General features: G+C 61.0%; 63 protein-coding genes (1 of these 63 cut by a window edge). 6 read left to right on the top strand and 57 right to left on the bottom strand.

The window, feature by feature from the left end:
- The 7 genes from AB4Y32_RS28225 to pilM all read right to left on the bottom strand — a co-directional run.
- Window positions 1-119, bottom strand: partial view of a deoxyguanosinetriphosphate triphosphohydrolase gene (locus tag AB4Y32_RS28225; RefSeq protein ID WP_368724542.1) — the beginning only. It extends 1075 nt beyond the left edge of the window; 119 of the gene's 1194 nt are visible here — the first part of the coding sequence; the start codon lies at window positions 117-119; its stop codon lies beyond the left edge, outside the window.
- Between the two features lie 81 nt (window positions 120-200).
- Window positions 201-1283 (bottom strand): 3-dehydroquinate synthase, encoded by a 1083-nt coding sequence (gene aroB, locus AB4Y32_RS28230; RefSeq protein WP_439899856.1) that lies wholly within the window; start codon window positions 1281-1283, stop codon window positions 201-203.
- A gap of 16 nt (window positions 1284-1299) precedes the next feature.
- Window positions 1300-1851: a shikimate kinase gene (locus AB4Y32_RS28235; RefSeq protein WP_368724507.1), complete on the bottom strand. Its 552-nt coding sequence runs from the start codon at window positions 1849-1851 to the stop codon at window positions 1300-1302.
- Window positions 1852-1989: 138 nt separating this feature from the next.
- On the bottom strand, window positions 1990-3627 hold the full coding sequence (locus tag AB4Y32_RS28240) for a type IV pilus secretin PilQ (RefSeq protein WP_368724508.1): 1638 nt from the start codon (window positions 3625-3627) through the stop codon (window positions 1990-1992).
- On the bottom strand, window positions 3624-4538 hold the full coding sequence (locus tag AB4Y32_RS28245; RefSeq protein WP_368724509.1) for a hypothetical protein: 915 nt from the start codon (window positions 4536-4538) through the stop codon (window positions 3624-3626). Before AB4Y32_RS28245 ends, AB4Y32_RS28240 begins: the two co-directional genes overlap by 4 nt.
- Entirely contained in the window at window positions 4535-5158 is a 624-nt protein-coding gene (locus AB4Y32_RS28250) for a fimbrial assembly protein (RefSeq protein WP_368724510.1), read from the bottom strand. The genes AB4Y32_RS28245 and AB4Y32_RS28250 overlap by 4 nt, the downstream gene beginning before the upstream one ends.
- Window positions 5155-6111, bottom strand: coding sequence for a type IV pilus biogenesis protein PilM (pilM, locus tag AB4Y32_RS28255; RefSeq protein ID WP_368724511.1), 957 nt, complete (start codon window positions 6109-6111; stop codon window positions 5155-5157). Before pilM ends, AB4Y32_RS28250 begins: the two co-directional genes overlap by 4 nt.
- Window positions 6112-6363: 252 nt before the next feature.
- Here pilM and AB4Y32_RS28260 point away from each other — a divergent pair, with 252 nt between their 5' ends.
- Window positions 6364-8757: a penicillin-binding protein 1A gene (locus tag AB4Y32_RS28260; protein ID WP_368724512.1), complete on the top strand. Its 2394-nt coding sequence runs from the start codon at window positions 6364-6366 to the stop codon at window positions 8755-8757.
- 136 nt (window positions 8758-8893) lie between these two features.
- Here AB4Y32_RS28260 and cyaY read toward each other — a convergent pair whose 3' ends face one another.
- Window positions 8894-9211 carry an iron donor protein CyaY gene (gene cyaY, locus AB4Y32_RS28265; protein ID WP_368724513.1) on the bottom strand — a complete coding sequence of 106 codons (318 nt, stop codon included), beginning with the start codon at window positions 9209-9211 and terminating at the stop codon, window positions 8894-8896.
- 35 nt (window positions 9212-9246) lie between these two features.
- On the opposite strand from cyaY, the gene lptM reads away from it, so the two are divergent.
- Window positions 9247-9588, top strand: coding sequence for an LPS translocon maturation chaperone LptM (lptM, locus tag AB4Y32_RS28270; protein ID WP_368724514.1), 342 nt, complete (start codon window positions 9247-9249; stop codon window positions 9586-9588).
- Between the two features lie 9 nt (window positions 9589-9597).
- The gene (gene lysA, locus AB4Y32_RS28275) at window positions 9598-10866 is read left to right on the top strand and encodes a diaminopimelate decarboxylase (RefSeq protein WP_368724515.1); all 1269 of its coding nucleotides are present in this window, start codon (window positions 9598-9600) and stop codon (window positions 10864-10866) included.
- Window positions 10867-10949: 83 nt separating this feature from the next.
- Here the strand turns inward: lysA and msrQ are convergent, their stop codons facing one another.
- Both msrQ and msrP read right to left on the bottom strand, forming a co-directional pair.
- Entirely contained in the window at window positions 10950-11678 is a 729-nt protein-coding gene (msrQ, locus tag AB4Y32_RS28280) for a protein-methionine-sulfoxide reductase heme-binding subunit MsrQ (RefSeq protein ID WP_368724516.1), read from the bottom strand.
- A complete protein-coding gene (gene msrP, locus AB4Y32_RS28285) occupies window positions 11678-12673 on the bottom strand; it encodes a protein-methionine-sulfoxide reductase catalytic subunit MsrP (protein ID WP_368724517.1) in 996 nt (331 codons plus the stop codon). The genes msrQ and msrP overlap by 1 nt, the downstream gene beginning before the upstream one ends.
- On the opposite strand from msrP, the gene AB4Y32_RS28290 reads away from it, so the two are divergent.
- Window positions 12672-12845: a hypothetical protein gene (locus AB4Y32_RS28290; RefSeq protein ID WP_368724518.1), complete on the top strand. Its 174-nt coding sequence runs from the start codon at window positions 12672-12674 to the stop codon at window positions 12843-12845. The genes msrP and AB4Y32_RS28290 overlap by 2 nt on opposite strands.
- Window positions 12846-12856: 11 nt before the next feature.
- Here AB4Y32_RS28290 and ccsB read toward each other — a convergent pair whose 3' ends face one another.
- From ccsB to AB4Y32_RS28305, 3 genes are all read right to left on the bottom strand, one after another.
- Window positions 12857-14077, bottom strand: a complete 1221-nt coding sequence (gene ccsB / locus AB4Y32_RS28295; RefSeq protein WP_368724519.1) for a c-type cytochrome biogenesis protein CcsB — start codon at window positions 14075-14077, stop codon at window positions 12857-12859.
- A gap of 4 nt (window positions 14078-14081) precedes the next feature.
- The gene (locus AB4Y32_RS28300; RefSeq protein ID WP_368724520.1) at window positions 14082-16322 is read right to left on the bottom strand and encodes a cytochrome c biogenesis protein ResB; all 2241 of its coding nucleotides are present in this window, start codon (window positions 16320-16322) and stop codon (window positions 14082-14084) included.
- Between the two features lie 118 nt (window positions 16323-16440).
- The gene (locus AB4Y32_RS28305) at window positions 16441-17094 is read right to left on the bottom strand and encodes a cytochrome c (protein ID WP_368724543.1); all 654 of its coding nucleotides are present in this window, start codon (window positions 17092-17094) and stop codon (window positions 16441-16443) included.
- Window positions 17095-17362: 268 nt separating this feature from the next.
- Between AB4Y32_RS28305 and yihA the strand changes: the two genes are divergently transcribed.
- Together yihA and hemB are read left to right on the top strand one after the other, a co-directional pair.
- A complete protein-coding gene (gene yihA, locus AB4Y32_RS28310) occupies window positions 17363-18025 on the top strand; it encodes a ribosome biogenesis GTP-binding protein YihA/YsxC (protein ID WP_368724521.1) in 663 nt (220 codons plus the stop codon).
- Between the two features lie 241 nt (window positions 18026-18266).
- Window positions 18267-19265 (top strand): porphobilinogen synthase, encoded by a 999-nt coding sequence (hemB, locus tag AB4Y32_RS28315; RefSeq protein ID WP_368724522.1) that lies wholly within the window; start codon window positions 18267-18269, stop codon window positions 19263-19265.
- A 176-nt stretch (window positions 19266-19441) separates the two neighbouring features.
- Here the strand turns inward: hemB and dsbD are convergent, their stop codons facing one another.
- The 44 genes from dsbD to secE form a co-directional block, all read right to left on the bottom strand.
- Complete coding sequence (gene dsbD, locus AB4Y32_RS28320) at window positions 19442-21310, bottom strand: protein-disulfide reductase DsbD (protein WP_368724523.1); 1869 nt, start codon at window positions 21308-21310, stop codon at window positions 19442-19444.
- On the bottom strand, window positions 21303-21635 hold the full coding sequence (gene cutA / locus AB4Y32_RS28325; RefSeq protein ID WP_439899855.1) for a divalent-cation tolerance protein CutA: 333 nt from the start codon (window positions 21633-21635) through the stop codon (window positions 21303-21305). The genes dsbD and cutA overlap by 8 nt, the downstream gene beginning before the upstream one ends.
- A gap of 148 nt (window positions 21636-21783) precedes the next feature.
- Window positions 21784-22179, bottom strand: coding sequence for a 50S ribosomal protein L17 (rplQ, locus tag AB4Y32_RS28330; protein ID WP_007730705.1), 396 nt, complete (start codon window positions 22177-22179; stop codon window positions 21784-21786).
- A 134-nt stretch (window positions 22180-22313) separates the two neighbouring features.
- Window positions 22314-23291 (bottom strand): DNA-directed RNA polymerase subunit alpha, encoded by a 978-nt coding sequence (locus AB4Y32_RS28335; RefSeq protein WP_368724525.1) that lies wholly within the window; start codon window positions 23289-23291, stop codon window positions 22314-22316.
- 124 nt (window positions 23292-23415) lie between these two features.
- Complete coding sequence (gene rpsD / locus AB4Y32_RS28340) at window positions 23416-24039, bottom strand: 30S ribosomal protein S4 (protein ID WP_087736423.1); 624 nt, start codon at window positions 24037-24039, stop codon at window positions 23416-23418.
- Window positions 24040-24185: 146 nt separating this feature from the next.
- The gene (gene rpsK, locus AB4Y32_RS28345) at window positions 24186-24590 is read right to left on the bottom strand and encodes a 30S ribosomal protein S11 (protein WP_006052224.1); all 405 of its coding nucleotides are present in this window, start codon (window positions 24588-24590) and stop codon (window positions 24186-24188) included.
- Window positions 24591-24618: 28 nt separating this feature from the next.
- Window positions 24619-24984, bottom strand: a complete 366-nt coding sequence (rpsM, locus tag AB4Y32_RS28350; RefSeq protein ID WP_087736422.1) for a 30S ribosomal protein S13 — start codon at window positions 24982-24984, stop codon at window positions 24619-24621.
- 41 nt (window positions 24985-25025) lie between these two features.
- A complete protein-coding gene (gene rpmJ, locus AB4Y32_RS28355) occupies window positions 25026-25142 on the bottom strand; it encodes a 50S ribosomal protein L36 (RefSeq protein WP_004199844.1) in 117 nt (38 codons plus the stop codon).
- 20 nt (window positions 25143-25162) lie between these two features.
- Window positions 25163-25381: a translation initiation factor IF-1 gene (gene infA / locus AB4Y32_RS28360; RefSeq protein ID WP_004521905.1), complete on the bottom strand. Its 219-nt coding sequence runs from the start codon at window positions 25379-25381 to the stop codon at window positions 25163-25165.
- 8 nt (window positions 25382-25389) lie between these two features.
- A complete protein-coding gene (gene secY, locus AB4Y32_RS28365) occupies window positions 25390-26736 on the bottom strand; it encodes a preprotein translocase subunit SecY (protein WP_087736421.1) in 1347 nt (448 codons plus the stop codon).
- Window positions 26737-26782: 46 nt separating this feature from the next.
- Entirely contained in the window at window positions 26783-27217 is a 435-nt protein-coding gene (gene rplO, locus AB4Y32_RS28370) for a 50S ribosomal protein L15 (protein WP_087736420.1), read from the bottom strand.
- A 30-nt stretch (window positions 27218-27247) separates the two neighbouring features.
- The gene (gene rpmD / locus AB4Y32_RS28375) at window positions 27248-27430 is read right to left on the bottom strand and encodes a 50S ribosomal protein L30 (protein WP_004202755.1); all 183 of its coding nucleotides are present in this window, start codon (window positions 27428-27430) and stop codon (window positions 27248-27250) included.
- Window positions 27431-27440: 10 nt separating this feature from the next.
- Window positions 27441-27959, bottom strand: coding sequence for a 30S ribosomal protein S5 (gene rpsE, locus AB4Y32_RS28380; RefSeq protein ID WP_004197945.1), 519 nt, complete (start codon window positions 27957-27959; stop codon window positions 27441-27443).
- 14 nt (window positions 27960-27973) lie between these two features.
- Window positions 27974-28339 carry a 50S ribosomal protein L18 gene (rplR, locus tag AB4Y32_RS28385; RefSeq protein WP_087736419.1) on the bottom strand — a complete coding sequence of 122 codons (366 nt, stop codon included), beginning with the start codon at window positions 28337-28339 and terminating at the stop codon, window positions 27974-27976.
- A 12-nt stretch (window positions 28340-28351) separates the two neighbouring features.
- The gene (gene rplF / locus AB4Y32_RS28390) at window positions 28352-28882 is read right to left on the bottom strand and encodes a 50S ribosomal protein L6 (RefSeq protein ID WP_087736418.1); all 531 of its coding nucleotides are present in this window, start codon (window positions 28880-28882) and stop codon (window positions 28352-28354) included.
- A gap of 19 nt (window positions 28883-28901) precedes the next feature.
- The gene (gene rpsH / locus AB4Y32_RS28395) at window positions 28902-29297 is read right to left on the bottom strand and encodes a 30S ribosomal protein S8 (RefSeq protein WP_087736417.1); all 396 of its coding nucleotides are present in this window, start codon (window positions 29295-29297) and stop codon (window positions 28902-28904) included.
- A 14-nt stretch (window positions 29298-29311) separates the two neighbouring features.
- On the bottom strand, window positions 29312-29617 hold the full coding sequence (gene rpsN / locus AB4Y32_RS28400) for a 30S ribosomal protein S14 (RefSeq protein ID WP_087736416.1): 306 nt from the start codon (window positions 29615-29617) through the stop codon (window positions 29312-29314).
- A 7-nt stretch (window positions 29618-29624) separates the two neighbouring features.
- On the bottom strand, window positions 29625-30164 hold the full coding sequence (rplE, locus tag AB4Y32_RS28405; protein WP_006052214.1) for a 50S ribosomal protein L5: 540 nt from the start codon (window positions 30162-30164) through the stop codon (window positions 29625-29627).
- A 13-nt stretch (window positions 30165-30177) separates the two neighbouring features.
- Window positions 30178-30486: a 50S ribosomal protein L24 gene (rplX, locus tag AB4Y32_RS28410; RefSeq protein WP_368724526.1), complete on the bottom strand. Its 309-nt coding sequence runs from the start codon at window positions 30484-30486 to the stop codon at window positions 30178-30180.
- Between the two features lie 9 nt (window positions 30487-30495).
- Window positions 30496-30864 (bottom strand): 50S ribosomal protein L14, encoded by a 369-nt coding sequence (rplN, locus tag AB4Y32_RS28415; RefSeq protein WP_012402188.1) that lies wholly within the window; start codon window positions 30862-30864, stop codon window positions 30496-30498.
- A 292-nt stretch (window positions 30865-31156) separates the two neighbouring features.
- Window positions 31157-31429 (bottom strand): 30S ribosomal protein S17, encoded by a 273-nt coding sequence (gene rpsQ / locus AB4Y32_RS28420; protein ID WP_087736414.1) that lies wholly within the window; start codon window positions 31427-31429, stop codon window positions 31157-31159.
- Window positions 31426-31620, bottom strand: coding sequence for a 50S ribosomal protein L29 (gene rpmC / locus AB4Y32_RS28425; RefSeq protein WP_007180130.1), 195 nt, complete (start codon window positions 31618-31620; stop codon window positions 31426-31428). Before rpmC ends, rpsQ begins: the two co-directional genes overlap by 4 nt.
- A 10-nt stretch (window positions 31621-31630) precedes the next feature.
- Window positions 31631-32047 carry a 50S ribosomal protein L16 gene (rplP, locus tag AB4Y32_RS28430; protein WP_012402192.1) on the bottom strand — a complete coding sequence of 139 codons (417 nt, stop codon included), beginning with the start codon at window positions 32045-32047 and terminating at the stop codon, window positions 31631-31633.
- 2 nt (window positions 32048-32049) lie between these two features.
- Window positions 32050-32844, bottom strand: a complete 795-nt coding sequence (gene rpsC, locus AB4Y32_RS28435) for a 30S ribosomal protein S3 (RefSeq protein WP_087736413.1) — start codon at window positions 32842-32844, stop codon at window positions 32050-32052.
- An 11-nt stretch (window positions 32845-32855) separates the two neighbouring features.
- Window positions 32856-33185, bottom strand: a complete 330-nt coding sequence (gene rplV, locus AB4Y32_RS28440; RefSeq protein ID WP_007730533.1) for a 50S ribosomal protein L22 — start codon at window positions 33183-33185, stop codon at window positions 32856-32858.
- 12 nt (window positions 33186-33197) lie between these two features.
- Window positions 33198-33473 (bottom strand): 30S ribosomal protein S19, encoded by a 276-nt coding sequence (gene rpsS, locus AB4Y32_RS28445; RefSeq protein ID WP_006998484.1) that lies wholly within the window; start codon window positions 33471-33473, stop codon window positions 33198-33200.
- Window positions 33474-33483: 10 nt separating this feature from the next.
- Window positions 33484-34311: a 50S ribosomal protein L2 gene (gene rplB / locus AB4Y32_RS28450; RefSeq protein WP_368724527.1), complete on the bottom strand. Its 828-nt coding sequence runs from the start codon at window positions 34309-34311 to the stop codon at window positions 33484-33486.
- A gap of 2 nt (window positions 34312-34313) precedes the next feature.
- Complete coding sequence (rplW, locus tag AB4Y32_RS28455; protein WP_087736411.1) at window positions 34314-34628, bottom strand: 50S ribosomal protein L23; 315 nt, start codon at window positions 34626-34628, stop codon at window positions 34314-34316.
- Window positions 34625-35245 carry a 50S ribosomal protein L4 gene (rplD, locus tag AB4Y32_RS28460; protein WP_087736410.1) on the bottom strand — a complete coding sequence of 207 codons (621 nt, stop codon included), beginning with the start codon at window positions 35243-35245 and terminating at the stop codon, window positions 34625-34627. Before rplD ends, rplW begins: the two co-directional genes overlap by 4 nt.
- Window positions 35245-35904 carry a 50S ribosomal protein L3 gene (rplC, locus tag AB4Y32_RS28465; protein WP_368724528.1) on the bottom strand — a complete coding sequence of 220 codons (660 nt, stop codon included), beginning with the start codon at window positions 35902-35904 and terminating at the stop codon, window positions 35245-35247. The genes rplD and rplC overlap by 1 nt, the downstream gene beginning before the upstream one ends.
- A gap of 188 nt (window positions 35905-36092) precedes the next feature.
- Entirely contained in the window at window positions 36093-36404 is a 312-nt protein-coding gene (gene rpsJ, locus AB4Y32_RS28470; protein WP_087736409.1) for a 30S ribosomal protein S10, read from the bottom strand.
- A gap of 127 nt (window positions 36405-36531) precedes the next feature.
- A complete protein-coding gene (tuf, locus tag AB4Y32_RS28475) occupies window positions 36532-37722 on the bottom strand; it encodes an elongation factor Tu (protein WP_012402197.1) in 1191 nt (396 codons plus the stop codon).
- A gap of 47 nt (window positions 37723-37769) precedes the next feature.
- On the bottom strand, window positions 37770-39872 hold the full coding sequence (gene fusA / locus AB4Y32_RS28480; RefSeq protein ID WP_368724529.1) for an elongation factor G: 2103 nt from the start codon (window positions 39870-39872) through the stop codon (window positions 37770-37772).
- 131 nt (window positions 39873-40003) lie between these two features.
- Window positions 40004-40474 (bottom strand): 30S ribosomal protein S7, encoded by a 471-nt coding sequence (gene rpsG / locus AB4Y32_RS28485; RefSeq protein WP_027797954.1) that lies wholly within the window; start codon window positions 40472-40474, stop codon window positions 40004-40006.
- 190 nt (window positions 40475-40664) lie between these two features.
- Window positions 40665-41045 (bottom strand): 30S ribosomal protein S12, encoded by a 381-nt coding sequence (rpsL, locus tag AB4Y32_RS28490; RefSeq protein ID WP_006053290.1) that lies wholly within the window; start codon window positions 41043-41045, stop codon window positions 40665-40667.
- A 208-nt stretch (window positions 41046-41253) separates the two neighbouring features.
- A complete protein-coding gene (gene recQ / locus AB4Y32_RS28495) occupies window positions 41254-43101 on the bottom strand; it encodes a DNA helicase RecQ (protein WP_368724530.1) in 1848 nt (615 codons plus the stop codon).
- A gap of 209 nt (window positions 43102-43310) precedes the next feature.
- The gene (gene rpoC / locus AB4Y32_RS28500) at window positions 43311-47552 is read right to left on the bottom strand and encodes a DNA-directed RNA polymerase subunit beta' (RefSeq protein ID WP_368724531.1); all 4242 of its coding nucleotides are present in this window, start codon (window positions 47550-47552) and stop codon (window positions 43311-43313) included.
- Window positions 47553-47573: 21 nt separating this feature from the next.
- Window positions 47574-51680 carry a DNA-directed RNA polymerase subunit beta gene (gene rpoB, locus AB4Y32_RS28505; protein WP_368724532.1) on the bottom strand — a complete coding sequence of 1369 codons (4107 nt, stop codon included), beginning with the start codon at window positions 51678-51680 and terminating at the stop codon, window positions 47574-47576.
- Window positions 51681-52050: 370 nt separating this feature from the next.
- Window positions 52051-52428, bottom strand: coding sequence for a 50S ribosomal protein L7/L12 (gene rplL, locus AB4Y32_RS28510; protein WP_087739317.1), 378 nt, complete (start codon window positions 52426-52428; stop codon window positions 52051-52053).
- A 75-nt stretch (window positions 52429-52503) separates the two neighbouring features.
- Window positions 52504-53001, bottom strand: coding sequence for a 50S ribosomal protein L10 (gene rplJ / locus AB4Y32_RS28515; protein ID WP_087739318.1), 498 nt, complete (start codon window positions 52999-53001; stop codon window positions 52504-52506).
- 303 nt (window positions 53002-53304) lie between these two features.
- The gene (rplA, locus tag AB4Y32_RS28520; RefSeq protein ID WP_368724533.1) at window positions 53305-54003 is read right to left on the bottom strand and encodes a 50S ribosomal protein L1; all 699 of its coding nucleotides are present in this window, start codon (window positions 54001-54003) and stop codon (window positions 53305-53307) included.
- Window positions 54004-54435, bottom strand: a complete 432-nt coding sequence (gene rplK / locus AB4Y32_RS28525; RefSeq protein WP_368724534.1) for a 50S ribosomal protein L11 — start codon at window positions 54433-54435, stop codon at window positions 54004-54006. It abuts the gene before it with no gap.
- Window positions 54436-54588: 153 nt separating this feature from the next.
- The gene (gene nusG, locus AB4Y32_RS28530) at window positions 54589-55146 is read right to left on the bottom strand and encodes a transcription termination/antitermination protein NusG (protein ID WP_007578364.1); all 558 of its coding nucleotides are present in this window, start codon (window positions 55144-55146) and stop codon (window positions 54589-54591) included.
- Between the two features lies 1 nt (window position 55147).
- Complete coding sequence (gene secE, locus AB4Y32_RS28535; RefSeq protein ID WP_368724535.1) at window positions 55148-55528, bottom strand: preprotein translocase subunit SecE; 381 nt, start codon at window positions 55526-55528, stop codon at window positions 55148-55150.
- Between the last annotated feature and the right edge of the window lie 17 nt (window positions 55529-55545).

Raw genomic sequence — 55545 nt, forward strand, 5'->3', positions numbered from 1 at the left:
CCGCGGGACTGCGAAGAGTGCGCGGCGTACGGCACGAGATGCGCTTCGAGCGCGGCGATGGTGGGCAACGACGCGGCGCCCGTGGCGGGCGCCCCCGATACGTCACGTGATCCGATCAGATTGTCGCTGCGTGTTTCACTCACCGATGTCTCCGAATCAGAAGCGACGCCCTCATGCCGTTGCGCTGGCTGTGCGTCGCGTCAGGCGCCGACGCTAGCGTCGAGCGTCTGTAGCACGGCGTCGTCTGGTGCGCGCGTGATCAGTGTGTCGCCGAAACGCTTCAGCAGGATGAACTTGATTTCGCCCGCTTCTGCTTTCTTGTCTACGCGCATCAGGTCGACATAACGCGACGCGCCGAGCACGGGAGCCTGAGTCGGAAGATGCGCGGCCTTGATGACGGCGACGAGTCGCTCGCGCGCAGCTTCGTCCAGATGACCGAGCCGCACCGATAGATCTGCCGCCATCACCATCCCGCAGCCGACTGCTTCGCCATGCAGCCATTCGCCGTAGCCGAGGCCCGCCTCGATCGCATGACCGAATGTGTGGCCGAAATTGAGGATCGCGCGCAGACCGCCTTCGCGTTCGTCGGCAGCCACGACGGATGCCTTGATTTCGCACGAGCGCTTGACGGCTTCCGCGAGCGCCCGTGGCTCGCAACGGTTGAGCGCTTCGACGTTCGCTTCGATCCACTCGAAGAACGCTGCGTCGGCGATTGCGCCCGTCTTGATGACTTCCGCGATGCCCGCTGCAAGCTCGCGCGCGGGCAGCGTGTGCAGCGCGCCGATATCGGCGATCACCGCTTGCGGCTGGTAGAACGCGCCGATCATGTTCTTGCCGAGCGGGTGATTGATGCCCGTCTTGCCGCCCACCGACGAATCGACCTGCGACAACAGCGTGGTCGGCACCTGGATGAACGGCACGCCGCGCATGTAGCAGGCGGCGGCAAAACCTGTCATGTCGCCGATCACGCCACCGCCGAGCGCGATCAGCGTGGTCTTGCGATCGGCGCGCGCACCGAGCAGCGCGTCGAAAATCAGATTCAGCGTTTCCCAGTTCTTGTGCGCTTCGCCGTCGGGCAGCACGACCGTCGTCACGTCCTTGCCGAGCGGCGCGAGCGCCTTGCGCAACGCGTCGCCGTACAGCGGATCGACAGTCGTATTGGTGACGATGGTGACGGACGAGCCGCGAATGTGCGGAGCGAACAGTTCAGTCTTGCCGATCAGATCGGCGCCAATGTGGATCGGATAGGCGCGCTCGCCCAGTTCGACGTTGACGGTAATCATGGAGGTCATGTCGTCATTATGACGCAGGAGACTTGGCGACGCCCGCCATCTCGAGCTGCATCAGCACCATGTTGACGAGCCCGTTGACCGACGGGCGGCCCGTTTCGATCACGAAATCGGCGCATTCGCGGTAGAGCGGATCGCGGACTTCGTAGAGCGCCTCGAGGCGCCCTTTCGGGTCCTCGGTCTGCAGGAGCGGCCGGTTCTTGTCGCGCCGCGTGCGCAGCCACAAGTCGTGCGGATTCGCGCGCAGATAGACGACGATGCCGTGCTGGCGCAGCGCTTCGCGGTTTTCAGGGCGCAGCACCGCGCCGCCGCCGGTAGCGAGGACGATGTTTTCGCGGCCGGTAAGCTCGGCGATCACTTGCGCCTCGCGGTCGCGGAAGCCCGCTTCGCCTTCCAGTTCGAAGATCACGGGGATGCGCGCGCCCGTGCGCGCCTCGATTTCGTGGTCGGAATCGAAGAACGGGCGATCCAGCCGGCGCGCCACGGCCCGGCCCACGGTGGTCTTGCCAGCCCCCATGAGCCCTACGAAAAAAACGTTGGCGTGTGCATCCCGCGCTTGCAACTTATCCTCTGGCTAGTCCGGTGTAGTTCGTGCGGCAGCTTACTGGCAAAGCGCCTGCCTTGTCGAGCCTGACGGCCCGCTCGCCTGCGCCCCGCCCTGCGTTCGGACCCCGCCCATGGCGCCTTGCCCGGCAATCCGTCAATTCGTCTGCACAACCCTCGGCGTGATGAAAACGACGAGTTCGCTGGTCAGATCGCGATGAGCGCGGTGACGGAAAAATGCGCCCAGAAGCGGTATTTTGCCCAGGAGCGGCACGCGCGTCACATCATCGCGGTCGTCGGCCTCGTAGATTCCGCCGATCGACACCGTTCCGCCGTCCTCCACCTCGACGCGCGTCTGCACGTGCTTGGTGTTGATCGCGGGCCCGGACGCCGTCTGCTCGCCGACGCTGTCCTTCGCGACATCGAGGTCCAGCACGACCCGGCCGTCCGGCGTGATTTGCGGCTCGACCTCCAGTTTGAGGCTCGCGCGGCGAAACTGCACGCCCGACACGCCTTGCCCGACTTTCGCCTGGTACGGCAGCTCCGTGCCCTGCTCAACGATTGCTTTCATCCGGTCCGCCGTCACCACGCGTGGGCTCGACACGATCTGGCCGCGCCCCTGCGCTTCTAGCGCGCTCAGCTCGATGTTCAGAAGCCGCGTCGCTTGCGCGGCGAAAAGCGTGAGGCCGGCCGTGGCGGCGTCGAAGCCTGAAATCGGCCGTGCCGACAGATCGAAGACCGCACCGTCCTTTCCGCCGACGAGGCCCGTCGCCTTGCCGTCTTCGCTCGCGGCTGCCAACGACAGCTTCACACCGAGATTGCGCGAAAAGCCCTTCTCTGCTTCGACGATCCGGGCCTCGATCAGCACCTGGCGCGTCGGCCGGTCGAGCGACGCGATCAGTTCCGCGATCTGCACGAGGCGCGCTTCGAGATCGGTGACGAACAGCAGATTGGTGCGCGCATCGGCCATCGCTGCGCCGCGCTTCGACAGCACGCGCTGATTGCCCGATGCCGTCAGCAGCTTGCGCAGCTCGTCGGCGTGCGCGTAGTGCAGTTCGAACGTGCGGCTCGCGAGCGGTTCGAGTTCGGCTGCGCGCGCGTGCACCTCGAAACGCTGACGCTCGCGCGCGGCGAGTTCCGACAGTGGCGCGACCCAGATCACCTTGCCGCGCTGCTCCATCGCAAGGCCGTTGACGTCGAGCAGCGTATCGAACGCGGTGCGCCATGGCACGTTGTCCAGATGCAGCGTGACCGTGCCGCGCGCCTTTTCGCTCGCGACGATGCTGAGGCCCGTGAATCGCGCGAAAGCGCCGAGCACGGCGCCCAGTTCGGCGTGCTGAAAGTGCAGCGTGATCGGTCTGTCGTCGGGAAGCGTGGCGGATGCGCTCGTGCTCAGACGAGCAGAAGGCGCGAGCGGGACGGGCGGACCTTCGAGCGCTTCATGCTGTGTTTCTTGCCGTGCTTCCTGCTGATGTTGCCGTACTTCTTGCTGTGCCTCGCTTTCTGTCTTGCGCCGAGGTTCGGCGTCATCGCGCGCGGTAGAAAGCGCTTGCTCGGAATCCAACGGCGGCGTCTTCGCGTCCGCTGTCGATACGCCATCGTCATCCGCTGCGTCGAGCACGAACGGATTCGCGACGTCCGTCGTGATCACGCGCGGCAACGGCGGCATGCCGGCCGGCGCGATCGCGTCGTCGAACGGCATGTTCGAGGGAAGCGGCGGCAACGCTGCGCGCGCCGCCATCGCAAGGCAGGACACGCACGCGAGAAGCCATCGTATGCTGTGCACGCGCATCATTCGACGGCCTCCTTGAGCGTGAGCACATGGACGCTGCCATCGCGCTTCGCAAACGTGAGCGCGTCGGCATCGACATGCGTGACACGCTCGTCGCCCCACTGCTGCCCGCTTTCGAGTGTCTCTGCGCCATCACCCGTTTCGATCATCGCGAGTCCGCGCATGCGGTCGGCCAGCAGTCCGACGAGCCGCATCGATGCCGGCGCGTCCTCCGATGCCGGTGCGAAAGTCGGCGGTTGGAACGGATCGTAGAACACGATTTCTTCGTCGGGATCGAACGCGTCGGGATCGTTGCGCACGCTTGAGCGCACGGCGTTCGGCACGGGATGAATCGTGTTGAACGAATGCAACGTCGCGCTCATCGACAATGTCGCGCCCTGGCGCTTGAGCGTCAGTTCGTCGGGCACGACGAGCACGGGCAAGCTCGAAAGGTCTTCGAGAAAATCCACGGTGTGATCGAAGTCAGCCTGCGCTGTCACGTGCAGCGGACGCATCGCGTCGAGCCCGCTGCCCTCCACCGCACCCGGCTCGATTTTCAGCAGCGTCACGTCGCTGCGCGCCGCGAGCTGCGAGATAACGCGCACGTCGTCCGCAGAGGTCCATCCCGCCGGCACATGCGCGACAGGCGTAGCACGGCGCAGCGCAGGCAGTTGTGCAACGGCGGCTTGCGCTTCGCTCAATTTTCGCTGGGCGACCGACAAGGCTTCGCTGCTCGTCTGCATGCCACTCATGTCCGCGGCGATCCATGCGTTCGCGCCGAGCGCGAACACGGCAACGGCAATCGATATGGCGACGACGCAGCGCCGACGTGCACTCCATGCTTCGAGCGGCACGCGCAAGCGCTCGACGATTGTGTCGCCCAATGGCTCGCGCCTGAACGGCACGCCGATACGGCCGACCGTGATTGTGTTCATTTCTCACCTCTCGTTTTTTGATGAACCGCTGCGGACGGCTTAGCCTTTTCAGGCGGCCCGTCCCACTTCAGATTCGCCGTGAGCTCGATGGCAGCGGACGAATCGGTTGCGCTTGCAGTTCGATGCAAATCGCTGAGACTGGCGTCCTTCACGCCTCTCAACGCGGCCAGCCGGTTCAACCACGCCGACGCCGCCGCGTGATCCGTCGACATAGCAAGCAATTCCGTCTCGCGCCCACGCTGCCTCAACTGCCTGACGACGACGGCGTCGGACGGCTCCCGACTCAACGCATCGAGCAGATCGAGCAAATGGACGAGCGGCTCGGAAAGCGTCGCGGCGCGCTCGTTCTGCACGCGCTCATTGTTGGCTTCGCCTGTCCGACGCGCATGTTCAGCAAGCGGCAATGCCAGCGTCGCGAGCTTCCGGTCGAGCACTGCACGCTGTCTGTCGATGCGCGTTCGCTCGAATGCCTGCCAGCCCACCAGCAACGCAACAGCAGCGCAACCGCAAAGCACCGCTGCCGTCCATTCGACATAGCGGCGCCGGCGCGCAAGCCGTGCATCGCGCTGGCGATGCGGCAACAGGTTGAAGCCGCCGGCTTTGATTCGCGCCGCTGTCATTGCGCAATGCCGCGCAGCGCGAGGCCGAATGCAACCGCCAAAGAAGGTTCGTGCAGCAGGTCCGAAGACGGAATCGCGTTGCCGTCGCCGAATGACGAACAATCGAACGGCAACACCGAGCAGCCCAGCACATCGCCGATGTCGGCAAGCGAGAAGCACACGCCTTCCAGCAAGTCGATTTCGCCTCCGACGAGCGCGCACACATTCAGGTTGTCTTCCGCGAGATCGCGCAACGCGTCGGCGACACATGAGTACTCGGGCGACGGATAGCGGATCTCCTCCGCGACCGTCTCACCGTCGATGCGCCAGCCGTAGACACCATCGCTGCCGATCCAGATCGCAGCGTACGGCTCGTTCAGTTCGAGTTCGAATGTCGCGGCATGACGCAGCGCGCGCAGCGCCGCATGCGGCTCCACGTCGACGGTGGTCAGCGTGATGTCCGCCATCGCCGCGCATTCGACGCGAGCTTCGAGGTACTCGCGCGCCGTCGCCGCGACCGCAATTTCGCCGAGGCGCGGCGGTGTGTCCTCGACATACCAGTCGACGGCCAGCGCATGACGCTCGATGCCCGCGATCCGCTCGGCCTCCATCATCACGATGGGCTCCACGGCCGCCCGCCGATGCTGGCCGTTCACGTCGCCGGCAGGCAGATGCGCGGTGAACGTCGCGGAGCCTGGAATCGCCATCGCGCAGCTCAACGCCTGCGACGTGCAATGCTGCGGCACATGCCCGAACGCGACGGCGAGCGTGCGCGCCACCGCCTGCCTGTCGACGATCTCCATGCCCGCCATCGCGCCTGGCGCAAGCGGCTCCGACGCCACGCACTCGATGCGCACCGGCCCACCCTTTCGCCCGCTGCAACTCAGCACCACGATCCTGACCACATGCGCACCCACATCGATGCCGACTGCGTGCCGCCGCATCGTCATCCGTAACGAGTCTTTCAACGTCATACCTTCCCCCTCGGACACAAACCGACTCTGAAGGCCCGCGTCATTCGAATGACGCGGACAACGGGAAGGATTCTGCGCAGCGCGGCACGCCAGCGAAATTCGGCCGAATGGCTAATGGTCTGGCGAGCGATATCCAGCGACAATCAAACGAACTACAGTGTTCTCATAGTCGTGCGGTTGCGGCGGCCGTAAGCACGCCGAAAGCTGCCAGGTCGGGCGGCTATAATCGCGGGACCGTTTTTTGGTGTTCATATGCAATCCACGACTCCTACGTCTCCGCCTCCGGCACCGCCGAAGCGCAAACGTCCTCTCTGGCTCAAGATCATCCTTGGGTTTGTCGGGCTGATCTTCGCTGGCATCGTCTGCGTCATGCTCGTGCTGGGCTATGCGCTGGTCGTCGCGACGCCCAATCTGCCGTCGCTCGATGCGCTCACCGACTATCGCCCGAAAGTGCCGTTGCGCATCTACACCGCCGATCACGTGCTGATCGGCGAGTTCGGCGAGGAGCGGCGCGACATCGTGCACTTCCGCGACGTGCCGGACAACCTCAAGAAAGCCGTTCTCGCGATCGAGGACGCCCGCTTCTACGATCACGGCGGCGTCGACCTGACGGGCATCGCGCGCGCCGGCATTGTCGCGCTCACGAACGGCCACGCGACGCAGGGCGCGAGCACGATCACGATGCAGGTCGCGCGCAACTTCTTCCTTTCAAGCGAAAAGACCTACACGCGCAAGGTCTACGAGATGCTGCTCGCGTACAAGATCGAATCGAAGCTGAGCAAGGATCAGATTCTCGAGGTGTACATGAATCAGATCTATCTCGGCCAGCGTGCGTACGGTTTTGCGAGCGCCGCGCGCGTGTACTTTGGCAAGGACCTGAAAGACCTGTCGCTGGCCGAATGCGCGATGCTGGCCGGCCTGCCGAAAGCGCCTTCCGCGTACAACCCCGTCGTGAACCCGAAGCGCGCGAAAGTGCGCCAGGAATACATCCTTCAGCGGATGCTGGAACTGGGCTACATCACGGAGAATCAGTACGAAGTCGCGAGCCAGCAGCCGCTCATCGTGAAGGGCGCGGGAAAGGAGTTCAGCGTGCACGCGGAATACGTAGCGGAAATGGTGCGGCAGATGATGTACGCGCAGTACCGCGAGGAGGCGTATACGCGCGGCCTGAACGTCGTGACGACGATCGATTCCGCCGATCAGGACGCCGCCTATCACGCGCTGCGCAAAGGCCTGATGGACTACGAGCGCCGTCACGGCTATCGCGGGCCGGAGGCGTTCATCGATCTGCCCACGGACGGGGGAGAACGCGAGCAGGCCATCGACGACGCCCTGCTCGAACATCCCGACAACGGCGAAATCATCGCGGCCGTGGTGACGTCGGCGAATCCGAAGCAGGTGCAGGCAACGCTGATCGACGGCAATGTCGTGACGATTCAGGGCGACGGGCTGCGCTACGCGTCATTCGCGCTCAGTGCACGCGCGCAGCCGAACCAGCGCGTGAGGCCCGGCGCGATCATCCGTATCGCCAAGAACGACGACGGCAACTGGTCGATCACGCAGTTGCCGCAGATCGAAGGCGCGTTCATTTCCGTCGTGCCGCAGGACGGCGCGATCCGCGCGCTCGTCGGCGGCTTCGACTTCAACAAGAACAAGTTCAATCACGTGACGCAAGCGTGGCGTCAGCCGGGTTCGAGCTTCAAGCCGTTCATCTACTCGGCGTCGCTCGAAAAGGGTCTCGGGCCCGCGACCGTAATCAACGATGCGCCGCTCTTCTTCAGCGCCGCCGAGACTGGCGGCCAGGCGTGGGAGCCGAAGAACTACGGCGGCGGCTTCGACGGTCCGATGTCGATGCGCACCGCTCTGCAGAAATCGAAGAACCTCGTGTCGATCCGCATCCTCAATCACATCGGCACGAAGTACGCGCAGCAGTACATCACACACTTTGGCTTCGACGCGGACCGTCATCCCGCCTATCTGCCGATGGCGCTCGGCGCGGGTCTCGTCACGCCGCTGCAAATGGCGGCCGGCTACTCGGTGTTCGCGAACGGCGGGTATCGCGTCAATCCGTATCTGATCGCGGAAGTCACCGATCAGCGCGGCGTCGTCGTCGCGCATGCGGAACCGCTCGTCGCGGGCAGCAATGCGCCGCACGCGATCGAGCCGCGCAACGCATACGTGATGAACAGCCTGTTGACGAGCGTCGCGCAGCGCGGCACGGGCGCAAAGTCGAACGTGCTGAAGCGCACCGACCTCGCCGGCAAGACGGGCACTACCAACGATTCGCGCGACGCCTGGTTCGCCGGCTATCAGCACACGTTGTGCGCGATCGCGTGGATGGGCTACGACAATCCGCGCAGCCTCGGCGACAAGGAAACGGGCGGCGGGCTCGCGCTTCCCGTGTGGATCGACTACATGGGCCGCGCGCTGAAGGGCGTGCCCGAGTACAAGATGCCGATGCCGGAAGACGTGGTGACACTCGGCGACGAACTGTATTTCGACGACTTCACGCCTGGCAACGGCTTCGTGTCGACGGTCGGCGTGACACTGGCGCCGGCGGAAGCGAATGGTGCGGCAAGCGCTGCGCCCGCTCAGATCGGCGAGCAGGAAAAAGAGAACATCATGAACCTGTTCAGAGGTCACTAGGTCCGCTCACGCGTGATCGCGTGATCGCGTGATCGCGCAAAAAACGAAGCCGCCGCGTGCTGAGCGCGGCGGCTTTTTTCTTTCCGAACACGCGCATCGATCGGCGACGTGCGCGTCGATATGAAAACCGAGTGGGTTATGGCGCGATCCGGACCGGCTCGCCTGCCTGCTGTGTCGCGTATTCGGACAGCGCGGCGTAAAACTCGGTGCCGTTGCGCGCATCACGCCACTCGCCGTCGATGTAACGGAAGTGATATCCGCCTGATTTCGCGGCGATCCAGATCTCCTGCATCGGCGGCTGAAGGTTCACGATGATCTTCGTGCCGTTCTCGAATTCGAGCGTCAATACGTTGCCGCTGCGCTCGAATTCGATGTCGGCGTCGGTATCGTCGAGCGCGCGCTCGATGGCCTCGAGCACGGCCTCGGCACGGGTCAGGTATTCACTGTCGGACATGCTAAACTCCAGCGATTAATTGTTCAGGGACAGTCATGCGAGTCGTTTTCCGGATGAGCGCAGCGGCAAATGATGTACTGGCGCCCCGCGGATGGCCCCGCGCGATTGTAGCGACTCTGGCTATTGTCGCAGGTGTCGCGCTCAGTGGCTGCGGACAACGCGGTTCGCTCTATCTGCCGACCGTTCCGCCTCTTCCGGCCAAACCGACCGAACAGACCCAGCCCTCGCACGATGAAGTGAAACCCGGCGCCGAATCCGCTCAAGACTCAGTACCGGATACGTCGGGCACGCCGCTGTCCTTGTCGCCCGATACCGAACTGCGCACCGCGCCGAATGCGTCCGCTGAACCGGCGTCTGGCGCATCTGAAGCTCAATAAGACCGTCGCATGACTCAATCTGCCTTCGCCTATGTCGACGGCGTGCTGCACGCTGAAGGCGTGTCCGCCGTATCGCTTGCCGAGCAATTCGGCACGCCGCTCTATGTCTACTCGCGCTCGGCGCTCAGCGCTGCGTGGCACGCGTACGCCGACGCGTGCGTCGGCCGGCGCGCCACCGTGCACGTCGCCGTGAAGGCGAACAGCAACCTCGCCGTGCTCAATCTGTTCGCGCGCATGGGCGCGGGCTTCGACATCGTGTCGGGCGGCGAACTGGCGCGCGTGCTCGCTGCGGGCGGCAAAGCGGAAAACACGGTGTTTTCCGGCGTCGGCAAGAGCGTCGCGGAAATGCGCGAAGCGCTCGCAGCAGGCGTGAAGTGCTTCAACGTCGAATCGATTCCTGAACTCGACCGCCTGAATGCCGTCGCGGGCGAGATGGGGAAGAAAGCACCCGTGTCGCTGCGCGTGAATCCCGATGTCGACGCGAAGACACATCCGTATATCTCGACGGGCCTCAAGTCGAACAAGTTCGGGGTCGCGTTCGACGACGCGCGCGCCACGTATCGCGCGGCCGCCGCGATGAAGAACCTGGAAGTGGTCGGCATCGACTGCCATATCGGTTCGCAGATAACGGAAGTCGCGCCGTATCTCGACGCCGTCGACAAGGTGCTCGACCTCGTCGACCAGATCGAAGCAGACGGCGTGAAGATCCGGCATATCGATGTGGGCGGCGGACTCGGCATCACGTACGACGACGAAACGCCGCCGGATATCGGCGACTTCGTGCGCACGCTGCTCGACGGGATCGACGCGCGCGGGCACGGTCATCGCGAAGTGTATTTCGAGCCGGGCCGCTCGCTGGTCGGCAACGCGGGCGTACTGCTCACGCGCGTCGAGTTCCTGAAGCCGGGCGTCGAAAAGAACTTTGCGATCGTCGATGCGGCGATGAACGATCTCGCGCGTCCCGCGATGTACGAGGCTTATCACGCGATCGAACCCGTCGTGCAGCGCGACGGCGACAGGCATGTGTACGACGTCGTCGGTCCCGTGTGCGAAAGCGGCGATTGGCTCGGACGCGAGCGGGAACTGGCCGTCGAACCCGGCGATCTGCTCGCGATCCGTTCGGCAGGCGCCTATGGGTTCACGATGAGTTCGAACTACAACACGCGTGCGCGCGCCGCCGAAGTGATGGTCGATGGCGACAAGGCCTACGTCGTGCGCCAGCGCGAAGAAGTGAAGGAACTGTTCGCGGGCGAATCGGTTCTGCCGGATCGAAGCTGAATGCTTCGAACGCTCAAGCAAAAAGGCGATGCGCACAAAACGCATCGCCTTTTTTGTTGCCCTCTCCAGCTTCACACGAAGAGCTAGCTTCTCGCTCGTTGCCTGATTCTGTCGCGTGCCCACGCCAGCAGGCGCCAGCCGAGCAACGCAATCACGACAGCCCCATAAATCTTCGGCAAGATCAGATCGTGCTTGCCCGCTTTCATCCACCAGAAATGCAGGATTGCGAGGCCCGCGACCAGATAGATCGCGCGATGCAGTGTCTGCCAGCGTCGACCGAGCTTGCGCACCATCGCTTTCGGCGACGTGACGGCGAGCGGAATCAGCAGCACGAACGCCGCGAAGCCGACCGTGATGAACGGCCGCTTGCCGATGTCCTTCACGATCTCGGCGAGATCGAACCACTTGTCGAACCAGAAATACGTCGTGAAGTGCAGCGCGGCGTAGAAGAAGGCGTAGAGCCCCACCATCCGGCGAAAGCGCAGCAGCGCGTTCCAGCCGGTGAGCTTGCGCAGCGGCGTCACGGCGAGCGTGATGCAGATGAACACCAGCGTCCACAATCCCGTCGAGCGCGTGATGAACTCGATCGGATTTGCGCCCAACTGGTCGGTGAAACCGAACAGCACGATGCGCGCAAACGGACACAGCGCCGCGACGAACACGGCGATCTTCGCCGGCACGAGCCAGCGGCCAGCGCCGGCAGAGGTTGTTGCCTTGTGCGCAGGCGCCGCGTGTTTCGAAGCGCTCGCCGTCCGCGCGCCACTGCTTGCGGTCACGGCGGTTGTCGTCTCGGGTCCCATGCGCGTCGCCATCAGAAGTTCTTCTTCAGGTCCATGCCCTGATACATCGACGCGACCAGATCGCCATAGCCGTTGAAGATCAGCGTCTTGCGCTTCGGCGTGAAGAACCCGTCCTCACCGATGCGCCGCTCGGTCGCCTGGCTCCAGCGCGGATGGTCGACATTCGGGTTCACGTTCGAATAGAAGCCGTATTCATTCGGCGCGTAGGTGTTCCAGCTCGTCGGCGGCTGCTTGTCGACGAAGCGGATCTTGACCAGCGACTTCGCGCTTTTGAAGCCGTACTTCCACGGCACGACGACGCGTACGGGCGCGCCGTTCTGGTTCGGCAGCACCTGGCCGTACACGCCCATCGTAAGCAGCGTGAGCGGATTCATCGCTTCGTCCATCCGCAGGCCTTCGGAGTAAGGCCAATCGAGAATCGGCTCGGACAGGCCCGGCATCTGCGACGGATCGCCTAGCGTGATGAACTGCACGTACTTTGCGTTCGCGGTCGGCTGCGCGCGCCGGATCACTTCCGACAACGGAATGCCGATCCACGGAATCACCATCGACCAGCCTTCGACGCAGCGCAACCGGTACACGCGCTCCTCGAGCGGCGCGAGCTTCAGCAGCTCGTCGATGTCGTAGACCTTCGCATTCTTCACCTCGCCTTCCACGCTTACCTTCCACGGATGCGGCCGCAGGGTCCCCGCGTTATGCGACGGGTCGCTCTTGTCGGTGCCGAACTCGTAGTAGTTGTTGTACGTGGTGATGTCCTTGAACGGCGTGACCTTGTCGGTGACGACGAACTTCGGATTGGTTTTCGCGCCGAGCTTCTGCGCCTTCGCATCGGACGACGAATACTCGGCAAACGCCTCGCCGTGCACGCCGATCAGGCCGCCGAGCGCCGCCGCGCCCGCTGCCTGCAAGATCCGCCGGCGATTCTCGAACACGCGCTGCGGCGTGATTTCGCTGCGCGCGATGTCGTCGCCATAGAGACGGCTCCGTTCGCTCCGCTTGATCCACATGCTGAAACTCCTTGCCGGGCGTTCTCGCCCGGACGATATTTGCTCGACCCGCTTGTCATTCGACCCGCTCATTGCGGCCACCGTTCTTGTTAACACACGCGGCGCGCAATCCTTCCATATCGGCATAAAAAAACCGCCGGTGCGGCGCACGCGGCGGTTTTCGGTGTCTTGATCCTGCCGTTCTTACAACTTGCCGTAGCTATGCAGCCCCGACAGGAACATGTTCACGCCGAGGAACGCAAAGCTCGTCACCAGCAGGCCCGTCAGCGCCCACCATGCAGCCGCCGCGCCGCGCAGGCCCTTCATCAGACGCATGTGCAGCCAGGCCGCGTAGTTCAGCCACACGATCAGCGCCCACGTTTCCTTCGGGTCCCAGCTCCAGTAGCCGCCCCACGCTTCGGCGGCCCACAGCGCGCCGAGGATCGTCGCGATCGTGAAGAACGCGAAGCCGACGGCGATTGACTTGTACATGACGTCGTCGAGCACGTCGAGCGTCGGCAGACGGTCCGCCAGTACGCCGCGCTCTTTCATCAGATACGCGACGCCGACCATCGCCGACAGCGCGAAGCTGCCGTAGCCGATGAAGTTCGCCGGCACGTGGATCTTCATCCACCAGCTTTGCAGCGCGGGGACGAGCGGTTGGATCTGCTGCGCGTCTCGCGCGATCGAGTACCACATCAGGAAGCCGACGGCCGCGCTGATCACCAGCAGCACGAACGCGCCGAGCGAGCGTGTGTTGTAGTGTTGCTCGTAGTACAGGTAGAACAATGCTGTAATTAAACTGAACAGCACGAACACTTCGTAGAGGTTTGAGATGGGGATATGACCGACGTCCGAGCCGATCAGATACGACTCGTACCAGCGCACCATCAAGCCGACGAAGCCCATCAGCACGGCAACCCACGTCATCTTCGAACCGATCGCCGCGCCCGACGGCGAGCGCGACAGCACGCCGATCCAGTAGAACAGCGTGGCGAGCACGAACAGCGCGCTCATCCACAGAATCGCCGACTGGCTCGACAGGAAATACTTGAGGAAGAACGCGTGATCGGCGCGGGTCAGATCGCCGCCGTACAACTGGATTGCGAACAGCGAGAGCACGGCGATGCACGCCATCAGCAGGCGCGCGGGCTTCCAGCGCCAGCCGAGCATGACGAAAGCAGGCACCGAGCAAACCAGCACCAGCTTGTCGTAGTAATTCATGTACTCGTGGTAGCGCGACAGCGCGAACCCGGCTCCCGCGACCATCGCCAGGGCGAATAGCCAGTCGAACGCGCCGAGGCGCTTCAGGAACGGACGGTCGTCCAGCAGCGCCGGTTCACCCGGCAATTGCGCGTGCAGATGCGTGGCCGAACGAGCCGACGTATCGGCGCGCGAGGAAGAAGAAACCTGGGTCAAGTCCATGTTCTTACCGGGTCGAATCGGGTGAATCTGTGGACGCCGCATCCGCTGCACGGGCGGCGCCCTTTGCCTCGTGGGCGGCATCGGCGTCGGCATTGGCATCGAGGAGCGGCTTAGTACCGAGCGCCGCGCCGACTGCGTCGCGGGTTTGGGCAAATTCCTTCTCGAAATCGAATGTCCTGCGTGCCGTCGACATCGCCATCACGACGCTCACGCCGCGATCCGCCTCCTTGAGCCAGAACCACAGGCGCCGTTCGCGGACGTAGAACATCGAAAAGATGCCTAACACGAGTAGCAGGCTGCCAAGATACACGACTTTTTTGCCAGGTGCGCGCGTCAACTGAAATACCGAAGCTTGCACCTGCTTGAACGAGTCAAGCTGCAAAAACACGGGCGAACCGTACAGAAAGCTGTCGGATAGCGCATTAATCGAGGTCTGGATAAAGCGGCTCGTGCTCGCGTCCGCCGTCGCCGGGCCTTCTCCCGCCTGCCGCCGCGCGATCTGCCATACGTCCCACGTCGCGCCTTCCAGCATCCGAAGCAAGAGTCCTGCCGCCTTCTCCTGCTCTCCCTTGGGGACGGAACGATCGATGAACGCCGCAATCGCCTGGAAGCCACCAATCGTCTGACCATCGGGCGCCTTGCCGATCGCAGGATCGGCGCCAGCGAAAAGCGTCAGCACGCGCGACGCGCTTTCTTCCAGATGCTGCTGCAGGTCTGCGTTCGACTGCACCGAGCGCTGCGCGAACTGGCGCGCCGCCTGCGCGCGGATGGCCGGGTCTTCGAGCGCGGCGCGCAGTTTCATCCATTCGTTGACCGTGCCGGCTGTGTCGGCGGGAATGCGCAGATAGCGGAACGGATCGTCCGGATTCGTGCGCATGCCGGCAAGGAACACGCGCTCGCTGCCGACATCGACGGGCAACATGTAGTTGTTGTACTCGCGCGCCTGGCCGTCCTTGTTGCGCACCTTGTACTGCACCGACGGGCCGACGTTATGCAGATCGACCGGCTTCGACGTCTTCGCGCCGGAGCCGAGACGCTCGTCGAAGGCCTCCTTCAGCGACTGATGCGCAGTCACACCGCGTGCATCGTTCTGGCCATTGCCGTTCGAGATGTTCTCGACGTTAATCGCGCGGAAGTCGGCGAACTCGACGGTCTGGCCGTCCGTGCCCGGCATCGACGCACTCAGCACTTTCGAGCCGCCGATCTCGCCGTTGAAGGGCTCGGTCTTGCTGCTGCCGCCCGTCATCGGATACGCCGTCATCTGCATCTGCGAGCCGCCGTCCTGGAAGCTCGACTGGTAGATCGACACGCCGTCGTATTCGAATGGCTTGTTCACCTCGACGCGCGCCGGTATGCGCGCGCCCGTCTTGTGGTCGATCACGACGATGTCGCTTGCGAAGAGCTTGGGCATGCCCGTCGAGTAGTAGTCGACGATGAACTTCTTCAGCTCGATCGAGAACGGCAGGTCCTGGATCAGCGAGCCGTCCTGCTGGTTCAGGATCGCCGTCGACACATGCTGCCCCTCGGGCACCCACGCGTAGCCGCGAAATGTCGGGTTGCCCTGCGACAGGCGATGCTCGGGCGGAATTTCGTTGATGACGGTGTTGCTGCGGATCGGCGTCTTGTCGAAGAGCCACATTTGCAGCTTGATGGGCAGATTGCTGTCGAGCAGACCGCCGATACAGATGATGACGATCGCAAGGTGCGCGGAGATGTAGCCGAGCTTGGTCAGCGCACCGCGCTTCGCGGCGATCAGCGTCGCGCCTTCCGATTCGCGCGTCACGTACTTGTAGCCGAGTCTCGCGGACAGCTTGCCGAGCGTCGCCGCAGCCTGCGCGCGGGTCGTGCCCGGGACGGCGTACTCGCCCTTGTGATGAAACGCGCGCAGGCTGCCTTCGCGGACCTTGTCTTTCCAGCTCTTCGTGTCTGCGATCATCTTCGGCGCATTGCGGATCACGCACAGCGAGATCGACACGACGAGAAAACCGAGGATCAGCATGAACCACCACGCGCTGTACACGTTGTAGAGGCTCAGCGACCGGAAGATGTCGGCCCAGAACGGGCCGAACTGGTTGACGTAGTTCGGATACGGGTCGTCCTGCGTGAGCACGGTGCCGATGATGCTTGCGATCGACAGGATCACGAGCAACGCGATCGCGAAGCGCATCGAACTCAGCAATTCGACGGACGTGCGCACGAAGCGCGGCCGCGACTTCAACTCCCAACCCGACGTGGTGACGCTCATTCAAACTCCGACTCAACAGCAAAAAAGGGTGCAGGGATATCGCTTAATGCGATTCCCTCACCCTTTTCTTGTTTTCTTGCCGGCCTCTTTACGGCCGGCTTCGCTTTCGTACGGACTCTTAGTGCAAGCCCGCGACGTAATCGGCAACAGCCTTGATCTCGCTGTCCGACAAACGCGACGCGATGGCGTGCATCGCGTCGTTGTTGTTGCGCGAGCCCGAGCCTTGGGTGAACGCGGTCAACTGCGTCACCGTGTATTCAGCCCATTGCCCCGACAGCCGCGGATACTGCGACGGAATCCCCTGGCCCGTCGGCCCGTGACAGCTTGCGCACGCCGGCACGCCTTTGTCGGCTATGCCACCGCGATAGATCTTTTGCCCTAAGGGCACTGTGTCCTTGTTGTGTGCGTAGCCCGGCTTCGGTGCCTGCGACGAGAAATATGCCGCCACGTTCGCCATGTCCTGATCGGACAACGCTGCCACCATACCCGCCATGATCGCATTGTTGCGGGCGGGCTGCTTCGCGCCGGGTTGCGTTTTGAAATCCTTGAGCTGCTTGACGAGATACTCGGGATGCTGGCCCGCGAGCTTCGGATACGCACCGCCAGCGCTGTTGCCATCGGCCCCGTGACACGAAGCGCATACCTGCGCTGCGATTGCCTGCCCCCGATTCAAATCCGGCTTTGCCTGATCTGCTGCTCTTGCCTGTACTGCGAAACCTGAAAGACCTGCTGCTGTGTGAAGCACCACCAGAAACTTGCCCAGTCGATTCATTCGCACACCCTGTTTCGTCTTGTGGGAATTAGAGGTTCTGCAAAATACGACAGCGGCTGATCCAGCCGCAGAGGCCCGCGCAACGGCCTCATAGGTTTTCAGTAAACCATCGTATTGTACAATAACTCGCTTATCGCGCTGGCGCCAGTCGGGCCTTTCCGGCCTTCGCAGCGGGGCTGCACCGCCGTTGAACGGCATTTCATCACGTCCGTCGATGTTCGCTGGACGTCCGCTTGACGTCCATTTACCCGTCCTTCCGGTCTTTTCCATGTCTTTCCTGCTCCACCAAGCCCGCTTTTTTACGACCGTCAATCACTTGCGCGACCTGCCCCCTTCGCCGCAGCCGGAGATCGCGTTCGCGGGGCGGTCGAATGCGGGGAAGTCGACGGCCATCAACATCCTCTGCAATCAGAAGCGTCTCGCGTTCGCCAGTAAGACGCCGGGACGGACACAGCACATCAACTTTTTTTCGGTGGGCCCAGCCGGCGAGCCTGTCGCGAATCTCGTCGATTTGCCGGGCTATGGCTACGCCGAAGTGCCAGGCGCGGCGAAGGCACACTGGGAGCAGCTGCTGTCGACCTATCTGCAGACGCGCTCGCAACTTCGCGGCATGATCCTGATGATGGATTCGCGCCGCCCGCTCACGGAACTGGACCGGCGAATGATCGAGTGGTTCGCGCCGACGGGCAAGCCGATTCACACATTGCTCACCAAGTGCGACAAATTGACCCGCCAGGAGGGCATCAACGCGCTGCGTGCGACGAAGAAAGGGCTGGATGAATACCGCGCGGCCGGCTATCGGGGCGAATTGACCGCGCAACTCTTTTCCGCGCTCAAGCGGACTGGCCTCGATGAGGCGCATGAACTGATCGAAAGCTGGGTCGCGCCCGATGTGGCAGGCGATGCCGACGAATCCGCGTCGGCTGAATAAGGCTTGGATGGCCGTCGCAGTACGCGCGGCAGCGTTTTTCGATCGCCCATAAAAAAACCCGCCGCTAGTTGACGGCGGGTTAAACAGCCTAATCGAAAAACGACAGGCACCCGCTCAGGGAGGAGAAGCGGGGAGGTCAGCGCTAGGCGCCTTGCTCGATCGGTATGATATACCATTGTCTCGAAAAGTTTCTGGCGGGGAACAGCCAGCGTTCTCGACTTCTGCAGACACGACACACCACATGAGCTTCTATCCGCACCACCGTCCGCGCCGCATGCGCCGCGACGAATTCTCGCGCCGCATGATGCGCGAAAACATTCTGACCACCAACGATCTGATCTATCCCGTCTTCATCCTCGAAGGCGCGAATGTGCGTCAGGCCGTTCCGTCGATGCCGGGCGTCGAGCGCGTGTCCGTCGATTTGCTGATGGGCGTCGCCGAGCAATGCCTCGAGTTGGGCGTGCCCGTGCTGTCGCTGTTTCCGGTGATCGAGCCGTCGCTGAAGACGCCCGACGGACGCGAGGCGACCAATGAAGCAGGCCTGATTCCGCGCGCCGTGCGTGAACTGAAAAAGCGCTTTCCCGAACTGGGCGTGCTGACAGACGTCGCGCTCGACCCCTATACCAGCCATGGCCAGGACGGCGTGCTCGACGAGAGCGGCTACGTGATCAACGACGAAACCGTCGAAATTCTCGTCGAACAGGCAAAGGCGCAGGCACAGGCAGGCGTCGACATCGTCGCTCCGTCCGACATGATGGACGGCCGCATCGGCTCGATCCGCGAGATGCTGGAGAGCGAGGGCCACATCCACACGCGGATCATGGCGTACTCGGCGAAGTTCGCGTCGGCGTTCTACGGCCCGTTCCGCGACGCCGTGGGTTCCGCTGCGAACCTCGGTAAGGGCAACAAGATGACGTATCAGCTCGATCCCGCGAACTCGGACGAAGCACTGCGAGAAGTGCGCGCGGACATCGACGAAGGCGCGGATATGGTGATGGTCAAGCCAGGCATGCCGTATCTGGACATCGTGCGTCGCGTGAAGGACGAGTTCCGCTTCCCGACCTATGTCTACCAGGTGAGCGGCGAATACGCGATGCTGAAGGCGGCCGCGCAAACCGGCTGGCTGGATCACGACAAGGTGATGATGGAGTCGCTGCTAGCGTTCAAGCGCGCAGGCGCGGACGGCGTCCTGACGTACTTCGCGCTCGATGCTGCGCGCGTGTTGCGGGCGCAGAGGTAAGCGAACGCGCTACGCTACGTGGTAGCGCTGTGCATTGAAAAAGCGGAGGTTCCCTTGTGGGTACCTCCGTTTTTTTGTTGCGAGTCTTTTTAAGAATCGCAGGTATGACTGATTCGCTTGGATTTTGCGTGTGTGGAGAGCGCGAAACCGGCTAACACCCGCCTAACGCTGCCGCCTCAGGTTTGAGGCGCCGCGATCACCCGGTCAAGACTTCTCAGGAATTTGTCCGCTGATTCGTAACCGACCACGCGCAAGACCTCTCTGCCGCCCCGGTCGAAAAATATGATGCCCGGAGGTCCGAACAGGTTGAAGCGCTTGAGCAGCGCCTGATCGTCAGCGTTATTCGCCGTAACGTCGGCCCGCAGCAAATTCATTTGCTTGAGCTTGGCCTGAACGCGTGGATCGCTGAAGGTGAGCTTCTCCATTTCCTTGCAGCTGACGCACCAGTCCGCATAGAAATCGAGCATAGCGGGCTGTGCAGCCGTTTTGACGGCTTCGTCGAGCTGCCCCGATGATCTCACAGGCGCAAACGCCAGATCGCCCTGAGGCGCCGCTGTAGAGGGCGTATTCGGCGTGCGGCTGGCAAGCACGGCCAGCGGCTGGAGCGGGTTCGTCGATCCCGCCGAGAGCCCGACGAGTACTGTTGCCGCCCAGATCGCCAACGCCGCGCCGATTCCGCGGCCGAGCCCGCCCCAAATCGACCTTGCTCCCGCATGCGGCGAAAAGAGCCCCAAACCGGCCGCGGCGATCAGCAGCCACAGCGCAGCCAACAACATTTGCGCAGTCGCGCCAAGAACCGGCCATACGATCCACAGCGCTGCCGCCAGCAGCACGACACCGAAAAAGACCTTCACGCTGCCCATCCACGCGCCCGCGCGCGGCAGCAAGGTACCCGCGCCGAGCCCGATGATCAGCAGCGGGACACCGAGCCCGATGCCCATCGAAAACAGGGCCGCAGCGCCCAGAACGGCGTTGCCCGTGTGGGCAATGAACGCCAGCACGGCAAAAAGCGGCGCTGTCATGCACGCGCCCACCACCAGCGCCGACAGCGCGCCCATCACGGCGACAGCAGCGAACTTTCCGCCCGACCGTCCTTCCGATGCCTTCGAGATTCCGCTCTGCCAGCGCTGCGGCAACACGATATCGACGCCCGCGATCAGCGTGAGAGCGAACACTGTCAGCACGAGCGCGAACGCGCCGAGCACCCACGGATTCTGAAGCCAGGCACCGAGGCTTTGCCCGACGAGCGCGGCCGAAATGCCGAGCACGGTATAAACGAGCGCCATGCCGATGACATAGGCAAGCGACAACGCGAATCCTCGACCCCGCGTCACGCGCGGACCTTCGCCGATGATGATCGCGGACAGGATCGGGATCATCGGATACGAGCATGGGAGGAGGCTCAGCACCACGCCAGCGACGAAATACAATCCGACGATTGCGAAGAAGCCCCCACCTTGCAGCAACGATTGCGCGTAGTCCGCGCTCGTCGCGCGTTCGTACCACGACGCGCCACTCTGCGTGCCCTGGACATTTTTTCCGTCGTCGATGACGCCCGCCGCGGCCGCGTGCAAGGCGGTGCCCGTCACGTGATAAACGCGCTCCATCGGCGGATAGCAGATGCCCGCGTCGGCACAACCTTGCGACGTCACGGCAAGATCGAACGGTCCGCTTGCCTGTTTCACGGGCACGCGGATCGTCAGTTCGCCGCGATAGGTTTCGACATTCTTCGCGAAGGTCTGGTCGAACTTCACATGGCCCGCGGGCAATTGCGGGTCGCCGATCGTGACCGTGCCGTTGCGCGTCGCAAAAGCAAATCGCTCACGGTACATGTAGTAACCATCGGCGATCTTGTAGTGAACAAGCACTTCGCCCGGCTGTTCAGACGCGCTGAATCTGAAGGCAACGGCGGGGTCAAGGAAGTCGTCAGCATGCGCGCCGCTCACTCTGAAGAGTGAGAGCAGCAGAATGCCAGCGACAAGAACGAGGAAGGGCGTGCGGTATCGCGCGGTATCGCGCCAGCGGCAGGAGAAGCTGTTAAACATGGATCGGGCGTCGCGTTTCGGTGTTCACCCATTGGCCGTATGCGGCCGAAGCCGTGACCTGCCAGGAGAGAATTTCGGGCGTCTGATACGGATGCTGAGCCTGAATGAACTGCTCGAGTTCGAACGCCCGGGCGACGCTCGTCTTGAACAGCAACTGGAACTCATCCGCGGATTCGATCTTGCCCTGCCAGTGATAGGTCGAGTGGACGCTCCCCAGCTGCGTCACACACGCGGCGAGACGGGCGGAAAGTGCGTCCTGAGCCAGTTTTTGCGCCGTCGCGACGTCCGGCACGGTCGTCAACACCAAACTCACATTCACGTTCACCGACCGCTCCAGCGCTTTCGAAACAGGGTGACGCTATCGTATCACCTTGTCCGGAGACCTCGCTGACGGCCAAATGGCATAGGCCATACGCACGCCCAAAAACAAAAAGCCAAGCTTTCGCCTGGCTTTTTAGCAGTCTTCAGAACGCTTATTCAGCTTCTGCAACGTTCTCGACTTCCTCGACTTCCGGACGGTCCAGCAGTTCGACCAGTGCCATCGGTGCGTTGTCGCCGACGCGGAAACCGAACTTCAGGATGCGCAGGTAGCCGCCCGGACGGTTCGCGAAGCGCGGGCCCAGCACGTCGAACAGCTTCGTGACCGAGTCACGATCGCGCAGGCGGTTGAACGCCAGACGACGGTTTGCCAGCGACGGCTTCTTGCCGAGCGTGATCAACGGCTCGACGACTTTACGGAGTTCCTTCGCCTTCGGCAGCGTGGTCTTGATGACTTCGTGCTCGATCAGCGAGTTGGACATGTTACGGAGCATTGCCAGACGGTGGCTGCTCGTGCGGTTCAGTTTCCGCAGACCATGACGGTGACGCATTTCAGTTTCCTTGATTCAAAGTTTTGGTCCAGCTCTTCTATCGCTTTCCGTGGAAAGCACGGGCCGGTAGTGAAAAAGGCAAGACGCGGATTTTAAAGGAAAATCCGCGTCCTGGCCAGTTGATGCTACGTGACTTACTTGTCGAGACCAGCCGGCGGCCAGTTTTCGAGTTTCATGCCGAGCGTCAGGCCGCGCGAAGCGAGCACTTCCTTGATCTCGTTCAGCGACTTGCGGCCCAGATTCGGCGTCTTCAGCAACTCGTTCTCGGTGCGCTGGATCAGGTCGCCGATGTAGTAGATGTTCTCGGCCTTCAGGCAGTTCGCCGAGCGAACCGTCAATTCGAGATCATCGACCGGGCGCAGCAGGATCGGATCGATCTGCGGTGCGCGCGACGGTGCTTCTGCCGCGGCTTCCGTGCCTTCCAGTGCTGCGAACACCGACAGCTGATCGACCAGAATACGCGCCGATTGACGGATCGCTTCTTCCGGCGAGATAACGCCGTTCGTTTCGATGTTCATCACGAGCTTGTCGAGGTCGGTACGCTGTTCGACACGCGCGCTTTCCACGGCATAGCTCACACGGCGAACCGGCGAGAACGACGCGTCGAGCACGATGCGGCCAATGATCTTGGCCGATTCTTCGCCGTAGCGACGTACGTTGCCCGGCACGTAGCCACGGCCTTTTTCGACCTTGATCTGCACGTCGAGCTTGCCGCCCTTCGACAGGTGCGCGACCACGTGATCCGGATTCATCACTTCGCAGTCGTGGGCGAGTTCGATATCGCCAGCGGTAACAACGCCTTCACCTTCCTTGCGCAGCGTAACCGTCACTTCGTCACGGTTATGCAGCTTGAACACCACGCCCTTCAGGTTCAACAACAGGTTGACCACGTCCTCTTGCACACCGTCGAGCGTCGAGTATTCATGCACGACGCCTGCAATCGTCACTTCTGTCGGCGCGTAGCCAACCATCGACGACAGCAACACGCGGCGAAGCGCGTTACCCAAGGTGTGGCCATAACCGCGTTCAAACGGTTCCATGACCACTTTCGCGTGGCTTTCGCCAAGCGATTCAACTGCGATGATCTTGGGCTTCAACAAACTGGTTTGCATAGGTTTTCCTTTTCAATACCCTCGGCTCGTTACACCGATAAGGCTGACCGGTAACAACCTGAAAATAAACAGCCGAGGCGCCCCCTTGCCTAACGCAATCCGGGAACCTCGGCCGTTAATCCGATTACCGCGAATACAATTCGACGATCAGGCTTTCGTTGATATCGCCAGCGATATCGCTGCGTTCCGGCATTTGCTTGAACGTACCTTCGAACTTCTTCGAATCGACAGCAACCCAGCTCGGCAGGCCGCCCTGTTCGGCGAGCGACAGCGCTTCGAGAATACGAGCCTGCTTCTTGGCCTGTTCGCGCACGGAGATCACGTCGCCAGCCTTCACTTGCAGCGACGGGATATTCGCGACGACGCCGTTCACCGTGATTGCCTTGTGGCTCACGAGCTGACGTGCTTCTGCGCGCGTCGAGCCGAAGCCCATGCGATACACGACGTTGTCCAGACGCGACTCGAGCAGTTGCAGCAGGGTTTCACCCGTGTTGCCCTTGCGGCGGTCGGCTTCAGCGAAATAACGGCGGAATTGGCGCTCGAGCACGCCGTAGATGCGCTTCACTTTTTGCTTTTCGCGCAACTGCGTGCCGTAGTCGGACGTACGTGCGCCCGAGGTGCGGCCATGTTGACCCGGCTTGCTGTCAAGCTTGCACTTGTCAGCGAGCGAACGACGGGCGCTCTTCAGGAAGAGATCGGTGCCTTCACGGCGAGACAGCTTGGCTTTAGGGCCGATATAGCGTGCCACTTTGCATTCCTTCTGTGATTGATCACGTGAACATTCATTCACGCTAGTCCGAACCCTTTGGGTCGAACGGTGGGCTTAGTCAATTCAATAACGCAAGCAGCCTGCTACCGCCTTTAGCGGCAACAGGCGCAAGCGGAGCAAGCGTCTTAGATACGACGACGCTTCGGCGGACGGCAGCCGTTGTGCGGAACCGGCGTCACGTCGGAGATCGCGGTGATCTTGATGCCAAGACCATGCAGCGCGCGCACCGCGGACTCGCGGCCAGGGCCTGGGCCCTTGATCCGCACTTCGAGGTTCTTCACGCCGTATTCCATCGCCACGCGGCCAGCCGATTCAGCGGCCACCTGAGCTGCAAACGGAGTCGACTTACGCGAGCCCTTGAAGCCCTGACCACCCGACGTTGCCCAAGCCAGTGCATTGCCTTGACGGTCGGTGATCGTGATGATGGTGTTGTTGAACGACGCGTGAACGTGAACCACGCCCTCGGCGACGTTCTTCTTGACCTTCTTGCGAACGCGTTGCGCCGCGGAGTTGTTCGAAGCCTTAGCCATTACGTTTTCCTGTAACTGTCAGTCTCGCTTACTTCTTCAGCGCTTGCGCTGCACGACGCGGACCCTTGCGCGTACGCGCATTCGTACGCGTGCGCTGGCCGCGCAGGGGCAAGCCCTTACGATGGCGCACGCCACGGTAGCAACCGAGATCCATCAGGCGCTTGATGTTCATCGTCGTTTCACGACGCAGATCGCCTTCAACGATGAACTTGCCGACTTCTTCACGCAGCTTTTCGAGGTCTGCGTCGGTCAGGTCCTTAACCTTCTTCGAAAATTCCACACCAGCAGCAACGCAAATGTTGCGCGAGCGCGTGCGACCGATACCGTAAATTGCCGTCAGGCCGATTTCGGTATGCTGGTGGTTCGGGATGTTAACCCCTGCGATACGAGCCATTGTTTTTCCTCAAACAAAAAGCGCAAACAAAAGCGCGGCGTTCAGCCTTGACGCTGCTTGTGGCGCGGATCAGAGCTGCAAATCACGCGAACGACGCCCTTGCGCTTGATGATCTTGCAATTGCGGCAAATGCGCTTAACCGATGCCATCACTTTCATGATATTACCCTTTTTTCAAATCACTTCGCCCGGAACACGATCCGCGCACGCGACAGATCGTAAGGCGTCAATTCAACCGTCACCTTGTCGCCCGGCAGAATACGGATGTAGTGCATCCGCATCTTGCCGGATATGTGTCCCAATACGACATGGCCGTTTTCCAGCTTCACCCTGAAGGTGGCGTTTGGCAGGTTTTCGATTACTTCACCCTGCATCTGGATTACATCGTCTTTGGCCATAAGTCCTTTTAACGCATCGGGACGCCGCCGCCTTTGAAATTGGCTTTCTTCAGCAGCGATTCATACTGTTGCGACATAACGTACGACTGCACCTGCGCCATGAAGTCCATTGTGACGACGACAATGATCAGCAGCGACGTTCCACCAAAATAAAACGGCACATTCCAGCGCAGCACCAGAAATTCCGGCAGCAAGCAAACGAACACGATGTAGATCGCGCCGGCCAACGTCAGACGCGTCAGGATGCGGTCGATATAGCGCGCCGTCTGGTCTCCCGGACGAATACCCGGGACGAATGCCCCACTCTTTTTCAGGTTGTCGGCCGTCTCTCTGCTGTTGAACACCAGCGCGGTGTAGAAGAAGCAGAAGAACACGATCGCCAACGCGTACAGCAACACGTACACCGGCTGACCGGGCTTGATCGCTTCGGCCACATTGTGCAGCGTGTCTGCGAACCAGCCGGTCCGCGATCCGGAACTGAACCAGTTCAGGATGGTTGCCGGGAACAGGATGATCGACGACGCGAAGATCGGCGGAATCACGCCCGACATGTTCAACTTCAACGGCAGATGCGACGACTGTCCGCCGTAAATCTTGTTGCCGACTTGCCGCTTCGCGTAGTTCACAAGAATCTTGCGCTGGCCGCGTTCGATGAACACCACCAGATACGTCACAGCTGCAATCAGCGCGACCACGATAATCGCCGAGATGATGCTCATCGATCCGGTACGAACCAGTTCGAAGAGACCACCGATCGCATTCGGGAAACCCGCCGCGATGCCGCCGAAAATAATGATCGAAATGCCGTTGCCCAGACCACGTTCCGTGATTTGCTCACCGAGCCACATCAGGAACATCGTGCCGGTCACGAGCGTCACAACCGTCGTCAGCCGGAAGACCATGCCAGGATCGATCACCAGCGCGGGCTGATTCTCCAGCGCGACAGCGATGCCGAAAGCCTGGAACGTCGCCAGAACCACCGTGAAGACACGCGTGTACTGTGTGATCTTCCGTTGTCCTGCCTGCCCTTCCTTCTTCAGCGCTTCGAGTTGCGGCGAGACAATCGCCAGCAACTGCATGATGATCGACGCCGAGATATACGGCATGATCCCAAGCGCAAAAATCGTGAACCGCGAAAGTGCGCCACCCGAGAACATGTTGAACATGCCAAGGATGCCGCCCGACTGGCTTTGAAACAGCTTTGCCAGTTGGTCCGGGTCAATGCCCGGCACCGGAATGTGCGCGCCAATACGGTAGACGACCAGCGCCAGCAGCAGGAACACTGCACGCCGGCGCAGGTCGCCAAACTTCGCCGCGCTTCGACCGGGTTTTGCGAGACTCGGGCTGTTAGCCAAGTACCTTCTCCGATGCAAATGCTAGTGACGGCAATCGACTTGCACGTTACTCGGCGAAAGACCCGCCAGCTGCTTCGATCGCAGCGCGCGCGCCCTTCGTCGCAGACAGACCTTTCACGACGATCTTGCGCTTCAGCTCGCCCGTCGCGATGATCTTGGCGCTCGTCATCATCTCGCCAATCAGACCGGCTTGCTTCAGTGCCAACAGATCGATTTCGTCGACCGGCAGCTTTTCCAGGTCGCCAAGGCGCACTTCACCGACGAATTCCTTCGTCAGCGACGTAAAGCCACGCTTCGGTAGACGGCGTTGCAGCGGCATTTGACCGCCTTCGAAGCCGACCTTGTGGAAGCCACCCGAACGCGACTTCTGACCCTTGTGACCACGGCCAGCGGTCTTGCCGAGGCCGGAGCCGATGCCGCGACCAACGCGACGCTTTGCGTGCTTCGCGCCTTCGGCCGGCTTCAGGTTATTCAATTCCATTATCAACTCCTTGAGTGCCCGAACGGCCGCTTAGCCGATGACCTTAACGAGGTACGAGACCTTGTTGATCATGCCGCGCACAGCCGGCGTGTCCTGCAGCTCGCTAACCGAGTTCAGGCGGCGCAGGCCAAGACCACGCACAGTCGCGCGGTGCGATTCGCGGGTCCCAATCAGGCTCTTGACGAGCTGAACCTTGACAGTTTTTTCAGACATGGTGACCACCTTAGCCCAGAATTTCTTCGACGGACTTACCACGCTTCGCCGCGATGTCAGCCGGAGTCGACTGCTTGCGCAGGCCGTCCAGCGTCGCACGGACGAGGTTGTACGGGTTCGTCGAACCGTGGCTCTTGGCCACAACGTTTTGCACGCCCATCACGTCGAACACTGCGCGCATCGGGCCGCCAGCGATCACGCCGGTACCGTCCTTCGCCGGAGCGAGGAGAACTGTCGACGCGCCGTGCTTGCCGTGCACTTCGTGTTGCAGCGTACCGTTCTTGAGCGGCACCTTGAACATGTTGCGGCGGGCTTGCTCCATTGCCTTCTGAACGGCAACCGGTACTTCCTTTGCCTTGCCCTTGCCCATGCCGACGCGGCCATCACCGTCGCCAACCACGGTCAGTGCGGCGAAACCGAGAATACGGCCACCCTTCACGACCTTGGTCACGCGGTTGACCGAAATCATCTTTTCGCGAAGGCCGTCGTCGCGTTCGTCAGCCTGAACTTTCGCTTGCATCTTTGCCATGACGAATTCCTTCCTTAGAACTTGAGCCCGGCTTCGCGCGCCGCATCAGCCAGCGCCTTCACGCGGCCGTGGTAGCGGAAACCCGAGCGGTCAAAGGCGACGGATTCGATGCCGGCAGCCTTAGCCTTTTCTGCGATGCGCTTGCCGATCAGGGTTGCAGCGGCGACGTTGCCACCCTTGCCCGACTTGTCGGCGAGCTGCGCACGCACTTCGGCTTCGAGCGTCGATGCGCTGGCGAGCACCTTGGTGCCGCACGGCGAGAACACTTGCGCATAGATGTGCGTGTTCGTGCGATGCACGGCCAGACGCGCGACTTGCAGCTCAGCGATCTTGAGACGCGTCTGACGAGCGCGGCGCAGGCGAGATTGAGTCTTATCCATGATTGCGCACCCTTACTTCTTCTTCGTTTCTTTGAGGATCACAACCTCGTTGGCATAGCGCACGCCCTTGCCCTTGTAGGGCTCCGGCGGACGATAGCCGCGCACTTCTGCAGCGACCTGGCCAACTTTCTGCTTGTCGATCCCCTTGATCACGATTTCCGTTTGCGACGGGGTTTCAGCCTTGACGCCTTCCGGCATCTGGTGCACCACCGGGTGCGAGAAACCCAGCGACAGGTTCAGCTTGTCGCCTTGCGCTTGCGCACGATAACCGACGCCAACCAGCGTCAGCTTGCGCTCGAAACCCTTGGTCACGCCGTGCACCATGTTCGCGACCAGCGCGCGCATCGTGCCCGACATTGCATTTGCTTCGCGGCTCTCGTCCACCGGCTCGAACTTCAGCGTGCCGTTGTCGTTCACCACCTTCACCAGGCGATTTGCAGCTTGCGTAATCGTGCCCAGCGGGCCCTTGACGCTAATGCGCTCGTCGCTCAGGGCCACTTCTGCGCCTTGCAGCGCGATCGGGCTTTTACCTACACGAGACATGTTTCTTCTCCCTTCGGCTTTAAGCGACGTAGCAGATGACTTCGCCGCCCACGCCCGTAGCGCGCGCCTTGCGATCGGTCATCACACCCTTCGGCGTCGAAACGATCGCAACGCCGAGGCCATTCATGACCTGCGGGATTTCGTTACGGCCGCGGTACACGCGCAGACCAGGCTTCGAAACGCGCTCGAGGCGCTCGATAACCGGACGGCCAGCGTAGTACTTCAACGCGATGTTCAATTCCGACTTCGCACCTTCGGACTTCACTGCGAAATCGTCGATATAGCCTTCATCCTTCAGGACTTGCGCGATTGCAACCTTGACTTTCGACGAGGGCATCGTCACCGAAACCTTCTCGACCATCTGCGCATTGCGGATGCGAGTCAGCATATCGGCGATAGGATCACTCATGCTCATTTATGTTTCTCCTATTACCAGCTCGCCTTGGTCAGGCCAGGGATCTCGCCGCGGAACGCGATTTCGCGAATCTTGTTACGCGCCAGCCCGAATTTGCGGAACGTGCCGCGCGGACGACCGGTGATCGCGCAACGATTGCGCTTACGGGTCGGGTTCGAATTGCGCGGCAGTTGCTGCAGTTCGAGACGAGCTGCATAACGCTCTTCTTCCGACTTGCTTTGGTCGTCGATGATTGCCTTCAGCGCAGCACGCTTCGGAGCGTACTTGGCAGCCAGGCGCGCACGCTTCTTTTCACGTTCGATCAGTGCCAGTTTAGCCACGGTAACCTCAGTTTCTGAACGGGAACTTGAAGCTGGCGAGCAGTGCCTTTGCTTCGTCGTCAGTCTTCGCAGTCGTCGTGATGCTGATGTTCAGCCCACGCAGCGCGTCGATTTTGTCGTAGTCGATTTCGGGGAAAATGATCTGCTCTTTCACACCGATGTTGTAGTTGCCACGACCGTCGAATGCACGGCCCGACACGCCACGGAAGTCACGCACACGCGGGAGCGCAACCGTCACGAAACGATCGAGAAATTCGTACATTGCCTGGCCACGCAGCGTGACCATTGCGCCGATCGGGTAACCCTGACGGATCTTGAAGCCCGCGATTGCCTTGCGTGCCTTCGTGATCACCGGCTTCTGGCCCGCGATCTTCGTCAGATCGCCAACGGCGTTCTCGATGATCTTCTTGTCGGCGACGGCTTCGCCAAGACCCATGTTCAGGGTGATCTTGGTGATGCGCGGCACTTCCATCACGGACTTGTAACCGAACTTCTCGATCAGGCCGGGGACAACCTTCTCTTTATAAAATTCTTGCAAACGTGCCATTTTTTACTCCGCGTCAGGCGCTCAGCACAGCACCGGTCGTCTTCAGGAAACGGACCTTCTTGTCTCCCTCGACCCTGATGCCGACACGCGACGGCTTGCCGTTCGCGTCGACCAGCGCGACGTTCGAAATGTGCAGCGGCATTGTCTTCGCTTCCACGCCGCCCGTCGTACCCTTCATCGGGTTCGGCTTCACATGCTTCTTGGCGATATTGAGGCCTTCGACGGTCACACGGTCGTCAGCAACAGCCAGCACGACGCCGCGCTTGCCCTTGTCTTTGCCGGTGATGACGATGACTTCGTCACCCTTGCGAATCTTGTTCATCTCGGCTCCTTACAGCACTTCCGGCGCGAGCGAAACGATCTTCATGAAGCGTTCGCTGCGCAGCTCACGCGTGACCGGCCCGAAGATGCGGGTGCCGATAGGCTCGAGCTTGGTATTCAAAAGCACGGCGGCGTTGCCGTCGAACTTGATCAGCGAGCCGTCTTGACGGCGAACGCCCTTGGCGGTGCGAACCACCACGGCGTTGTAGATTTCGCCTTTCTTCACGCGCCCGCGCGGCGTTGCCTCTTTGACGCTCACCTTGATGATGTCGCCAATGTTGGCATAACGACGCTTCGAGCCGCCGAGCACCTTGATGCACATGACTTCACGCGCACCCGTGTTGTCGGCCACTTCGAGCCGAGTTTCGGTCTGGATCATGGTTTATCTTTCCCAACTTAATCCGATTGCACCACCATGATGCATTCGGTCAGTCTTGGTCCCGTCAGCCAATCGGCTGCTTGGGTTAGAACAGCAGCGACGGCAAACGAAACCCGCCATCGCAATCCGGTGAATCTGCCGACATGAACTGACGCTCACATCGCTTCCCCCACCTACAACTTCGCCCGCGATGGGGCTCCCACAAAGAGGGAAGACCGAGATTATAACAAATAATCCCGGTCTTGCAAGCGAAATCTACTGCGATTTCAACTACTTCTGTTGCTCAACTGCTTTAGATGACGCGAGCAGCTTCGACCAGACGCGACACCGTCCAGGCCTTCGTCTTCGAGATCGGACGAGTTTCCTGGATCTCAACGAGGTCGCCCTCGTTGTAGGTGTTCGCCTCATCGTGAGCATGGTACTTCTTCGAACGTACGACATACTTGCCGTAGATCGGGTGCTTCACGCGGTGCTCGACCAGCACGGTAACCGTCTTGTCCATCTTGTTGCTGACGACCTTGCCGACCAGCGTCCGCTTGAGCGAGGTTTTTACGCTATCGTTCATTTCTGGTTCGCCTTCTCAGTCAGGACGGTCCGCACACGTGCGATGTCGCGACGAACCTTCTTCAGCTGGCTCGTATTCGTGAGCTGCTGGGTCGCGAGTTGCATGCGCAGGCCGAATTGCGCCTTCAACAGGTCCGACAGCTCTTTGTTGAGCGCGGCCTGATCTTTCTGGTGAAGTTCGGAAGCCTTCATCATTCACTCCTTAGGCGCCGAGCTGACGAACCATGAACGTCGTCTTCAGCGGCAGCTTGGCTGCAGCCAGACGGAACGCTTCACGCGCCAGTTCTTCGGACACACCGTCCATTTCGTACAGCATCTTGCCCGGTTGAATCTCGGCGACGTAGTACTCCGGGTTACCCTTACCGTTACCCATACGCACTTCAGCCGGCTTTTGCGAGATCGGCTTGTCCGGGAAAATGCGAATCCAGATGCGGCCGCCGCGCTTGATGTGACGCGTCATTGCGCGACGCGCTGCTTCAATCTGACGCGCGGTCAGGCGGCCGCGACCGATAGCCTTCAGACCGTATTCACCGAACGACACCGCGTTACCACGCGTTGCGACGCCAGTGTTACGACCCTTCTGCTCTTTGCGATACTTCCTGCGTTTCGGTTGCAGCATCGTTATTCTCCAGTCTTACCGTCGCCGGCGCCGCCGCGGCGCGGGCCGCCACGGCGAGCACCTGCCGGTGCACCTTCACCATCGCGACGCGGGCGACGGTCACCCGGACGTGCATTGCGGCGCGGACGCTTTTCTTCGGCGACTTCTTCCACCACCGGAGCGTCATTGCGGCCGAGCGTATCGCCCTTGTAGACCCACACCTTCACGCCGATGATGCCGTACGTCGTCTTCGCTTCCGAGGTCGCGTAGTCGATGTCCGCACGCAGCGTGTGCAGCGGCACGCGGCCTTCGCGATACCACTCGGTACGAGCGATTTCGATACCGTTCAGACGGCCCGCGCTCATGATCTTGATGCCCTGAGCACCGAGACGCATTGCGTTTTGCATCGCCCGCTTCATCGCGCGGCGGAACATGATCCGGCGCTCGAGCTGTTGCGTGATCGAATCGGCGATCAGTTGCGCGTCGGTTTCCGGCTTGCGGATTTCTTCGATGTTGACGTGAACCGGAACACCCATGCGCTTCTGCAGTTCCGACTTCAACAGTTCGATGTCTTCGCCCTTCTTGCCGATCACAACACCCGGACGCGAGCTGAAAATCGTGATGCGCGCGTTCTTTGCAGGACGCTCGATCACGACGCGGCCGACGGACGCGTTCTTCAGCTTCTTCTTCAGGTATTCACGAACACCGATGTCTTCCTGCAACATCGCCGCGAAATTGTTGTTGTTCGCGTACCAACGCGAAGCCCAATTGCGGCTGACGGCCAAACGGAAGCCAGTCGGATGAATTTTCTGTCCCATCGTATGACCCCTTAATTCCCGACCGTCACAGTGATGTGACAGGATTGCTTCTCAATGCGGTTGCCGCGGCCCTTGGCGCGCGCGGTGAAACGCTTGAGTGACGCTGCCTTGTCGACATAGATGCTCGTGATCTTGAGCTCGTCGATATCAGCACCTTCGTTGTGCTCCGCATTCGCGATCGCCGACAGCACGACCTTCTTCACGATGCCAGCCGCCTTCTTCGGCGAGAACGTCAGAACGTTCAGCGCCTTGTCGACCGGCAAACCGCGGATCTGGTCAGCCACAAGGCGCGTCTTCTGCGCCGAGATGCGGGCACCGCGATGAATTGCTTTCACTTCCATCTTGATTGCCCCTTATTTCTTGGCCTTCTTGTCGGCCGCGTGACCCTTGAACGTACGGGTCAGTGCGAACTCGCCAAGCTTGTGGCCGACCATGTTTTCCGTGACATACACCGGAACGTGTTGACGGCCGTTGTGAACGGCGATCGTCAGGCCGATGAAGTCCGGCAGGATCGTCGAGCGACGCGACCAGGTCTTGATTGGCTTCTTGTCGCGCGAAGCTGCAGCCGCCTCAACTTTCTTCAGCAAATGGGCGTCGCAGAACGGACCTTTTTTAATAGAACGTGCCATTGCCTACTCCTTAACGCTTGTGACGGCGCTGGACGATCATGCTCGTCGTGCGCTTGTTGCTACGGGTGCGATAGCCCTTCGTCGGCGTGCCCCACGGGCTCACCGGATCGCGACCTGCAGCCGTCTTGCCTTCACCACCACCGTGCGGGTGATCGACCGGGTTCATTGCAACGCCGCGCACCGTCGGGCGGATACCGCGCCAGCGGTTCGCGCCAGCCTTACCGATTTGACGGAGGCTATGCTCTTCGTTGCCCACTTCACCGATCGTCGCGCGGCATTCGATGTGAACGCGGCGGATTTCGCCCGAGCGCAGACGAACCTGCGCGTAGGTGCCTTCACGAGCCAGCAGCATCGCCGACGTACCAGCCGAACGCGCCATTTGCGCGCCCTTGCCCGGCAGCATTTCGATGCAGTGAATCGTCGTACCGACCGGGATGTTGCGGATCGGCAGCGCGTTGCCTGCGCGGATCGGAGCTTCCGAACCCGACATCAGTTGCTGACCAACCGTCACGCCCTTCGGAGCGATGATGTAACGACGCTCGCCGTCTGCGTACACGACCAGCGCGATGTTCGCGCTACGGTTCGGATCGTACTCGAGGCGCTCGACCTTCGCGGGAATGCCATCCTTCGTGCGACGGAAGTCGACGATACGATAGTGATGCTTGTGACCACCGCCCTTGTGGCGCGTGGTGATGTGGCCGTTGTTGTTACGGCCGGCGGTCGAGCTCTGCGTGTCGAGCAGCGGTGCGTACGGCTTACCCTTGTGCAGATCCTTGTTGACCACCTTGACCATCGCGCGGCGACCCGGCGAAGTCGGCTTAACTTTCACGATTGCCATGATTACTTGGCCTCCGCTTCAAAGTTGATTTCCTGGCCGGGCTTCAGGCAGACGTACGCCTTCTTCACGTCCTTGCGCTTGCCCATGTAGCGGCCAAAGCGCTTGGCTTTGCCCTTCTGGACCAGCACGTTGACGGAATTGACTTCCACCTTGAACAGCAGCTCGACAGCAGCCTTCACTTCCTGCTTCGTAGCGTCCGGCGCAACTTCGAACACGACTTGCTCGTTCTTGTCAGCCACCAGCGTCGCCTTCTCGGAGATCACCGGCGCGAGCAGAACTTGCATCAAACGATGATCGTTTTTGCGAACTTCGCTCATGACAGCAACTCCTCGATCTGGGCGACCGCAGCCTTCGTGATCAGCACTTTCTTGAAGTAGATCAGCGACAGCGGGTCGGCGTAACGCGGCTCGACAACTGCCACATGGGCCAGGTTGCGCGACGCGAGGTACAGGTTTTCGTCGACCGTGTCGGTGATGACCAGCACGGAATCGAGACCCATAGCCTTGAACTTTTCGGCCAGCAGCTTCGTCTTCGGCGCTTCGAGCGTCAGCTCGTCGACAACTGCGATGCGGCCTTCGCGGGCCAGCTGCGAGAAGATCGAGCAGAGACCTGCGCGATGCATCTTCTTGTTGACCTTGTGCGAGAAATTTTCTTCCGGCGAGTTCGGGAAGATGCGACCACCGCCGCGCCACAGCGGGCTCGACGACATACCGGCACGAGCGCGGCCCGTACCCTTCTGACGCCACGGCTTCTTCGTCGTGTGCTTGACCTGCTCGCGGTCCTTCTGAGCGCGGTTGCCGCTACGTGCGTTCGCCTGGTAAGCGACGACGATCTGGTGAATCAGCGCTTCGTTGTAGTCACGGCCGAACACGACGTCCGACGCGCTGACAGCTGCGCCTTCCTGACCATTTGCATTCAGGAGCTTAAGTTCCATTATTTCGCTCCTTTCACGGCACGCGCCTTCACGGCCGGCGTCACGAAAACCTTGCCGCCCTTCGCACCCGGAACGGCACCCTTGACCAGCAGCAGCTTGCGGTCGGCGTCGATACGAGCGATTTCGAGGTTTTGCACCGTCACCGTCTCGTCACCCATGTGACCGGTCATGCGCTTACCCGGGAAAACACGACCCGGGTCCTGCGCCATACCGATCGAGCCCGGCACATTGTGCGAACGCGAGTTACCGTGCGATGCACGGCCCGAACTGAAGTTGTAACGCTTGATGGTACCGGCGTAGCCCTTACCGATCGAGGTGCCTTGCACGTCGACCTTCTGGCCCACTTCGAAGAGATCCACACCGATCACGGCGCCGTTGGACAGCTCGGCAGCCTTGGTGGCGTCGATTTGGAATTCCTTGAGGATTTCACCGGCTTGAACACCGGCTTTGGCGAGATGACCTGCCAGCGGCTTCGTCACGCGCGATGCACGGCGCGTACCGAAGGCAACCTGAACGGCCGTGTAGCCGTCGGTTTCAACAGTCTTGATCTGCGTCACGCGGTTGTCGGACACGTCCAGCACAGTGACGGGAATCGAATCCCCTTCAGCCGTGAAGATACGGGTCATGCCAACCTTGCGACCTACGAGTCCAAGGCTCATCGTTTTCTCCATTCCCGACTGCGATTGGTCGGGGCTAATTTACAAAATGCCGCGCGATTCAGAGACGAACCATGGCGGCTTTTTTACGCAAATGCGCGAAAAGCCTAGCATTGTAGCAAGGCTTTTCCTTTTCCGCAAGCAATCAAAGACTTAGCGACATCCGATGATCTGGATGCCGCTTGAAACCTTTACTGCAGCTTGATTTCGACGTCCACGCCAGCCGGCAGATCCAGCTTCATCAGCGCGTCGACGGTCTTGTCCGTCGGATCGATGATGTCCATCAGGCGTTGGTGCGTGCGAATTTCGAGCTGATCGCGCGACGTCTTGTTGACGTGCGGTGAACGCAGGATGTCGAAACGCTGGATACGGGTCGGCAGGGGCACGGGACCACGAACGATTGCCCCAGTCCGCTTTGCCGTGTCGACGATTTCAGCCGCCGATTGATCGATCAGACGATAGTCGAAAGCCTTCAGGCGAATGCGGATTTTCTGGTTCTGCATGACGAATTCCTTGGAAAGAGCGAGGCGGTATTGCACCGCCGATTAGTAAAAGAACGTAGGTCTGGGCGCCCGCGGGGCGCGAATGCCCAGACCCGGGCACTGCATACTGCTACGGCAATCGCCGATTTTACTCGATGATCTTGGCCACGACACCGGCGCCGACGGTACGGCCGCCTTCGCGGATTGCGAAGCGCAGACCTTCTTCCATCGCGATCGGCGCGATCAGCTTGACCGTGATCGACACGTTGTCGCCCGGCATCACCATTTCCTTGTCCTTCGGCAGCTCGATCGAGCCCGTCACGTCCGTCGTACGGAAGTAGAACTGCGGACGGTAGTTGTTGAAGAACGGCGTGTGACGGCCGCCTTCGTCCTTGCTCAGCACGTACACCTCAGCCGTGAAGTGCGTGTGCGGCGTGATCGAACCCGGCTTGGCCAGCACCTGGCCACGCTCCACGTCTTCACGCTTCGTGCCGCGCAGCAGGATACCGACGTTGTCGCCCGCCTGACCCTGGTCGAGCAGCTTGCGGAACATTTCCACGCCCGTGCAGGTCGTCTTGACCGTCGGCTTGATACCGACGATCTCGATTTCCTCGCCGACCTTGATGACACCGCGCTCGACGCGGCCCGTCACCACCGTGCCACGACCCGAGATCGAGAACACGTCTTCCACCGGCATCAGGAACGCGCCATCCACCGCGCGCTCCGGCGTCGGGATGTACGTGTCCAGCGCGTCGGCCAGGTTCATGATCGCCACTTCGCCCAGCTCGCCCTTGTCGCCTTCCAGCGCCAGCTTCGCCGAACCCTTGATGATCGGCGTGTCGTCGCCCGGGAAGTCGTACTTCGACAGCAGCTCGCGCACTTCCATTTCGACCAGCTCGAGCAGCTCGGCGTCGTCGACCATGTCGCACTTGTTCAGGAACACGATGATGTACGGCACACCGACCTGACGCGCCAGCAGGATGTGCTCACGCGTTTGCGGCATCGGGCCGTCGGCGGCCGAGCACACCAGGATCGCGCCGTCCATCTGCGCGGCGCCCGTGATCATGTTCTTCACGTAGTCGGCGTGGCCCGGGCAGTCGACGTGTGCGTAGTGGCGGTTCGCCGTTTCGTACTCGACGTGCGCCGTGTTGATCGTGATGCCGCGCGCCTTTTCTTCCGGCGCCGCGTCGATCTGGTCGTAGGCCTTTGCCTCGCCGCCGAACTTTGCGGTCAGCACCGTCGTGATTGCTGCCGTCAGCGTGGTCTTGCCGTGGTCAACGTGACCGATCGTGCCGACGTTCACGTGCGGCTTGGTCCGTTCGAATTTACCTTTAGCCATGTTTCTCTTCTTTCAAAAAGTTGTTCGATGAATGACTGTGCGAGGTCTTACTTCGACTTCGCGTTGATGATCGCTTCCGACACGTTACGTGGAGCTTCCGCGTAGTGCTTGAATTCCATCGTGTACGTTGCGCGGCCTTGCGTCAGCGAGCGCAGCGAGGTCGAGTAGCCAAACATCTCCGACAGCGGCACTTCGGCGCGGACGATCTTGCCACCGCCCACCATGTCTTCCATGCCTTGGACGATACCGCGACGGCCCGACAGGTCGCCCATCACGTTGCCCATGTAGTCTTCAGGCGTTTCGACTTCCACGGCCATCATCGGCTCGAGGATAACCGGGCTAGCCTTGCGCATTGCTTCCTTGAACGCCATCGAACCGGCCATGCGGAACGCGTTTTCGTTCGAGTCAACGTCGTGGTACGAACCGAACGTCAGGTGAACCTTCACGTCGACGACCGGGAAGCCGGCGAGCACGCCGCTCTTCAGCGTTTCCTGGATACCCTTGTCGACCGCCGGGATGTATTCACGCGGAATCACACCACCCTTGATCTCGTCCAGGAACTCGTAGCCCTTGCCCTGCTCGTTCGGCTCGAGCGTGATGACAGCGTGACCGTACTGGCCGCGGCCGCCCGACTGCTTGACGAACTTGCCGTCCACGTCCGTTGCCGTCGCGCGGATTGTTTCGCGGTACGCAACCTGCGGCTTGCCGACGGTCGCTTCGACGTTGAATTCACGCTTCATACGGTCGACCAGAATTTCGAGGTGCAGTTCGCCCATGCCCGAAATAATGGTCTGGCCCGATTCTTCGTCCGTTTGCACGCGGAACGACGGGTCTTCCTGAGCCAGACGGTTAAGCGCCAGGCCCATCTTTTCCTGGTCAGCCTTCGTCTTCGGCTCGACTGCCTGCGAAATCACCGGCTCCGGGAACACCATGCGCTCGAGAACGATCGGATGCGCCGGATCGCACAACGTGTCGCCCGTGGTCGCTTCCTTCAGACCGACAGCAGCAGCGATGTCGCCTGCGCGCACTTCCTTGATTTCTTCGCGCTGGTTTGCGTGCATCTGCAGAATACGGCCCAGGCGTTCCTTCTTGTCCTTGGTGGAGTTCAGCACGGTGTCGCCCGAATTCACGATACCCGAGTACACGCGGAAGAAGATCAGTTGGCCGACGAACGGGTCGGTCATGATCTTGAATGCCAGTGCCGAGAACTTCTCGTCGTCCGACGCCTTGCGCTCAGCAGCCTCACCGCTTTCGAGTTCGCCCTTGACGGGGGGAATGTCGACCGGCGACGGCAGGAAGTCGATCACTGCGTCGAGCATGCGCTGCACGCCCTTGTTCTTGAACGCGGTGCCGCACAGCATCGGCTGGATTTCGCATGCGATGGTCCGGTCGCGGATCGCCTTGACGATTTCCGCTTCGGTCAGCGTTTCGCCGCCGAGGTACTTTTCCATCAGCTCTTCGCTGGCTTCAGCAGCCGATTCGATCATCTTCTCGCGCCACTCGTTGCACGTGTCAACGAGTTCAGCCGGGATGTCGACGTAGTCGAACTTCGTGCCTTGCGACGCTTCGTCCCAAATGATCGCTTTCATCTTCAGCAGATCGACGACGCCCTTGAAGTTTTCTTCCGCGCCGATCGGCACCACCACGGGAACCGGGTTGGCTTTCAGACGGGTCTTCAGCTGGTCATAGACCTTGAAGAAATTCGCGCCGGTACGGTCCATCTTGTTGACGAACGCGAGACGGGGAACCTTGTACTTGTTAGCCTGGCGCCACACCGTTTCCGACTGCGGCTGCACGCCGCCCACTGCGCAGTACACCATGCATGCGCCATCGAGCACGCGCATCGAGCGCTCGACTTCGATCGTGAAGTCGACGTGACCCGGGGTGTCGATGATGTTGATGCGGTGTTCCGGGTAGTTGTTACCCATGCCCTTCCAGAACGCCGTGGTAGCAGCGGACGTGATGGTAATGCCACGTTCCTGTTCCTGCTCCATCCAGTCCATGGTGGCGGCGCCGTCGTGCACTTCACCGATCTTGTGGTTCACGCCGGTATAGAACAGGATGCGCTCGGTCGTCGTCGTCTTGCCGGCGTCGATGTGAGCGCTAATACCGATGTTGCGGTAGCGCTCGATAGGAGTCTTGCGAGCCACTTTGATCCTCTATTGGGATGACGCGATGGAACAGATTGTCCATCGCGCCCTAACACAAACGGGCGAGGCGCCTGTAAGCGCACCCGCCCGGAATTTCTTTCCGCTTTACTGCTAACCCAGGGACGGGACGCTTAGAAACGGAAATGCGAGAACGCCTTGTTGGCTTCTGCCATCCGGTGAACTTCGTCGCGCTTCTTCATTGCGCCACCACGACCTTCTGCTGCCTCGGTCAGTTCACCAGCCAGGCGAAGAGCCATCGACTTTTCGCTGCGCTTCTTCGCGGCTTCACGCAACCAACGCATCGCCAATGCCATACGACGCGACGGACGCACTTCGACCGGAACCTGATAGTTCGCACCACCAACGCGGCGGCTCTTCACTTCGACCACCGGCTTGACGTTGTTGAGCGCTACCGTGAACACTTCCAGCGGGTCCTTGCCACCCTTGGTCTGGATCTGTTCGAAAGCGCCGTACACGATGCGCTCGGCAACCGACTTCTTGCCGGAGAGCATCAGCACGTTCATGAATTTTGCTACATCAACGTTACCGAACTTCGGATCCGGCAACACTTCCCGCTTGGGGACTTCGCGACGACGCGGCATGTTTCTTCCTTTGACTTTTCAGTTGGAGCAGTGCCTCTACACCACCCCGCGGCCACCAACTAACCCGATTCATCCATTACGACTTACCAGCCTGGTCGGGTGACCACTTACTCGACAGCACCGGCTATCCGGCACCACCGCTATAACCGCCTTTGCAGGCGACCTGTTACTGCTGCATTTGACCGGCTGATTACTTGCCGGCCTTGGCGCGCTTCGCACCGTACTTCGAGCGAGCCTGCTTACGATCCTTGACGCCCTGGGTATCCAGCGAGCCACGAACCATGTGGTAACGCACACCCGGCAAGTCCTTCACACGGCCGCCGCGAATCAGCACGACCGAGTGTTCCTGCAGGTTGTGGCCTTCACCACCGATGTACGAAATGACTTCGAAGCCGTTCGTCAAACGAACCTTGGCGACCTTACGGAGTGCCGAGTTCGGCTTCTTCGGCGTCGTGGTGTACACACGGGTGCACACGCCGCGACGCTGGGGGCAGTCCTGCAGGGCCGGGCTCTTGCTCTTCGTCGTTTCCGACGTGCGGCCTTTGCGAACCAGTTGATTGATGGTTGGCATTGTTTATTCCTGAAATTGAACAAAATCGACGCATCCATTTCTGGGCAAAGCAAAAACGAACGCGCTTCTGACTTCCTGCCTTGGCGAGCTGATACGGCTTACGCCGCACGCAATCCTGCCAAGAACCGGAACCTAGCATCATATTCTGAAAATCCTAAACGAGTCAATAGGTTGCGTCGATTCGAACAGGTTTGCCGGTGATTCGAGGTCAGTCTGCAGCGACGACTTCGAGCAGTTCGTCGCCGAAACGGTCGAGCTTGCGCGCGCCCATGCCCGGAATGTGGCGCAAATCGTCGAGCGATTCGGGGCAATTGCGCGCGATTTCCGCGAGCGTGGCATCGTGGAAAATGACGTAGGCGGGCACGCCGTCGCTCTTCGCCGTTTCGGTGCGCCACGCGCGCAATCTGTCCCAGCGCGCTCGCTCGCGCGCGCTCATGCCGGCCGTCGGATCAGCGCGCTCGCTTGTCCGTCCGGACGATTGACGCGTACGCACCGGCTTCACATACCGGCGCATCGTGACCTTCTGCTCGCCTTTCAGGACGGGCTTGCTCGCCTCGGTCAACACGAGCGCGCCAAAGCCGTCGTGATCGACGGTGAGAAATCCGAATGCGACCAGTTGGCGAAAGACCGCACGCCATTCATGCTCAGACAGAGCCGCGCCGATTCCGAACGTAGTGAGCCGATCGTGACCGCGCTGCAGAATCTTCTCGTTGCGATTGCCGCGCAGAATGTCGATCAGATGCCCGGCGCCGAAATTGAACCCGCTTGCGCGCTGCGCCCGAAAAACGCACGACAGCGCCATCTGCGATTCACGCGTCGCGTCCCACGACGCCGGCGGCTCAAGACACGTATCGCAGTTGCCGCAAGGCGCGCCGCCCTCGCCAAAGTAGGCGAGCAGCCGCACACGGCGACACGACGCGGTTTCGCACAGTCCAAGCAGCGCATCGAGCTTGCCCGTCTGTACCCGCTTATGCGCGTCGTCGGCTTCCGATTCGTCGATCATCTTGCGCTGCTGCACGACGTCGCCGAGACCGTAAGCCATCCACGCGTTTGCCGGCAGACCGTCGCGCCCCGCGCGGCCCGTTTCCTGATAGTAGCCTTCGACGCTCTTCGGCAAATCCAGGTGCGCAACGAAGCGCACGTCCGGCTTGTCGATGCCCATGCCGAACGCGATCGTCGCGCACATCACGATGCCTTCTTCGCGCTGGAAGATCTCCTGATGCTGCTGACGCACTTCAAACTCCATACCCGCGTGATACGGCAGCGCGCGGATGCCCTGCCCTTTTAGCCACTCGGCGGTTTCCTCGACCTTGCGACGCGACAGGCAATACACGACGCCCGCATCGCTGGTGCCGTCAGGGCGCGTGTGTTCCGCGCGGATAAAGTCGAGCAGTTGCGCGCGCGCGTTGTCTTTTTCGACGATCCGGTAACGGATATTCGGCCGGTCGAAGCTCGACACGAAGACACGCGCATCGTCGAGCGCGAGCCGATGGATGATTTCATCGCGCGTGATGGCGTCGGCAGTCGCGGTGAGCGCAATGCGCGGCACGGAAGGAAACCGCTCGTGCAGCACCGAGAGCTGAATGTACTCGGGCCGGAAGTCGTGCCCCCATTGCGACACGCAATGCGCTTCGTCGATAGCGAACAGGCCGATGCGCGTACGCTCGAGCAGATCGAGAAAGCGCGGCGTCATCAGGCGTTCCGGCGCGACGTAGAGCAGATCGATTTCGCCATTGCGCAACGCACGCTCGGTCGCGGCGGCATCGGCGCCCGACAGCGTCGAGTTCAGATAGGCTGCGCGCACGCCGACTTCCGTGAGCGCCGCCACCTGATCCTGCATCAGCGCGATCAACGGCGACACGACGATGCCCGCTCCCAACCCCGCTTCGCGCCGCACCAGCGACGGAATCTGGTAGCACAGCGATTTGCCGCCGCCCGTCGGCATCAGCACGAGACAGTCGCCGCCTGCTGCGACATGCTCGACGATTTCGCTCTGCTGCCCTCGAAACGCGGGATAACCAAAGACTTCGTTGAGGATCTGGAGCGGACGGGACATGAAGAAAAGAGAGAGGAGCGGGAGACGGTGACACGAATTTTACCAACGCAATCGCGTTTCGCCTGGGCTTTGTCGACGCATTCGCTATCCGGCCAAGCTCGAACGGCATAGGAAAAATGCGCGATCGGCAGACGAAAAAAAACCGCCCGGTCGAAACCGGGCGGTTTTGCCAACTTCGGCGGACATGGCGGCTTGCGCCGCCGGCCAGCTTACTCGTTGGTGTGCGGCGTTTGCTCGGTGGCCGGGTTTTCCGGCGTACCGAACTCGAAGGCCTCTTCGGCAGCGATCTGGTCGAAACGCTCGCGATCCGCCAGTTCCTTGGTCTTGCGCGCCTTGTGGAACGCGAGACCGGTACCGGCCGGAATCAGACGGCCGACGATCACGTTTTCCTTCAGGCCACGCAGATCGTCGCGCTTGCCCATGATGGCCGCTTCCGTCAGCACGCGGGTCGTTTCCTGGAACGATGCCGCGGAGATGAACGAGTCGGTCGACAGCGACGCCTTCGTGATACCCAGCAGGATGTTTTCGTACGTTGCCGGACGCTTGTCTTCCGCGATCATGCGGTCGTTTTCGTCCAGCATGTCCGAACGCTCGACCTGCTCGCCCGGGATGAAGCGCGTATCGCCGTTATCGACGATCTGCACACGACGCAGCATCTGACGCACGATCACTTCAATGTGCTTGTCGTTGATCTTCACGCCCTGCAGACGGTACACGTCCTGCACTTCGTCCACGATGTAGCGCGACAGCGCTTCGATACCCTGCAGACGCAGGATGTCGTGCGGGTCCGCCGGCCCGTCGACGATCATTTCGCCCTTGTTGACGACCTGACCATCGTGCACCAGAACCTGCTTTTCCTTCGCGATCAGGAACTCGTGCTGGTTGCCTTCGAGGTCCGTGATAACGAGACGCTGCTTGCCCTTCGTGTCCTTACCGAACGACGTCGTACCCGTGACTTCCGCCAGGATACCTGCGTCCTTCGGCGAACGTGCTTCGAACAGTTCCGCCACACGCGGCAGACCACCCGTAATGTCACGCGTCTTCTGCGCTTCAGTCGGGATACGCGCAAGCACTTCACCGACCTGGACCTGCTGACCGTCCTTCACGGTGATCAGAGCGCCGACCTGGAAGCCGATCTGAACCGAGTGCTCCGAGTTCGGGATCTTCACTTCCTCGCCGTTCGCGTCGAGCAGCTTGACCTGCGGACGCACGCTCTTCGACGATTGCGAGCCGCGGCGCTTCGCGTCGATCACGACGAGCGTCGAAAGACCCGTCACGTCGTCGATCTGCTTCGCGACCGTTACGCCTTCCTCGACGTTTTCGAACTTCACCGTACCGCCCCACTCGGTGATGATCGGACGCGTCAGCGGGTCCCACGTGGCCAGCTGCGTGCCTGCCTTGATCTGCGCGCCATCGAGCTGCAGCAGCGTTGCACCGTACGGCACCTTGTGACGCTCGCGCTCACGGCCGTGATCGTCGGTGATCAGCGCTTCGCCCGAACGCGAGATGACGATCTGCTCGCCCTTTGCATTCGTGACGTAACGCATCGTCGCCGTGAAACGCACCGTACCGTTCGACTTCGCCTCAACCGACGACGCCACTGCCGCACGCGATGCCGCGCCACCGATGTGGAACGTACGCATCGTCAGCTGCGTGCCCGGCTCGCCGATCGACTGCGCAGCGATCACGCCGACTGCCTCGCCGACGTTCACGAGCGAGCCACGGCCCAGGTCGCGGCCATAGCACGACGCGCACAGACCGTAGCGCGTTTCGCAGGTGAGCGGCGTGCGCACGCGCACTTCGTCGATGCCCAGACGCTCGATATCTTCGACTGCCGTTTCGTCGAGCAGCGTGCCCGATTCGTACAGCGTCTCTTGCGTTTCCGGATTGACGACGTCAGCCACCGCAACGCGGCCGAGAATACGGTCGCGCAGCGCTTCGACGACTTCACCACCTTCGACCAGCGCCTTCATCGCCACGCCGTTCGACGTACCGCAATCGTCTTCGACCACGACGAGGTCTTGCGTGACATCCACCAGACGACGCGTCAGGTAACCCGAGTTTGCCGTCTTCAGCGCCGTATCAGCCAGACCCTTACGTGCGCCGTGGGTCGAGATGAAGTACTGCAACACGTTCAGGCCTTCGCGGAAGTTCGCCGTAATCGGCGTCTCGATGATCGAGCCGTCCGGCTTCGCCATCAGGCCGCGCATACCGGCCAGCTGACGAATCTGCACTGCCGAACCACGCGCGCCCGAGTCAGCCATCATGTAGATGGAGTTGAACGACTCCTGACGCGTTTCGTTGCCGTCGCGGTCCACGACGGGTTCCGTCGACAGCTGCTCCATCATCGCCTTGCCGACCGCTTCCGACGTTGCCGACCAGATGTCGACCACGTTGTTGTAGCGTTCTTGCGCGGTGACGAGACCCGACATGTACTGACGGTCGTATTCCTTCACCTTCTTCGCGGCGTCGCCGACGATCTGTTCCTTCTGCGGCGGCACGAGCATGTCGTCGACGCAGATCGAAATGCCGGCGCGCGTTGCGAGGCGGAAACCCGACTGCATCAGCTGGTCGGCGAAGATCACCGTTTCGCGCAGACCGCAGCGGCGGAACGCCGTGTTGATCAGACGCGAGATTTCCTTCTTCTTCAGCGGCTTGTTCAGCACCGAGAACGGCAGGCCCGGCGGCAGGATTTCCGACAGGATCGCACGGCCGACGGTCGTCGCGTACAGCGAGATCTTCGGCACGAATGCCGGCGCGCCTTCCGACTTGTCTTCGTTGTGGACCATTTCGGTGATCCGCACGTTGACGCGCGAGGCCAGCTCGACTTCCTTGTTTTCATAGGCGCGCAGCACTTCCGACACGCCCGTGAACGACATGCCTTCGCCCTTGCCGTTGATCGCTTCGCGCGTCGCGTAGTACAGGCCGAGCACGATGTCCTGTGACGGCACGATCGACGGATCGCCGTTGGCCGGGAACAGCACGTTGTTCGATGCCAGCATCAGCGTGCGCGCTTCCATCTGCGCTTCGAGCGACAGCGGAACGTGAACAGCCATCTGGTCACCGTCGAAGTCGGCGTTGAACGCCGCGCAAACGAGCGGGTGCAGCTGGATTGCCTTGCCTTCGATCAGCACCGGCTCGAACGCCTGAATGCCGAGACGGTGCAGCGTCGGCGCACGGTTCAGCATCACCGGGTGCTCGCGGATCACCTCTTCGAGGATGTCCCACACCACCGGCGTCTGGTTCTCGACTTCCTTCTTCGCCGCCTTGATGGTCGTCGCGACGCCCATCACTTCCAGCTTGTTGAAGATGAACGGCTTGAAGAGCTCGAGCGCCATCAGCTTCGGCAGACCGCATTGGTGCAGCTTCAGCGTCGGGCCGACCACGATGACCGAACGGCCCGAGTAGTCGACGCGCTTGCCCAGCAGGTTCTGACGGAAGCGACCGCCCTTACCCTTGATCATGTCGGCGAGCGACTTCAGCGGACGCTTGTTCGCGCCCGTCATCGCCTTGCCGCGACGGCCATTGTCGAGCAGCGAATCGACGGCTTCCTGCAGCATCCGCTTTTCGTTGCGGACGATGATTTCAGGCGCCTTCAGTTCGAGCAGACGCTTCAACCGGTTGTTACGGTTGATCACGCGGCGATACAGGTCGTTCAGGTCGGACGTCGCGAAACGGCCGCCGTCCAGCGGAACCAGCGGACGCAGTTCCGGCGGCAGCACGGGCAGCACTTCGAGAATCATCCACTCGGGCTTGATGCCCGAACGCTGGAAGGCCTCGAGCACCTTCAGACGCTTCGCGTACTTCTTGATCTTCGCTTCCGAACCTGTGTTCTTCAGCTCCGAGCGCAGCGTTTCGACCTGCTCGTCGATGTTGATCGCGCGCAGCAGTTCGCGCACGCCTTCCGCGCCCATTTCAGCACGGAACTCGTCGCCGTACTCTTCGACCTTGTTGTAGTAATCCTCTTCCGTCATGATCTGACGCGCCTTCAGCGGCGTCATGCCCGGATCGATCACCACATATGCTTCGAAGTACAGCACGCGCTCGATGTCGCGCAGCGTCATGTCGAGCACCATGCCCAGACGCGACGGCAGCGACTTCAGGAACCAGATGTGCGCGACAGGCGAGGCCAGTTCGATGTGGCCCATGCGTTCGCGACGCACCTTCGCGAGCGTCACTTCGACGCCGCACTTCTCGCAGATCACGCCACGGTGCTTCAGGCGCTTGTACTTGCCGCAAAGGCATTCGTAGTCCTTGATCGGACCGAAAATCTTCGCGCAGAACAGACCATCCCGCTCCGGCTTGAACGTGCGGTAGTTGATGGTTTCCGGCTTCTTCACTTCACCGAACGACCACGAACGGATCTTGTCGGGCGAGGCCAGACCGATCTTGATCGCGTCAAACACTTCTTCCTGTTGGACTTGCTTGAATAGATCGAGCAGAGCTTTCATTGCTTTCTCTCCGTAGTCCGATTAGTTGCGGTCGAGGTCGATGTCGATACCGAGCGAGCGGATTTCCTTCACCAACACGTTGAAGGATTCCGGCATGCCCGCGTCGATCACGTGATCGCCCTTGACCAGGTTCTCGTAAACCTTGGTCCGGCCCGTCACGTCGTCCGACTTGACCGTCAACATTTCCTGCAGCACATACGATGCGCCATAGGCCTCGAGCGCCCACACTTCCATCTCACCGAAGCGCTGACCACCGAACTGCGCCTTACCGCCCAGCGGCTGCTGGGTCACCAGCGAGTACGGGCCCGTCGAACGCGCGTGCATCTTGTCGTCGACCAGGTGGTGCAGCTTCAGGTAGTGCATGTAGCCGACCGTCACCGTACGTTCGAAGGCTTCACCCGTGCGGCCGTCGTACAGACGCACCTGGTTCTTCGACTTCGTCATGCCGAGGTTCTGCGCGATGTCGTCCGGGAAGGCGAGGTCCAGCATGTTGGACATTTCGTCTTCCGTCGCACCGTCGAACACCGGCGTCGCGAACGGCACGCCTTCGCGCAGGTTCCTCGCCAGTTCGAGGATCTCGTCGTCGGAGAAGCTTTCCAGCTCTTCCGCGCGGCCCGACTCGTTGTAGATCTTGGTCAGGAACGTGCGCACTTCCTCGATCTTCGACTGACGCTGCAGCATTTCGCCGATACGCCAGCCCAGACCCTTCGCGGCCCAACCCAGATGCACTTCGAGAACCTGACCCACGTTCATCCGTGACGGAACGCCGAGCGGGTTCAGCACGACGTCTGCGGGACGGCCATCGGCCATGTACGGCATGTCTTCGATCGGCACGATCTTCGACACGACACCCTTGTTGCCGTGACGGCCCGCCATCTTGTCGCCAGGCTGCAGACGACGCTTCACGGCGAGGTAGACCTTGACCATCTTCAGCACGCCCGGCGGCAGTTCGTCGCCTTGCGTGAGCTTTTTACGCTTCTCTTCGAACGCCAGGTCGAACTGGTGACGCTTCTGTTCGATCGAGTCCTTGATCGCTTCGAGCTGAGCCGCTGCTTCTTCGTCCGCGAGGCGGATGTCGAACCAGTGGTAGTGATCGAGATCTTCCAGGTAGGCCTGTTCGATCTTCGTGCCCTTCGCGAGCTTCTTCGGACCGCCGTTCGCAACCTTGCCGACGAGCATACGTGCGAGACGCTGGAACGCGTCGCCTTCCACGATACGCAGCTGGTCGTTCAGGTCGAGACGATAGCGCTTCAGTTCATCGTCGATGATCTGTTGCGCGCGCTTGTCGCGCTGGATGCCTTCACGCGTGAACACCTGCACGTCAATCACGGTGCCGCTCATGCCCGACGGCACGCGCAGCGACGTGTCCTTCACGTCCGATGCCTTCTCGCCGAAGATCGCGCGCAGCAGCTTTTCTTCCGGCGTCAGCTGGGTTTCGCCCTTCGGCGTGACCTTGCCGACCAGCACGTCGCCTGCTTCGACTTCAGCGCCGATGTACACGATGCCCGACTCGTCGAGACGGCCAAGCTGCACTTCAGCGAGGTTCGAAATATCGCGCGTGATTTCTTCCGGTCCGAGCTTCGTGTCGCGAGCCACGACGTTCAGTTCTTCGATGTGGATCGACGTGTAGCGGTCGTCCGCAACGACCTTCTCCGAGATCAGGATCGAGTCTTCGAAGTTGTAGCCGTTCCACGGCATGAACGCGACCAGCATGTTCTGGCCGAGCGCCAGTTCGCCGAGGTCCGTCGAAGCGCCGTCAGCCAGCACGTCGCCGCGCGCAACCTTGTCGCCGACCTTCACGATCGGACGCTGGTTGATGTTCGTGTTCTGGTTCGAACGCGTGTACTTGATCAGGTTGTAGATGTCGACACCGACGTCGCCCGCAGCCGCTTCGTCGTCGTTCACACGAATCACGATACGGCCCGCGTCGACGTAATCGACCACACCGCCGCGCAGCGCCTGCACGGTCGTGCCCGAGTCGACAGCCACCGTGCGCTCGATGCCCGTACCGACGACCGGCTTCTCCGGACGCAGACACGGCACAGCCTGACGCTGCATGTTCGAGCCCATCAGTGCACGGTTCGCGTCGTCGTGCTCGAGGAACGGAATCAGCGATGCAGCCACCGACACGATCTGCGACGGCGCCACGTCCATGTACTGGATGCGGTCCGGCGTGACCATCAGCGTTTCGCCCGCTTCACGCGACGAGACGAGTTCGTCCGTCAGCGTGCCGTCTTCGGCCACTGCCGCGTTCGCCTGAGCGATCACGTAACGGCCTTCTTCGATTGCCGACAGATAGTCGATCTGATCCGTGACCTTGCCGTCCGTGACCTTGCGATACGGCGTTTCGAGGAAGCCGTATTCGTTCAGGTGCGCGTACAGAGCCAGCGAGTTGATCAGGCCGATGTTCGGACCTTCCGGCGTTTCGATCGGGCACACGCGGCCGTAGTGGGTCGGGTGCACGTCGCGGACTTCGAAGCCAGCGCGCTCGCGCGTCAGACCGCCCGGGCCAAGTGCCGACACGCGGCGCTTGTGGGTGATCTCCGACAGCGGGTTGGTCTGGTCCATGAACTGCGACAGCTGCGACGAACCGAAGAACTCGCGAATCGCCGACGAAATCGGCTTCGAGTTGATCAGGTCATGCGGCATCAGGTTTTCGCTTTCGGCCTGGCCGAGGCGTTCCTTCACTGCACGTTCGACACGCACGAGACCTGCGCGGAACTGGTTCTCCGCCAGTTCGCCGACGCAACGCACGCGACGGTTGCCGAGGTGGTCGATGTCGTCCACTTCGCCCTTGCCGTTACGCAGCTCGACGAGGATCTTGATGGTCGCGAGGATGTCGTCGTCCTGCAGCGTCATCGGACCCGTGATTTCGTCACGACCGACGCGGCGATTGAACTTCATACGACCCACCTTCGACAGGTCGTACGCTTCTTCGCTGTAGAACAGACGGTTGAACAGCGCCTCGACGGCTTCTTCCGTCGGCGGCTCGCCCGGACGCATCATGCGGTAGATCGCGATGCGCGCGGCCATCTTGTCGGCCGTTTCGTCGATACGCAGCGTCGACGAGATGTACGGACCCTGGTCCAGATCGTTCGTATAGAGCGTCTGGATGTCCTTGATCTTCGCTTCGCGCAGCTTGTCGAGCACGCCTTCCGTGATCTCGTCGTTCGCGTTCGCGATCACTTCGCCCGTGTCACCGTCGACGACGTTCTTTGCGAGCACGCGGCCGAGCAGATAGTCTTCGGGAACCGAAATGAACTTGGTCTTCGCGTTATCGAGATCGCGAATGTGCTTCGCATTGATACGCTTGTCCTTCTGGACGATGACGTTGCCGTCTCGATCCGTAATGTCGAAGCGCGCGACCTCGCCACGCAGACGCTCGGGCACGAACTCCATCTGCGCGCCTTCCGGCATCAGCGTGAAGTTGTCGAACACGAAGAAGTTCGCGAGGATCTGTTCCGGCGTCAGGCCGATTGCCTTCAGCAAGATCGTGACGGGCATCTTGCGGCGACGGTCGACGCGGAAGTACAGCACGTCCTTCGGATCGAATTCGAAGTCGAGCCACGAGCCGCGGTAAGGGATGATACGTGCCGAGAACAGCAGCTTGCCGGAGCTGTGCGTCTTGCCCTTGTCGTGTTCGAAGAACACACCAGGCGAACGGTGCAGCTGCGACACGATCACACGTTCCGTGCCGTTGATGACGAACGAGCCGGTCGGCGTCATGAGCGGAATTTCGCCCATGTACACTTCCTGCTCCTTCACTTCCTTGACGACGGGCTTGCTCGGCGATTCCTTGTCGAGCAGAACCAGACGCACCTTGGCACGCAGCGCCGAGCAGTAAGTCAGGCCGCGCTGCTGGCACTCCTTGATGTTGAATGCCGGCGACGACAGCATGTAGCTGACGAACTCTAGACGAGCGAAGCCGTTATGCGAAACAATGGGGAAAACCGAGGTGAACGCAGCCTGCAGACCTTCCGGTTTGCGCTGCGCCGTTGGCACTTCTGCTTGCAGAAACGTGCTGAATGATTCAAGCTGGGTAGCCAGCAGGAAAGGTACTTGGTGAACGATGGGGCGCTTCGCGAAACTCTTGCGAATGCGCTTCTTCTCGGTGAAGGAATATTGCATACGATCTCCGAATCACGGCGGGCATTGTTGTCGAGGCGGGATACCTTGATGTGACAACCCGAGTGTTCACCGACTGAGACCCGTTGGCCGTCCGATGGCTTGAACGAGCCTAGAAGCTTGGTGGTTGGCCGCTACCAACCGCTGGCTGACGGCAGCGGATGCCTATGTTGCCCGCTACCCGACCAAACTTGCCTTCTGCAGTCGCTTCAGAAGACAAAGAGAAGCGCCAGTCGAACCTGCCGAACGACGATTCTCTTTGGCTTCTGGGAGGACATTTTTGCCGATGCAAGCACGCAAAAAGGTCGTTCCCACAAAGCACAAAAAGGCCGGCGGTGGGAAAACCGCCAGCCTTCGCACAGCGCGCTGAAAATTACTTGATTTCAGCCTTCGCGCCTGCGTCTTCCAGCTTCTTCTTGGCTTCGTCAGCAGCAGCCTTGGGCACCGCTTCCTTAACGGGCTTCGGTGCGCCGTCGACCAGATCCTTCGCTTCCTTCAGGCCCAGGCCCGTCAGTTCGCGAACAGCCTTAATCACTGCAACCTTGTTGCCGCCTGTTTCGGTCAGCACAACCGTGAATTCGGTCTGCTCTTCAGCAGCAGCAGCGCCGCCGCCTGCACCTGCGGGGCCAGCAACTGCGACAGCAGCAGCCGACACGCCAAACTTCTCTTCGAACGCCTTGACCAGTTCGTTCAGTTCCAGAACCGACATCGCGCCTACGGCTTCAAGGATGTCTTCTTTTGCGATTGCCATTTGAAATACTCCTAAATTGAATTCGGATACAGCCAGCGATCAATTACGCCCGACTGAAGTGCGTCGATGCACTGCTTACGCAGCCTCGCCTTGTTTCTTTTCTGCCAGCGCGGCCATAGCGCGCGCAAAGCCAGAAACAGGCGCTTGCATGACGAACAACAGCTTGGAGAGCAGTTCTTCGCGGCTCGGGATGTTGGCCAGCGCTTGCACGCCTGCCTTGTCCATCACCTTGCCTTCGTACGAACCAGCCTTGATGATCAACTTGTCATTGCCCTTGCCGAAGTCGTTGACGACCTTAGCAGCAGCAATCGCATCTTCCGAGATGCCGTAGATCAGAGGACCGGTCATCTGCTCAGCCAACGGAGCAAACGGGGTACCTTCGACAGCGCGACGCGCCAGCGTGTTCTTCAACACGCGCAGATACACCTGTTGCTCGCGCGCTTTCGCGCGCAGCTTGGTCAGATCGCCAACCGTGATCCCACGATACTCGGCCAGAACGATGGTCTGAGCTTTCGCGACTTGCGCGGAAACCTCAGCCACGACGGCCTGCTTACCTTCTTTGTTCAGTGGCACGGTTAACCTCCAGATTCGACGCACTTGGCATGTGCTTCGTACGTCGCGTTCAACAACGGCGTCCGACCAGTCAGGAGTATTTCAACCATTTGAGGTCCGCATGGCTGCTGGAATCAAACGGCTTCATCACTTCAAAACTATTTTCGGGTTCGCCATCTGCGTTGGCTTGAATTAAGGAAACGCCCGACTACTGCACTTCCACCAACGGTCTTTGACAACCGGCCGCCAGATTCAGACTGCAATCTTGCGACCGCCCAAAGCCCTTAAATCCGTCCCGACCTTTCGAGCGGGACGTTTAAAACTTTACTGTGCTGCCAGCGTAGCCTGGTCGACGCGCACGCCGACACCCATGGTGCTCGACAGTGCGATCTTGCGCAGGTACACGCCCTTGCTCGTAGCCGGCTTCGCCTTTTGGAGCGCTTCGACCAGCGCGCTCAGGTTCGAGCGCAGGGCCGTCGGCTCGAACGATGCGCGGCCGATGGTTGCATGGATAATACCGGCCTTGTCGACGCGGAATTGAACCTGACCGGCCTTCGCGTTCTTCACTGCCGTCGCGACGTCCGGCGTAACCGTACCAACCTTCGGGTTCGGCATCAGGCCGCGCGGGCCGAGAATCTGACCCAGCGTACCGACGACACGCATCGTGTCCGGCGAAGCGATCACGACATCGAAGTTCAGGTTACCGGCCTTGACTTGCTCAGCCAGATCTTCCATGCCGACGATATCCGCGCCAGCTGCACGAGCCTGTTCAGCCTTTTCGCCTTGCGCGAACACAGCAACGCGAACCGACTTACCCGTACCTGCCGGCAGAACGACTGAACCGCGAACCACCTGATCCGACTTCTTCGCATCGATACCCAGTTGCACCGCGACGTCGATCGACTCGTCGAACTTCGCGCTTGCGCACTCCTTCACGAGCGACAGGGCTTCATCGATCGCGTACAGCTTCTGACGATCGATCTTGTTTGCAAATGCTTGCAGACGCTTCGAAAGCTTAGCCATTTACACGCCCTCCACGGTGATGCCCATCGAGCGGGCGCTACCAGCGATCGTACGGACCGCTGCGTCCAGATCAGCTGCCGTGAGGTCCGGCATCTTGGTCTTGGCGATTTCTTCAGCCTGAGCGCGCGTGATCTTGCCGACCTTGTCGGTGTGCGGCTTGCTCGAGCCCTTGTCGACCTTCGCTGCCTTCTTGATCAAAACCGTAGCCGGCGGCGTCTTCAGGACAAACGTGAAGCTCTTGTCTGCGAACGCGGTAATAACGACCGGGATCGGCAGACCCGGCTCCATCGCTTGAGTCTGCGCGTTGAACGCCTTGCAGAACTCCATGATGTTCAGGCCGCGTTGGCCCAGTGCCGGACCAACCGGCGGCGACGGATTGGCTTTACCTGCAGGAATCTGCAGCTTGATAAAGCCGACAATTTTCTTTGCCATGTTGATAAACCTCTTTAGAACGCGATTGCGTTCGGTGAGTAGTAGCGCGCCTTCGTCCTGTTTCTGACTACCGACGCTCCTCAACGGCCGTTACGCGGACCGTGAGCGCGAAACACGAATCGCGCCGTCAGGCGCGATCCGCAAAAATCCGATTTACAGCTTTTCCACCTGGCCGAATTCCAACTCGACCGGTGTCGCGCGACCGAAAATCGTCACAGATACACGGACGCGCGACTTTTCGTAATTCACTTCCTCGACGCTGCCGTTGAAATCCGTAAAAGGACCATCCTTCACGCGCACCATTTCGCCGACTTCGAACAGGGTCTTTGGACGCGGCTTTTCCACGCCTTCCTGCATCTGCGACATGATCTTCTCGACTTCCCGCGGGGAAATCGGACTCGGACGATTACGCGCACCGCCCACGAAACCCGTCACCTTTGCTGTGTTTTTCACGAGGTGCCAAGTTTCGTCCGTCATTTCCATTTCGACGAGCACATAGCCCGGAAAGAAACGACGCTCCGTCACCGATTTGTGACCACCTTTCACCTCGACGACTTCTTCAGTCGGAACGAGAATCTGGCCAAATTTGTCTTGCATGCCAGCACGCTCAATGCGCTCCTGAAGCGCACGTTGCACGCTCTTCTCCATACCGGAGTAGGCGTGCACAACGTACCAGCGTTTTCCACTCGGGGATGCCGGAATATCACTCATATCATTTCCAACCCAGAATCGCCGAGAAAATCGCCCACTCGATGGATTTGTCACAAATCCAGAGGAACACCGCCATGATCAGCACGAAGCCGAAAACCACCAAGGTCGTTTGGCTGGCTTCTTTGCGCGTCGGCCAGACGACCTTGCGAACTTCCTTGTACGAATCTTTGGAGAACGCGATAAAACCCTTGCCGGGCGCTGAGAGAAGACCGACTGCGACGCCTGCGATCAGCCCGACAGCCAGAGCCGCTCCGCGGACGTACCACTCTTGGCCATTCAGCCAGAAGAACCCCACGAACCCGGCCAAGACCAACAATACGCCGGCGACGAGCATCAGTTTGTCGCTGGAAGTATTTACAGTTTCGACGGAAGGATTCGCCATAACACCTTAACGAGCGT

The organism is Paraburkholderia phymatum, from assembly GCF_040965635.1.
GTDB classification, from domain to species: Bacteria; Pseudomonadota; Gammaproteobacteria; order Burkholderiales; family Burkholderiaceae; genus Paraburkholderia; species Paraburkholderia phymatum_B.

Bases quoted from the DNA above. Each gene is read 5' to 3' on its own strand.
- AB4Y32_RS28335 (WP_368724525.1), bottom strand. From the start codon at position 23,291: ATGCAAACCAGTTTGTTGAAGCCCAAGATCATCGCAGTTGAATCGCTT.
- tuf (WP_012402197.1), bottom strand. From the start codon at position 37,722: ATGGCTAAAGGTAAATTCGAACGGACCAAGCCGCACGTGAACGTCGGC.
- AB4Y32_RS28305 (WP_368724543.1), bottom strand. From the start codon at position 17,094: ATGAATCGACTGGGCAAGTTTCTGGTGGTGCTTCACACAGCAGCAGGT.
- rpsJ (WP_087736409.1), bottom strand. From the start codon at position 36,404: ATGCAGAACCAGAAAATCCGCATTCGCCTGAAGGCTTTCGACTATCGT.
- rpsE (WP_004197945.1), bottom strand. From the start codon at position 27,959: ATGGCAAAGATGCAAGCGAAAGTTCAGGCTGACGAACGCGACGACGGC.
- rplK (WP_368724534.1), bottom strand. From the start codon at position 54,435: ATGGCAAAGAAAATTGTCGGCTTTATCAAGCTGCAGATTCCTGCAGGT.
- AB4Y32_RS28245 (WP_368724509.1), bottom strand. From the start codon at position 4,538: ATGAACACAATCACGGTCGGCCGTATCGGCGTGCCGTTCAGGCGCGAG.
- rpsH (WP_087736417.1), bottom strand. From the start codon at position 29,297: ATGAGCATGAGTGATCCTATCGCCGATATGCTGACTCGCATCCGCAAT.
- rplP (WP_012402192.1), bottom strand. From the start codon at position 32,047: ATGCTGCAACCGAAACGCAGGAAGTATCGCAAAGAGCAGAAGGGTCGT.
- dsbD (WP_368724523.1), bottom strand. From the start codon at position 21,310: ATGTTTAACAGCTTCTCCTGCCGCTGGCGCGATACCGCGCGATACCGC.
- rplX (WP_368724526.1), bottom strand. From the start codon at position 30,486: ATGAACAAGATTCGCAAGGGTGACGAAGTCATCGTCATCACCGGCAAA.
- secE (WP_368724535.1), bottom strand. From the start codon at position 55,528: ATGGCGAATCCTTCCGTCGAAACTGTAAATACTTCCAGCGACAAACTG.
- rplQ (WP_007730705.1), bottom strand. From the start codon at position 22,179: ATGCGTCACCGTCATGGTCTGCGGAAACTGAACCGCACGAGCAGCCAC.
- rplN (WP_012402188.1), bottom strand. From the start codon at position 30,864: ATGATCCAGACCGAAACTCGGCTCGAAGTGGCCGACAACACGGGTGCG.
- rplV (WP_007730533.1), bottom strand. From the start codon at position 33,185: ATGGAAGTGAAAGCAATTCATCGCGGTGCCCGCATCTCGGCGCAGAAG.
- recQ (WP_368724530.1), bottom strand. From the start codon at position 43,101: ATGTCCCGTCCGCTCCAGATCCTCAACGAAGTCTTTGGTTATCCCGCG.
- rpsG (WP_027797954.1), bottom strand. From the start codon at position 40,474: ATGCCGCGTCGTCGCGAAGTCCCCAAGCGGGAAGTGTTGCCGGATCCG.
- rpoB (WP_368724532.1), bottom strand. From the start codon at position 51,680: ATGCAATATTCCTTCACCGAGAAGAAGCGCATTCGCAAGAGTTTCGCG.
- rplR (WP_087736419.1), bottom strand. From the start codon at position 28,339: ATGGATAAGACTCAATCTCGCCTGCGCCGCGCTCGTCAGACGCGTCTC.
- lptM (WP_368724514.1), top strand. From the start codon at position 9,247: ATGCGAGTCGTTTTCCGGATGAGCGCAGCGGCAAATGATGTACTGGCG.
- pilM (WP_368724511.1), bottom strand. From the start codon at position 6,111: ATGACGTTGAAAGACTCGTTACGGATGACGATGCGGCGGCACGCAGTC.
- AB4Y32_RS28250 (WP_368724510.1), bottom strand. From the start codon at position 5,158: ATGACAGCGGCGCGAATCAAAGCCGGCGGCTTCAACCTGTTGCCGCAT.
- rpsM (WP_087736422.1), bottom strand. From the start codon at position 24,984: ATGGCTCGTATCGCAGGGGTTAACATCCCGAACCACCAGCATACCGAA.
- rplL (WP_087739317.1), bottom strand. From the start codon at position 52,428: ATGGCAATCGCAAAAGAAGACATCCTTGAAGCCGTAGGCGCGATGTCG.
- hemB (WP_368724522.1), top strand. From the start codon at position 18,267: ATGAGCTTCTATCCGCACCACCGTCCGCGCCGCATGCGCCGCGACGAA.
- AB4Y32_RS28260 (WP_368724512.1), top strand. From the start codon at position 6,364: ATGCAATCCACGACTCCTACGTCTCCGCCTCCGGCACCGCCGAAGCGC.
- rplF (WP_087736418.1), bottom strand. From the start codon at position 28,882: ATGTCTCGTGTAGGTAAAAGCCCGATCGCGCTGCAAGGCGCAGAAGTG.
- aroB (WP_439899856.1), bottom strand. From the start codon at position 1,283: ATGATTACCGTCAACGTCGAACTGGGCGAGCGCGCCTATCCGATCCAC.
- rpmC (WP_007180130.1), bottom strand. From the start codon at position 31,620: ATGAAGGCTTCCGAACTTCACCAGAAAGATCAGGCCGCGCTCAACAAA.
- rplD (WP_087736410.1), bottom strand. From the start codon at position 35,245: ATGGAACTTAAGCTCCTGAATGCAAATGGTCAGGAAGGCGCAGCTGTC.
- infA (WP_004521905.1), bottom strand. From the start codon at position 25,381: ATGGCCAAAGACGATGTAATCCAGATGCAGGGTGAAGTAATCGAAAAC.
- rpsQ (WP_087736414.1), bottom strand. From the start codon at position 31,429: ATGAACGATAGCGTAAAAACCTCGCTCAAGCGGACGCTGGTCGGCAAG.
- yihA (WP_368724521.1), top strand. From the start codon at position 17,363: ATGTCTTTCCTGCTCCACCAAGCCCGCTTTTTTACGACCGTCAATCAC.
- nusG (WP_007578364.1), bottom strand. From the start codon at position 55,146: ATGAGTGATATTCCGGCATCCCCGAGTGGAAAACGCTGGTACGTTGTG.
- rplO (WP_087736420.1), bottom strand. From the start codon at position 27,217: ATGGAATTGAATAACCTGAAGCCGGCCGAAGGCGCGAAGCACGCAAAG.
- AB4Y32_RS28240 (WP_368724508.1), bottom strand. From the start codon at position 3,627: ATGATGCGCGTGCACAGCATACGATGGCTTCTCGCGTGCGTGTCCTGC.
- rpmJ (WP_004199844.1), bottom strand. From the start codon at position 25,142: ATGAAAGTGATGGCATCGGTTAAGCGCATTTGCCGCAATTGCAAGATC.
- rplA (WP_368724533.1), bottom strand. From the start codon at position 54,003: ATGGCTAAGCTTTCGAAGCGTCTGCAAGCATTTGCAAACAAGATCGAT.
- rpsK (WP_006052224.1), bottom strand. From the start codon at position 24,590: ATGGCTAAGGCTTCGAACAACTCCGCGGCGCAACGCGTTCGCAAGAAG.
- rplE (WP_006052214.1), bottom strand. From the start codon at position 30,164: ATGGCACGTTTGCAAGAATTTTATAAAGAGAAGGTTGTCCCCGGCCTG.
- cyaY (WP_368724513.1), bottom strand. From the start codon at position 9,211: ATGTCCGACAGTGAATACCTGACCCGTGCCGAGGCCGTGCTCGAGGCC.
- msrQ (WP_368724516.1), bottom strand. From the start codon at position 11,678: ATGGCGACGCGCATGGGACCCGAGACGACAACCGCCGTGACCGCAAGC.
- rplC (WP_368724528.1), bottom strand. From the start codon at position 35,904: ATGAGCCTTGGACTCGTAGGTCGCAAGGTTGGCATGACCCGTATCTTC.
- rpsL (WP_006053290.1), bottom strand. From the start codon at position 41,045: ATGCCAACCATCAATCAACTGGTTCGCAAAGGCCGCACGTCGGAAACG.
- rpsS (WP_006998484.1), bottom strand. From the start codon at position 33,473: ATGGCACGTTCTATTAAAAAAGGTCCGTTCTGCGACGCCCATTTGCTG.
- rpmD (WP_004202755.1), bottom strand. From the start codon at position 27,430: ATGTCTGAAAAAACTGTCAAGGTTCAGCTCGTCAAGAGCCTGATTGGG.
- AB4Y32_RS28300 (WP_368724520.1), bottom strand. From the start codon at position 16,322: ATGAGCGTCACCACGTCGGGTTGGGAGTTGAAGTCGCGGCCGCGCTTC.
- rpoC (WP_368724531.1), bottom strand. From the start codon at position 47,552: ATGAAAGCTCTGCTCGATCTATTCAAGCAAGTCCAACAGGAAGAAGTG.
- rpsC (WP_087736413.1), bottom strand. From the start codon at position 32,844: ATGGGACAGAAAATTCATCCGACTGGCTTCCGTTTGGCCGTCAGCCGC.
- rplB (WP_368724527.1), bottom strand. From the start codon at position 34,311: ATGGCAATCGTGAAAGTTAAGCCGACTTCGCCGGGTCGCCGCGCGATG.
- lysA (WP_368724515.1), top strand. From the start codon at position 9,598: ATGACTCAATCTGCCTTCGCCTATGTCGACGGCGTGCTGCACGCTGAA.
- AB4Y32_RS28290 (WP_368724518.1), top strand. From the start codon at position 12,672: ATGCTGAAACTCCTTGCCGGGCGTTCTCGCCCGGACGATATTTGCTCG.
- rplW (WP_087736411.1), bottom strand. From the start codon at position 34,628: ATGAGCGAAGTTCGCAAAAACGATCATCGTTTGATGCAAGTTCTGCTC.
- ccsB (WP_368724519.1), bottom strand. From the start codon at position 14,077: ATGGACTTGACCCAGGTTTCTTCTTCCTCGCGCGCCGATACGTCGGCT.
- msrP (WP_368724517.1), bottom strand. From the start codon at position 12,673: ATGTGGATCAAGCGGAGCGAACGGAGCCGTCTCTATGGCGACGACATC.